The organism is Paenibacillus sp. sgz302115, from assembly GCF_056120445.1.
The window spans coordinates 1-57671 of the sequence record NZ_JBVYOK010000013.1; the positions used below are offsets into that span (position 1 = coordinate 1).

The following is a 57671-nucleotide window of genomic DNA, read 5'->3' on the forward strand; positions in this document are numbered from 1 at the left end:
TCCCAGAGAGTGCTTCTTTCACAATCTCGAGTCGGATTTCCTCATAGGCTTTTCTCTTCTTCATGAAACTCGCCTCCCTCTTCTTTCAGTGTAATAAATTGGGGGGCAACTCTCCAGTTTCATTAGGGGGCCTAGGAGGAATTGCCGTTGTTAGGACCGGGATGGCCAGGACTCGCTGAAACAACAGCAAATATGCCGTTGTTGGAGCCGGAGTCGCCAGGACTCGCTTTAATAACGGCAGAAATGCCGTTATTGAAGCCAGGGCGGATTATCAGCGGGAAATAGCCCACCCGTTCCTGTCCCTGCCACTCACCCCTAAATCCAGCCCTTCTCCTCCGCCAACCGCACGGCTTCGATGCGGCTCTTCACTTCCAGCTTGTTCAGAATTTCCGATATGTAATTGCGGACGGTACCATAGGAAAGGTGCAGAGTGCCGGCAATCTCCCCTGCACTCTGGCCTGCGCCGGCCAGCTTCAGGATCTCCTGCTCCCGGGCAGACAGCGGGTTCTCTTCCCGCAAGCTGCCAAAAACCAGCTCAGGCGACACCTCGCGGTGGCCGTCCATGACCCGGCGGATCGCATCCGCAAGCTTGTCTACCGGCTCGTCCTTTAGCAGATAACCCTGAATTCCCGCCTGGACCCCGCGCTCGAAATAACCCGGGCGGGCAAAGGTGGTCAGGATAATGATTTTGGTGGCGTAGCCTTTGGCCTTCAGAATCTCCGCCACCTCCAGCCCGCTTTTATACGGCATCTCTATGTCCATCAGGCATACATCCGGCTTCAGCCGTTCAATAACAGCAAGTGCCTCCGCGCCGTCTCCGGCTTCCCCGGCAACCTCTATATCATCCTCCAGATCCAGCAGCGAAGCCATAGCTCCGCGCAGCAGCCGCTGATCCTCGGCGATCACGATACGTATCATAGGGCCTCACCCTCCTTTCTTTCCTTTACTACCCGGGGAATCACTACGTTCAGAACCGTTCCCCGCTCTTCCCCTGAGTCCAGTGTTAGAGAACCGTCGATCAGGGACAGCCGCTCGGCCATGCCCTTCATCCCGTTGCCTTCACTTTGTCCGTGGCTTTCCTTATCCCTGCGATGCAGACCGACTCCGTTATCCCTGATGCACAGCCGCACCTCGCCCTCCGTCATGGCAATGGCAATGAAACATCTGTCAGCTTCGCTATGCTTCACGATATTCGTCACCGCCTCTTTGATACAGAGGCTCAGAATATTTTGCGTCAGGTCGGATACTCCCTCCAGCGCTGCATCGCCCTCGAACTCCAGCGTAATCTCCGCCGTGCGCAGCATCTCCCTGACCTCGGCCAGCTCCTCCGCTACGGTCACAGCACGCATTTCCGACACCAGCTCCCGCATCTGGCGCAGCGCAGCGCGCGATGTCCGCTGAATCTCCCTAGCTTCGGCCTGTGCGCGCCCGGCATCTTTGGCTGCAAGCCTTTCAACCAGCTGGCTCTTGAGGGTAATCAACGACAGCGTATGCCCCAGCGTATCGTGCAGGTCCCGGGCAATCCGCATCCGCTCATCGCGTTTGACCAGCTCCTTAATGACCTCATTGGCCTGATCCAGCTCCTTTTCCAGCATTTTATTGCGGTTCAAAGAGCGCATGCCAAACGGAAAGATCAGCATAAATAACAGGAAAGGGAGCAAGAACCCCAGATCAGTAAACCCCATACGATGAATCCCCGGGAGCAGCGGGATGAACACCATAAGTACAAAAGCGGCGTAGACCTTTCTGAAATGCTTCTTCTCGGTATAGCTGACAAAGTTGGAAGTGTAGAAGCCGAGATAGACATCAAAGGGAGTGTAAAATAAACTCAGAACAATAATAATCAGCATCTGCACAGCCAGCCACACAAAGAAAGCTTTCCCGCTTACCCAGTACAACTGGCGGTACGTCACGGCGAACAAGGCCAGCAGGGCTGCACCGAGCAGCAGCTTGATCCCTTTTTCCCCTTGCAGATTGATTATCGGCATCACTAAGTAGATTAGCCACACATAAGGAAAAAAGCCTAATCTTTGCGGAAACAACCGAAACTGCCTGCGCGCCATACTTTATTACACCGCTCTCTGTTTTTTTCGAATATAGACCGATAGTATCACAAACACCGCCAAATATCCGAGCAAAATCAAGACGCTGCTCCACTGCGGATGGCCCCCGCTCACAATCTCCCAGGCTCCGTCCCCATAGTTGTAGGAAGGCAGCCAGTGGCCAATCCGCTGCATCAATTTCGGCAGAATCTCAAGCGGCATCCACATGCCTCCGGCAACAGCCATCCCCATATAGAGTATATTGCTGACACCGCTCGCCGTATCGACCCGCTTCATGAACCCGATCAGTGTACCGAGGGCCAGAAAAGGCAGAGAACCCGCCAGAATCCACAGTCCGCTAAGCGTCCATTGTCCAAACGTCAGCGACACCCCGTTCATCAAGTAACCCGCAACAAAAATACAGATCACCGAAAAGAGATGCATGATGCTCTGGCCGAACATTTTACCCGCAAAATAGACAGACGAAGGCAGAGGAGTGATACGGATGAACGTGTTCCAGCCCTGGGTTCTCTCCTGAACCAGCCGGATGCCGAGGGTCATAATGGCGGAGCCCATCACGCTGAAGGTAGCCATAGACATGAGATAATGCGCCTGCCAATTTGAAGGGTTATCCGAACCCGTGTTCACTACTTTTGTGAAGATGAAATAGAACATGATCGGCATCATTAAAGACCATAATACATAATAGGGGTTGCGAATAACCCTCAGCATTTCCGCTTTGCACTGCATGGCAATAAGTTTCATCGGATCAGCGCCTCCTCTGGGTTCACGGTTAGCTGCTCGAAGGCCTCATCCAGGCTTCCGTGGTCAATACGGACATCCTTCACGGCAAATCCAAGATCACCTGTAAAAATAGCCCGAAGCGCCTCGTCCGTACTGTCTGTCGTCACATGAATGCGTCCGTCCCTGGCATAGCAGCTCTCGACAGGAGCCAGCTTCAGCAGCTTTCCGTGTAGCACCGCCGCATCTCCTACTGGCAAAAAGGACAACGACTGCTTAACCATCCTCGCCTTGATTTCACCCGGACTGCCATCCGCCACCAGCCTCCCTTGGCTGAACAGCAGAACCCGGTCGGCAATATCTTCAGCCTCCTGCAGGTAATGGGTTGTGAACAGGACGGTTTTGCCCTGTTGCGCCAGCCCGCGTACCGTATCCCAGAAGCGTCTCCGGGCAATCGTATCCAGACCCACCGTCGGCTCATCCAGGAATAACAGCTGCGGATTTCCCGCCAGCGCCAGTGCAAACGCAAGACTGCGCTTCTGGCCGCCGGAGAGCTTCTCCGCATACCGGTTCAGATCCGCCGGAGCAAGCCCCGTTATATTCAGCAGATCATCCATATGCATTTGCTGCGGATAATAGCTGCGGATCAGCGCGATGATCTCCCGGACCTTCAGCCGGTCCATTACGCTTACCTCCTGCAGCATGGCCCCGATGCGCTCCCGGACTTTACTGTCCTGAGGCGGAAGCCCAAATACCTTCACGGTTCCTTCAGAGGGTTCAAGCAGCCCCAGCAGCATTGACAGCATGGTTGTTTTGCCCGCCCCGTTCGGTCCCAGGATTGCTGTTATCGAACCTTCACCAAGAGTAAAGCTAATGCCGTTGACCGCCTTTTTATTATGAAAGCTCTTGCTGACCCCATTCATTTCTACCACATGGTTCATGTCTGATTCCCCCTAGCTTCGTGTGTCTTTGCTATACCTTTATGGTATAGGAGAAGAGGGAATGACATCAGTATGGACTGTCATTTTTTTCGGGTGACAACTGTCACCCGTTCATTTCATTTTTGCATGAACCCTTTTTGCAGCAAAAATTCCTTCATATGCAGCCGGTCCGGCTTGGCAAGGCGCCCCGCCATCATCTCCGACCAAGGCGTATCCTTCTGCCCGCCGGTCCGCTCGCGCATGTAGTCCCGCGTGACCTCATCATAGACTTTTACTTGTTCCACAGTAGTATCTGCCTGATAACTGTTATGATGCAGCACAGCCTCTAGCGGCAAGCGCGGACGCAAACCAGACGCCCCGGCGGGATAGCCAAGGCACATGCCAAATACCGGATAGACCAGCTCCGGCAATCCTAACAGTTCGGACACTTCGGCAATATGATTGCGGATGCCGCCGATATAGACGATGCCAAGACCGAGCGATTCCGCTGCAACCGCCGCATTCTGTGCGGCAAGCGCCACATCGACGGTAGCTACGATCAGGTTCTCGGTGGTGTCCTCGTAAGATTCCGCGCCTTGCAGGTGTGGAACGCTGATCTCGCGCAGACGGTACAGGTCGGCACACCAGACCAGGAATACCGGGCACTGTACAATATAGGCCTGATTGCCGGACAGTGCAGACAGCTGTGCCTTGAGCGCCGGATCAGTAACGGCAATAACTGTATAGGCCTGGACGCTGCTTGAGGTGGAGGCCATCTGTCCCGCTTCGATAATAGCAGCAAGCTGCCCGTCACTTACCGGCTTGTCCAGATACTGACGGACGGAGACATGCCGGTTCAATAGCTCCAGTGTTTCGTTGGTTGGTTTCATGATTCTTCGCCTCTCTTTTTTTAGTGTATGTTCGTTACTCTCTCCATTTTACCATCCGGAATACCAGCAGACATCAGAACTGACCTAGAGGTAGATGCGGACGATGCAGGCGGACGGATGGGCTTTTACAGCAGCTCATATGACTTTTAACGGTATGGTATTGTGAATGTAAGTTTAACTCCACCAAAGTCCCGATTTCAGGAGCTTAAGTGTTATATATCTGATGCACCGGCAAAAGGAGGGAATCCGTGAATTTCATGCAAGAAAGTATTGAAGCAAAAATCGCAAGGATACAAGCGGGTGAGATCTACATATTTGCAGATATTATTGATGCTTATCAGAATCAGATTTATAAATATTGCCTGCGGTTGTTAAGCAACCGGGAAGAAGCCGAGGATGCGGTGCAGGATATCATGCTTAAGGTGTACGAAAAAATCAGATATTACCAGCCCAAGGGGAGCTTCACCTCCTGGATGTACAAAATTGCCTATAACCACTGTCTGAATCTGCTGCGCAGGCGCAAGCTTCAGCAGCAGGTCAGCCGCTGGTTCGGCCGGGAGGCTATGGCGGAAAGCGCCGAACGGGCAGCAGAGAAAAAAATGTTCAGCGAGCCGCTCGCCTCAGCACTTGAAATGCTAACAGTGGAAGAGCGGAATTTGCTGATCCTGCGTATTTTTGAGGACAAATCCTTTGAGGAGATCGGTGAGATTCTGGGCAAGAACATGGAAGCGGCCAAGAAACGGTATGGGCGGGTCAGGCACAAGCTGAAGGCATTTATGGAATTAACCGTAAAGGAGGAAGGGGAATGCACAAAAACCAGCACACTGCAGAAGAGCAGAAACTGAGAAGCTATGATGCTTCCATGAATGCCGAGTCTATTGATGTCCGGCAACGGGTGATGAGAATCATCACAGAGAAATATGGAACCGGTACGGCTGATGCAGTTCTCCCCGGCACTCAGGAATCAGCCGAGGTGATGCAGCGTATAGAAGAATCCCCGGCCCGCGCCGCCCGCAAATGGCCGATATCCCGCAGAAGAATACTGGCTTCCGCCTCCCTGCTGGCCATACTCTTCTTGGGAGCCACCTACTACTGGTATGAGGATAATCACAATCAGTCGACCAATATTCCTTATATCATGAAGGACTATGAAGAGATTAAAGATCCGGTTACACAATTTCGAATTTATCTGGAAAAGGGGTTTCCGCAGCCCAGAGTGGTGCAACCGGAAACCCGGAAATATCAGGAGGCAAAAAAGTGGGTGGAACAGCAACTGTTACCGGGAGAAACGGGGATTTTTCTGGTAGGGAAGGATTTATCCAATAATCCGACAATGGGACGTACCGTGAATCCGCTGCATTATGACAGCTATTCTGATTTCAGAGCCATGCAGAGGAAGCTGGGGGCTCCGGCACTTCCAGAGCTAGAATATGTACCGGAAGGCTACACATTCAGTAGTGCGGAGGTTATTCCAGAGAGCAATATAGTATTCTTGCTGGCTAATCCGTCCGAGTCTACCCTTGGAGAGAAGCAGAAAAGCTGGGCTGAGGCGTACTCGCAGCTAATAGATGGATTGTCTGCAATGGAGACTAAGGACCTGGGCGAGGGCTACAAATTGGCATGGAGAAGATTCCGTACTGCACAGTCAAGCTCGGTTAAGATGTCTTACACCTCAGAGGATCAGAGCATCAATATTCAGGTCTCCTCCTTAAATCAACTGGGTATAGCTAGATTCTACAGCACATATGGCATGGAAAAATACGGGAATGTTATTGTGGCAGGGAAAGAAATGATCTATATGAAGCCGTCGGCGGACAGCAGCGAAGATTATACACAGCAATTGCTCTGGTTAGATCCGGCGCAAGGTATGGATTACCGCCTGTCCGACAGCAAGGGCAGCACCTTGTCCCAGCAGGAATTGATAAATGTGGCGGCCAGCATGCTGAAAAGCAAAGAATAAAGCCGCACGATGTCCCGACTGAAAGAGATGAATTGTTATATATGTGTAACGAGTACCAAATACTTATCTCTCGGCCGAGAAATAACTCGTTATCCTATTTTAGAACGGGCCTGACGCCCGGGAGGAGAGAAGAAACGATGAAATTTCATAAGCCAGCCATTGCCTTAGCCAGCCTTGGGCTGCTGCTCGGCTCCGCTTACGGTTCTGCCAGTGCGGCATCCACCAGCCAGTCCACAACGAAATCTGCGGCTGCCGCCTCTGCAGCAAGCACCGAGCAGAACCAAAAAAAGATCCGGGCCCAGATTGAGGCAATTCAGCTTCAGAAAATGAACCCCGGGGAAATAAATTATGTGTATGTGAATGACAATAAGTATAATCCTGGCGGATATTCTTATCAGGCATTTCCGTACGGCCTGTCTTTTAAAAATTACCAAGAATATGTACAGAAGGCTAAAGTCCTCAAGACCCCCTTCCTGCAGCTGGAGCAAGCGCCTGCAGACCTTCAATTCAAAATGGCATATCTGAGTGTTTATAATCCGCAGACCTGGTCTATTGAAGGGCAAGAACTGAGCAAGCAGATTAGAGCAGAAGCCAAAGCTTCCGGTAAAACGGTATTTGTCAAAAAAATGACGGACAAACGCTGGAAGGCCACCCTGACTTACCAGGGCAGTCCTGCCTCTCAGCAGGCTGGGGCATTTCTGTCCATTATTGCCGAGCCTGCCGGAACACCGGACCCCAGTATAGATTTCGTCCCGGCCCTGGCCGAACCTGAGAAGCTGTCCGTGGAGGGGCAGGAGCTAACTTACAAGGCCGGAGATGCGCTTAAGTATAAGACTAGCACCCCTTCGGTCGACAACAGCCAGGGCAAGCAGCGCCTGGAATGGATAGACTCGCGAACCAAGATAAGCTATACCATCTTTGCAACTGGAGAGAAGATTACAAAGGAAGCTCTGGTATCACTAGCGGAGCAGATTATCACCGGGCAACCATAACCCGCAATTTCAAAAGGAGTTGTTCCGCAGACGGGAAGTGTGCGGGATAACTCCTTCTTTTTTTGAATACATAGGGTGTTACCATCCGCTCCCGCGCTTCACTTCCTGGACAATAGCCTTAACGCCTTCGTCGATCTGATCCAGCCGGGCGCGTGAAATGCTGATCCGCATAAATTTCTCCCTGTTCAGGTAACCGGACATATAGAACCCCTTGCCTGATACGACGCTGATCTTTCTCTCCGCAAGCCGCTTGACCACACGCTCCAGATTCACGGTCTCCGGCAGCTTATACTGCATGTAGATACCGGAGCTGTCCTCAGACACTTCAATCAGGCCTTCCGTATTGTGCCGCCCGAGTGCTTCATACATGGCGCGGATTCTCTCGGCGTACAGCGCTTTTATCTTGTGCTTGTGGTGCTCATACATGCCATTCTTGATATACACCTCAAGGGCGGCTTGGGACAATAACGAATTGTCCGTGTATCCGTTATATGCGCGAAATGTCTCAAACAGATGCTCCGGCACCACAGCCGCACCCAGTCTGAGACCGGGAAAAATGATTTTGGAAAAGCTTTTCAAATAAATGACATGCGAAGTCTGGTCATACGCATAGATAGGATCGAAACGCCGCTCAGAGCCGAGGTCTGCCATATAATCATCTTCAACAACGTACACATCGTATTTCCCGGCCAGCCGGGCAATGGCTTTTCGCTCATCGGCACTCAAGGTGGTTCCGAGCGGATTATGATACCTGGGCATGGTATAAAAGAATTTGATCCCACCTTCCCTGAACCTCATCTCTAGCTCCCGCAGATCAATGCCGGCCGTGGAACGAACAATCCCGCTCACCGGCACTCCCTCCATCTCCAAGTACCGCAGATACAGATCATATCCGGGCTGTTCGACGAGAATCTCCGTCCCGCCATTCGGAAACGGCATTTTGGCCAGAACCTCCAGCGCCTTCGAGATGCCCGAAGTGATGATGATCTGCTCCACCTTGGCAAAAACCTGATATTCCGCCAGATGGGACACCAGCGCATGACGCAGCGACCCCAGTCCCAGCGCATCCCCATAGGTGAACAGGTGGTACTTGTGCCGATCAATTGCTTTGTTGAGGCAATGCTGGAAATCCAAATACGGGAACACGTTCAGATCGGGCGAGGCCGAGGCAAAATCAATCGTCTCACTTCCCCCGTCAGGACCGGCATCCCCTGATCTTTCGACCACGTAATACCCGCTCTGCGGAATGGAATAAATCACATGCTGACGCTCCAGCTCCCCGTATGCCCGTAAAATAGTGCTGACGCTGCACCCGTAGAATTCTGCGGCGCTGCGCACGGAAGGGAGCTTTTGCCCCGGGCTGTACTGCCCCTCCCTGATCTGGCTTTCCATGTTGGCCAAGACCGAATGATACTTTTTCATGACGCTCCTCCTGAATGGCCTTCATACACGAACTGTAAGCTTATGTTATCACTATTCTCCTTCATTCATTATATAGGAATGGGCCAACTGTATCGGTACAGTAGCAGAAAAACAGTATTGTTCATGTCCGTATTTCCCTTTAATTTTAAATAACAGGCAAGACGTTTACACGATCTGTCATGTTCACGAAAGGGAGATGCACTATGCAAAAAGGACTCAAGCTCGCTTATACATTTGCCGTGCTTAACGCGGTCATAATCGGATTCTCATTCTTATTCACCAAAGTAGCGCTCGGCCACGCCGGACCGCTCGATACATTAACCTACCGCTTCGCCGCCTCGTTTGTGGCAATGTCGGTCCCGGTCGCCTTCGGCTGGGTCAAAATATCCTACCGCGGCAAGCCGATTGGTAAAGCGCTGCTGCTGGCAACCATGTATCCGCTCGGATTCTTCACGCTCCAAGTCTTCGGACTCCAGCATGCCACCTCTGCCGAGGGAGGGATTCTTTATTCTTTTACCCCGGTAGTAACGATGATTATCGCCTCTATATTCTTGAAGGAGACTACGACTCTCCTGCAGAAGCTGTGTATCTTCCTGTCCGTATTCGGCGTTGTGTTCATCTTCATCATGAAAGGCAGCAGCATTAACCTGTCCAATATGACCGGGATCATCCTGTTGTTCCTGACCTGTGTGGCCTTTGCCGGATACAGTGTGCTGGCCCGTTCGCTCTCCAAGCATTTCAGCCCCGCTGAGCTCAGCTATTTGCTGATGGGGATTGGCTTAGTCACCTTCCTAATCATTTCGCTCACCGGACATGCTACTAGCGGAACACTCGGCGACTTCATCAAACCGCTCGGCAGCGGCACCTTTATTTTGTCTACCCTATACTTGGGTGTAGCCGCGTCGCTCATCACCACTTTAACGTCAACCTATATTTTGTCCAAAATAGAAGCTTCCCTCATGAGCGTGTTCTCCAATCTCTCGACCATCGTCTCCATTGCGGCGGGGGCAATCTTTCTCGGAGAAAAGATCACAGTGTACCACTGGATCGGGTCGGCTCTCATTATAGCAGGGGTTATTGGCACGAACCGTCTGGGCCGTAAGAAGTCCGCAGCCCTGCCCAATGCCAAGCTGCCGGTATCCGAGGCGGGTAACTCTTGATCCAGTGTTTCCAGGGAGCAGGACTCGGATGTACGAAGAGACCGGCGGCAGCGGCCTTCACACTGGAGGGGTAACCCTCTGCGCACTCTTCTGCTGCACATTCTGCAATAGAATTGCGTGCAACCACTGGGATTTTCAAATCTGTTGCACTTTATACACTCAAAAAGGACAAAATGACCTATTTGCTGCATCTCAACGAAAATCTATTGTACGCAATACAGCAGATTTGATTTTTGGGCAGAAATTGCTGCATTCTGCTGTACGAAGTGCAGTAGATTGCCTCGCTCGACAAAGTTACCTTAACAAAAAGAAGGCCGCCGATGCTTAACGCTCGGCGGCCTTCTTTGCAGCCACAGGCTGGGACGCTACTTCTGGAGCGCCCCAGCCTGTGGCTTAATCATATTTACAGCTTCACCCGCTGCAGACGCAGCGCGTTCAGGACAACCGACACGGAGCTGAACGCCATCGCTGCACCAGCAAGCCAAGGTGCCAGGAAGCCCAGTGCCGCAATCGGGATGCCGATGGTATTGTAAGCAAGCGCCCAGAACATGTTCTGCTTGATATTGACCATTGTTCTGCGGCTCATCATGATCGCATCCGGGATGCTCATCAAGTCGCCGCGCATGAGCGTAATATCCGCCGCTTCCATTGCCACATCGGTACCGGTGCCAATCGCCATGCCGGTATCAGCCGTTGCCAATGCGGGCGCGTCGTTGATGCCGTCACCGACCATTGCCACCTTGACTCCGCCGCTCTGCAGCCTGCGGATTTCGGCAGCCTTGCCTTCCGGCAGCACCTCAGCGAGCACCGTGCGGATGCCGGCCTGCTCTGCAATCGCCTGGGCTGTGATCTTGTTGTCACCGGTAATCATAACGACCTCAATGCCCATATTGTGCAGTCTTGCCACCGCTGCGCGCGAGGTTTCCTTAATCGTATCGGCCACTGCCACAATCCCGGCGATAACACCGTCTACGGACACCAGCATCGCAGTTTTCCCCTCTTGCTCCAGCTTCGTCATGAGCGGAGCCCACTGCCCCGGCTCCGCGCCGCTTTCTTCCATCATCCGCCGTGTGCCCACATTTACGGGCACGCCATCAACAACGGCGGAAATTCCGCGCCCCGGCACGGCCTGGAATTGCCCGGCAGCAGGCAGCATTATGCTTCTGGCCTCAGCACCGGCCACAATGGCATCTGCGAGCGGATGCTCCGAGAGCTTCTCCGCAGCCGCAGTAATCGCCAGCAGACGGTTCTCCGCGCTTTCATTGCCTTGCGCGGCAATTTCGGTGGTGGTGATAATATCCGTCAGCACCGGCTTGCCGCTTGTAACGGTACCGGTCTTATCCAGCACCACCACCTTGATTCCCTGAGCGGCTTCCAGATGCTCACCGCCCTTGAACAGAATGCCGAACTCGGCGGCACGGCCTGATCCGGCCATAATGGATGTCGGTGTAGCCAAGCCCAGCGCACAAGGGCAGGCAATGACCAGTACGGCAATGGCCTTCTCCAGCGCATCGGCGAACTGGCCGGGCGATACCCAGAAGTACCATATAACAAAGGTTAACACCGCAATCCCGACGACAATCGGCACAAAGATGCCGGAAATCACGTCAGCGATCCGTTGAATCGGCGCTTTCGAGCCCTGCGCTTCTTCAACGACTCTTATTATCTGGGCAAGCGCAGTATCGCGGCCTACCTTGCGGGCCTTGATCCGCAGCATGCCGTTCTTGTTCAGCGTCGCCCCGATAACGGAGTCTCCAGGCTTCTTCTCCACCGGAATGCTCTCGCCGGTCAGCATGGATTCATCCACCGAGGACAGTCCCTCAATAACCTCGCCGTCTACAGGCACTTTTGTTCCCGGCTTCACCAGCACGATATCTCCCGGAATCACTTCCTCAACCGGAATGGTGATCTCGGCACCGTCACGGACGATCAGCGCTGTCTTGGCCTGAAGGCCCATCAGGCTGCGGATGGCATCAGAGGAACGGCCCTTAGCCAGCGCCTCGAACCATTTGCCTACCAGAATCAAGGTAATCAGAATCGCACTGGTCTCATAATACATATCTACGGTATGGTTCATCCCCATCCGCAAGGAATCTATCGTCAGGTACAGACTGTAGAAATAAGCCGCTGAGGTGCCCAGCACCACCAGCACATCCATATTGGCGCTGCCGTTCTTCAGCGCTTTATAGGCGCTGACATAGAACTGCCAGCCGATAATGAACTGCACCGGGGTTGCCAGCACAAGCTGGAACCAGGGATTCATGAACAGCTCCGGCGTCCAGATCCAGTCAGTGAAGGAGAAATGGCCCGCCATTGCCCAGAGCAGGGGGAACGAGAGAATCGCGGACACGATCCATTTATTCCGCTTGCGCACAATCTCTTGCCCGCGCTGGTCCCCCTGTTCCTTGCGGTCCTGCTTCAATGTTGCCTTATATCCAATGCTGCTTACCTTATCCATGATCTCAGTTACGCTAACGTTGCCCGGGGCGTATTCCACATGCGCCGTCTCCAGCGCCAGGTTGACATTAACTGCCGCAATGCCCGGCATACGCCCCAGCGCCTTCTCGATCCGCGCCGAGCAGGCCGCACAGGTCATGCCGGAAATATCAAAATCAGCCGATTCCTTGAGCGTATCATAGCCAAGCGAGCGGATCTTCTCCTCGATTTGTGCTACTCCCGCCACTGCGGGATCAAAGCCGACCGTCGCCTGCTCCAGAGCCAGGTTAACGTTGGCCCGCGATACCCCATCCATCTTGGACAGCCCCTTCTCGATCCGCGACGCACATGCAGAGCAGGTCATGCCCGTAATCTGCAGCGTGGCCTGCTGTAAGGCCGGTTCTGCTGTCTTTTCCACGTTATTCGCACCTCCCATACCCCCAAGGGGTATAATCTTTTGTAAAAGAAAAGGCATTGGCGCCTCTGGAATCCACAGGATTCCCCGCTCCAAGCCTTAATATGCCGCAGTCTCAGCTTAGACTACGTCGTAGCCCTGATCCTCAATTGCTTCTTTAATCGCGCTCAAGCTTACTTTGTTCTCGTCATACTCAACCGCCACTGTCTTCGCCGACAGATCCACCTTCGCAGCAGCACCTACGCCGCTCACTGCTTTCTCTACAGCACTTACACAGTGACCGCAAGACATTCCTTCAACATTCAATGTTACGTTAGACATTCGAATAACCTCCTAAAGTTATGTTGATATAGATTTCCCAACCTTATTTCATCAGCTTGTTGACCGTGACCAGCAGCTCGTCGATAACCTCATGTTCTCCGGCTTCGATCCGCTCGATAATACAGCTCTTCATGTGTCCCTCAAGCAGCAGCTTGCCGACACCGTTCAGCGCCGCCTGGACCGCCGCGAGCTGGTTGAGCACATCATCGCAGTAGGTATCGCGTTCGATCATGCCTTTGATGCCGCGAATCTGCCCTTCGATCCGGTTGAGCCGGGTAGTCAGTCCGCCCTTGAATTCCGCTGAATGATGACTTTTGCGTACGCCGGGAGCGGAAGAATGACAATCTTCGCCGCAGGAATGCTCTGCATGCTCCTTCTCATTAATAGACACAGGAATCAGCCTCCTTGATCTCAATATAATATACCCCCCATGGGTATGTCAAGCCTTTTTCTAATTCAGCTCTCTCTGCTGAGAAAGCTCTTAATTCGTCATGAATTAGCAGGAATTCTCCTCCATAAAGCGAATTTATAGCCTTTAGTCCCCTTTTACATAATAACTTCCTGAAAGGAGGGGCAACGGTGCTCAATTGGATGGCCCGCAGCTTGCAACGAAACAGGAGCCATTTGTACTCCTTTATCATATGCCTGATTGGCCTGGGCTTGTTTGTTTTTTATGATGCAAAACCCCTGTTACACTTCCCATTCTCCGCTTGGGGCTGGATAACCGCTATGTCGGGAGCGGCAGTGATTCTGACGATCTTCACCTTCCAGCTTCCTCCGCAGGGCAACGGACTGTCACTGGACTCCGCTGTCTATTTGGCCTGTATTTTTATATTTGGCCTGCCGTTTACGCTTACAGTCCTGCTGCTGTGTTCCCTCATCCTTCTGTTTGTTGAATGGAGAGCGACAGCCTGGTGGAAGCAAGTCACTAACTTTTCCATGTATTGCATTATGATCATTTCCGCCTCGTATATCTTTACAGCGCTTGGTGGAGTGCAGGGACCGCTTCTAAGCAGCCATTTATCTTCTTATGTGGGCGCAATGGCGGTCTATTTTATCCTGAATACACTGCTCATTGGCTTCTACTATTACCTTGTTTACCATCAAAATCTGTACGACACGCTAAAGGGCATGCTGACCGACACCATTCTGGCCTACTTGTGCACCCTGGTGTTATCCCTGGTACTGACGATTCTGCTCTACCACAACCGGCTGCTCGGGCTCGGAATGTTTCTCTGCCTCAGCATTATGATCTCCTATTCCTTCAAAAGATTGTTCAGCATGTACCGCGATATCGAGGAACGGGCGAACCGGGACCAGCGTACGGGCTTGTTCAATCACAGCTATTTCGAGGCCAGGCTGGAGGAGGCGATGCGCAATTCAAGGGCCTGCGGTACCGCGCTCTCTCTGGCTATGATTGATATTGATGATTTCAAAAAATACAATGATCATTTCGGCCATCTCAAGGGGGACGGATTGATCGTTTTTTTGGCGGAGCTGCTGAAGAAGGCCACGGAAGGCACAGATATCATTGTTTCCCGTTATGGCGGGGAAGAATTCACGCTGCTGATGCCGGGCTATGACCCAACTGCATCCAAGCAATTTGTCGAGCGCCTGCGCAAAACGCTTAACAATTCCCCTTTTGAAGGCACGGAAATTTTCCCTCAGGGCTGTCTGGCGTTCTCTGCGGGCATAGCCGGGTATCAGCCGGATGTCCATTTCAAGTCAGAGCTTGTCGAGCATGCCGACCAGGCGCTGTACTATGCCAAAAAACAGGGCAAAAATCTGGTCCATATCTACGGCAACCAATCGCTTCTAGAGCAGGACATTGATTTCAGCCAGGATGTGCGCGATATTGAACAGCAGCTTAACCTGTTTATGTACAAGGATCTGGAGACCTTCAAGCATTCCAAACGCGTCTTCCGCTACGCCCTGGATATCAGCGAGCTGCTGAAGCTGGACACGCTCTCCAAACGGCAGTTCACACTGGGCGCGCTGATTCATGATATCGGCAAGCTGGAGATTCCCTGGGGTATTCTGAACAAAAAAGACAAGCTTGCCCCGGAGGAATGGGAAATGGTCAAATGGCATGTCACCTGGGGCAAGGAAATGGCGCTGACCAACGACAAGTTCAAGGATCTGGCCCCTTACATCGAGCTGCATCATGAGCGCTATGACGGCAAAGGATACCCCTACGGCTTCAAGGGAGAAGAGATTCCCAGGCTGTGCCGGATGCTGACCATTATCGACTCCTTCGACGCCATGACGACTGAGAGGCCGTACCAGCGCACCAAATCCTTCGAAGAGGCCATTATTGAGCTCCGCTCCTGCGCCGGAAGCCAGTTCGACCCCGGGCTGACTGAGCTGTTCATCCAGTATATTGAGGCCAGAGAGGTCTGCAAAAGTGAAGCCGCCGCAGAAACCAATGCATCGTCCTGAACATCTGCCGTTCTTGTTGCAAGAGCGGCAGATGTTTTTTTGTGTTCTTCCGGATTTTGGAGCACGGGAGGAGAAAATTTTTTCAGAAATTTTACAAAGATGATCTTGATCCCCTATTCAAATTTGAATATAATGAGGCTCACGAAACTTTTCACAGGAGGAGTCTGCGAAGCATGCATAGTAAAGAAAGCAATCTGAAGCTCGTAGTTGTCGGCCTGCTGCTTGGTATACTTATGTCCGCTATGGACAATACCATTGTAGCCGCGGCTATGGGTACCATCGTGTCCGACCTTGGCGGACTCGATAAAATCGTCTGGGTGACCTCGGCCTACATGGTCATGGTCATGGCGGGAACGCCAATCTTCGGCAAGCTGTCCGATATGTACGGACGGAAACGGTTTTTCATCTTTGGCCTGATCGTATTCTTAGCCGGCTCCGCCCTCTGCGGAACCTCGACCACCATTACCCAGCTCGCCATTTACCGGGCGATTCAAGGGATTGGCGGCGGCGCGCTTATGCCGATCGCCTTCACCATTGTGTTCGATATTTATCCGCCGGAAAAAAGAGGCAAGCTGACCGGACTGTTCGGCGCGGTCTTCGGTATTTCCAGCGTGCTGGGCCCTCTGCTCGGCGCTTATATTACGGATTATGCCGGCTGGCAATGGGTGTTCTATATCAACCTGCCGATTGGCGTGGTCGCTTTTATCCTCATCATGATGTTCTACAAGGAATCCGTTACCCATTCCAAGCAGCGTATTGACTGGGGCGGCGCTTTTACCCTCGTGGGAGCGATTATCTGCCTGATGTTCGCACTGGAGCTGGGCGGCAACCAATATGCCTGGGATTCGGCAACGATTCTCGGCTTGTTCGGCGGCTTTGCCGTATTGCTGGTGGCCTTTCTCTTGATTGAGCGGGTTGCGCCGGAGGCGGTCATCTCCTTCGATATGTTCCGCAAAAGACTGTTTGCCACAAGCAGTCTGCTCGCTTTCTTCTATGGCTCGGCCTTTATCGTAGCAACGGTGTACATCCCGATCTATGTACAGGGGGTATACGGCGGCTCGGCGACCAACTCGGGGCTGATCCTGATGCCGATGATGATCGGCTCGGTTATCGGCAGCCAGACCGGGGGACTGCTGACCACCAAAACCAGCTTCCGCAATATCATGCTTTTGTCCGCGGTCTTTTTTGCAGCAGGCGTGTTCGCATTAAGCACATTATCTCCAGATACCTCCCGGATGATGCTTAATGTCTATATGGCACTGACCGGGTTTGGCGTAGGCTTCTCTTTCTCGGTGCTTAGCATGTCTTCGATTCATAATTTCGAGATGCGCCAGCGCGGCTCGGCCACTTCGACCAGCACCTTCATGCGCTCTCTCGGAATGACGCTGGGCATTACCATCTTCGGGATTATTCAGCGCAACAGCTTCACGAATCAGCTCAGCGATGCCTTCGGAAGCAGTGCGGACACCTCGGCGTTCGGAAATCCGCGCGCAGCCCTGACCCCGGAAGCCAGAGCGCAGATTCCGGCTCCGGTGCTGGAAAAGATCACAAACGCCTTGTCCGGCTCTGTTGCCCATACCTTTTTGTGGGCGCTTGTTCCGGCCGTGCTGGCTTTTGTTTTTGTCCTGCTGATGCCGGGTGACCGCTTGACGGTTCATCGTAAAGCACCTCAGCAGGCCGGCAAGCAAGGGTAATCCGGCTATGTCGATGAAACTGTTAATTCTCGGCCTGCTGCTGGAACGGGACATGCATCCCTATGAGATCAACCTTGTCATGAAGGAACGAATGATGGACCAGATCATGAAGCTGCAGACAGGCTCGCTCTATTATGCAGTGGATAAGCTTGCTCTGGACGGCCACATTGAGGCTGTAGAGGTCATCCACAGCAGCGACCGCCCCGACAAAACCATCTACCGCATTACGGATAAAGGCAAGGCGCTGTTCGAGCAGCTAATCATGCAGCAGATCAAAAAAACCGAGCTTGTCTATCAGCCGCTCTACACAGCACTTTCGCTCTCCCGCCATATTGATCAGGGCAAGGTCGAGAGGCTGCTGGAGGAGCGGATTCGTGAGACTGAGCATCAGGTAAACTACGCTTATCAGGTGTACGAGGAGCATATTTCCATCGTCCCCCGCTCTGCGCTGCACCTGATGTACGGCAGATACGAGCATACCCTAACGGAGCTGAAGTGGCTGAAGCGCGTCTACGAGGATGTAGCCGCCCGGAAGCTGAACGATATCGGCACTCCGCTTGATTTGTAGCGGACACGTGGAAGTGGCTGCACTTGCTTGAATGGGGTTTCTGGGCGTTCGCTGACGACAGGATAAGTGGAAAAAGGCAACCTAATTTGCGAATTTCACTGATTTTTTGGTGATTAGGTGGAAAAAGTAGACTTGATTCTCTCCATTTTCCCCCATTCAGTGATTTTAGAAGGAAATAAGTGGAGTTTTTCCACTAGCGTTGCATTAACCCTTACATCGTTTTAAGAAATACGTTTTATTGTATCTGTAAGAATATTTTTACATCTTGTTTTTGCATTAGAAAGCATAAAAGAATGGGGTCTTAAGCGTAAAGCGTAGTTGTCAATTTAATCCATTTATTGTGCAATAATTACTTTTTACTCGCTCGGAGTTCACCAACCGTTGTTCGTAAAATCTTCGGTTTTGGCTGGACACCCGGTGGTCTTCCTTTGGATGTTCTTCGTGGCCTAAACAGCTCCTGTTCTAGAGATGACCACGGCAGATACAGATGAATGCGTATCAGTTTAAGCAAGTGCCAAGGTGTTATTTTGCATGGGAGCGTGGCCCTTATCTCCTGCACCAGAAGCGCCGTAATTAAAACCAGAAACAACTGATTCCATATCGCCTGCGGCTTGTAGCTGTGCACATGCACCACCCGCAAATGCTGCTTAATCCATTTGAAAAACAATTCGATCAGCCAGCGGCATTTGTAAATCAGTGCAATCTCTTCCGAAGGCAGCTCCCATATCGACGTGACCGGCCGGTAACGACGTCCCTGCTCATCTGTGAATTCAATGAGCCGTAAGGTGTGCTTGTCTGTACGTGGAGCACTGCCCATCTGTACTTTGGCATCACGGAGTATTCGACTGTTTGCTTCCACTGGAGCTTCCTCCAACACAGTAGTAAAGGCCCGATCCCGCAGACGCATGACGAACCGAATGTTCGCTTTGCTCCATTCTTCCATCTTTTTGTAGTCATCGTAGCCACGGTCCATGACATAAGTTGTGTCCGAAGGAATGACGAGCTCGACGGCACATGCCCGGTCGCCAACATTGGCTGTCGTGGGCACCATGGCATCTGCAAAAACGGTATCCGGTGAGGCGACGACGAGCCGCAGATGCATCTTGACGCTACTGGCTTTACGACTCACCTGTGCCCAATTCCCCAAACCCAGCGGCAACGAAATCGTGGAAGCATCTATGAGACTCAGTTTACCAATGGTTTTGGAAACTCCGCCTAGAGATGCTGTCCGCCGTTTGGCACGCAGGGCCAGTTGCTGAAAGAGCCACTCGAGCAGTTCGGTGGGTAGCCGATCCAAGGAACGGGATAACTGCGAGCCACTGATGTTATCCAGATGAAATAGACGCTGTAGTTCGGTTTGTGCACGGATCTGAGCTTCGATTTCGCTGTATGAAGACCAGCGATTCAACTGGGCGGCAACAAAAATGAAGATACTTTTCATCACGGTGAGCTTTTTAGTGTAGTAATCGAACACGGTCCGGTTCAGAACGTTGACCGGAAGTAAAGATACGAATTGACGTATGACTGAATTTGCATTAACGTTATCCATTAGGGGCTCCTTTGTAAGGGGGTATGGACAACGTGCCTTACCTTCTTACAATAGAGTTTTTTTCTGTTTACGGACAGTTAGTTTATACCATTCGATCAATGTTAGCTTTTATGCAACGCTAGTGGAGTTTTTCCCATTAACCATCCCGGGGGAGGTCACTCAGCGGGATGAAGTGGAGAAATTCCATCTCAGTCACACAAGTTCATGTGAGAGTAAGTCCATGTTCTTCCGGCGACAAAAAAACACCATACCGGATGCGAAAGTTGTACAATATTCTCTGAGCCGTAATTACTCTGTCATGGAGGGATATTAGTGCTGAAAACGCTGCCGCTGAACAAAAGAGGAATTCCCGCCAGCCGGATTGCCCTGGGATGCATGGGCCTTGGCGGAGGCTGGGACCACGAACCGATTACTGCCGAAAATGTGAAGCAGGGACACGAGGCGGTGGAAGCCGCGCTTGAGATCGGGATTAACTTTTTTGACCATGCCGATATTTATACCCGCGGGAAGGCGGAGAAGGTGTTCGGACAAATTTTCAAAGACCGTCCGGGCCTGCGCGAAGAAGTCATTCTTCAATCCAAATGCGGAATCCGGCTGATGGAGCCGGGCGACCTCTCCAATGTATTTGATTTCTCCAAGGAGCATATCCTGAGCAGCGTCGACGGAACCCTCTCGCGGCTCGGTACAGAGTACATTGATATTCTTCTGCTTCACCGTCCCGACCCGCTCATGGACCCTGAGGAAGTAGCCGAGGCGCTACACCAGCTCAAGTCCGCTGGCAAGGTGCGCCATTTCGGGGTCTCCAATATGAGTGCGGCCCAGATCAAGCTGCTGCAGGCTTACTGCGATGAACCGTTCATCGTCAATCAGCTGCACATGAGCCTGGCCAAGATCAGTTGGCTCGATGCTGTAATCAGCGTCAACCGCGAGCCTTGGAAGGACATCACCTTTCCGGAGGGTACCATTGAGCACTGCCGCACAGAGAATATCCAGCTTCAGGCCTGGGGCCCGCTGGCCCAGGGAATGTTCAGCGGTCGCTCCCTGGAAGGGCAGCCGGACAATATCGTGAACACAGCGGCCATGGTGAAGACGCTGGCCGAGGAGAAGAGCACCACACCTGAAGCGATTGTGCTCGCCTGGCTAATGACTCATCCGGCTGCAATCCAGCCGGTTATCGGTACGGTCAACCCGCAGCGGATCGCCGCCTGCCGGGATGCGGACAAGCTGGAGCTGTCCCGCAAGGAATGGTACGACCTGTACGTCAGCTCGCGCGGCGGGAAGCTGCCTTGAGCTAGCTTTTTGTGGAGGCCGCCCCATTTGCGTATGGGGCGGCCTCGTTTGTGTCGGCAACGGCATTTCTGCCGTTGCTGGTTGGCCTGTGGCCGCTTACGGCGGAAATAGCGGCATTTCTGCCGTTATTCCCACGCCCTCGGCCGCTCACGCCCCATTTAACGGCATTTCTGCCGTTATTTCCACGCCCTCAGCCGCTCACGCCCCATTTAACGGCATTTCTACCGTTGTTTCACCGCCCTCAGCCGCTCACGCCCGATTTAACGGCATTTCTGCCGTTATTTCCACGCCCTCGGCCGCCCGCAACCGATTTAACGGCATTTCTGCCGTTATTCACCGCCTCTCGGCCATTATCGCCCTATTTAACGGCATTTCTGCCGTTGTTCCACCGCCCTCAGCCGCTCACATCTAATTTAACGGCATTTCTGCCGTTATTCACCCGCCTTCGTTCGCCTTCTTTGCCGTTATACCATAAGCCTCATACACTTCACCTCCTCTCCCCCCACTGCTCCACGTTACAATACATCCACCTATATAGCGCCAACCACACCTAATGTTCTTTATAAAGAACATTTTGCGAAAATCAGCGATATCGCCAGATAATAGCCGCTAAATAGCCATTTTTGTGCTTTATTGCGAACATTCAGACGAAATCAACATTTTCTTTTTACCCGGCAGCCAGTGTATGATTTGCTTACGATATCGTTCTTAATTAAGAACGATAATAACGAACCACAAAAGAAAGTCATGAGAGGGGGGCCCGCCTCTGTACCCCAGATCCGCCAAACGGCGTAAAAGAAAACATAGTAAAATCGGTCTGCGCATGCTGCAATCCGGTATGGCTGCATCCGTTCTTCTGCTCTATACCTCCGGCCAGGTCGGCAGTACCTACGGAGAGTACACAACAACCCAGCAGCAGGATAGCACCATTGAGCTGTGCTCCGTATTCCCGGATCAGATCGAGCAGCTGCTGTCAGCATTCGCCGGGCATATCCAGAAAATCATCGAACTTAAAGCTTCTCTTCACAGCTACAGCACCGCCGGAGATTACAGTGCTCCATCAGGCACCAATGAGATGTCAGCGGATGAGCTTGATCAGGCTGCAGCCCGCATTAACGAACAGATTTCCGCCGCAAATTCCGAAATGACCCTATTAGACAATCAACTCAGCTTGAATAGCGGAGTCTGGCAGCAGATTCTGCAGGAAGTAAGCAGCGCAGCGGCAATCCTGAACCAGCTTGGCGGTTACATGGTTAATCTCGAACCGAACTGTCTGGAAATCCGTGACGCACAGGCTTTCGAGCAGCTTCAGCTAAGCGCCGGTCACAGCGGGATTTTGTCCGAATCACTGACCGGTGCTTTGAACGGAATCGTGAAATATCTCAGCTCCATTCGCCAAATCGGCAGTACACTGCCGGAGGGCAATCCCGACCGGATGCTGCTGCGCCAGGAAAGCTTCGGGTTTCCCGCTGAAGAGCCGATTATTTCCTTCATAGCCAAGGCATATGATGCGGACTCCGATGTATCTACCGTGCTGCAGGCCACTTATGAGCAGCTGAATACGGATCTGACCGCCACCAAAAGCAGCCTGTCCTCCGCAGTGGGCAGTTTGCAGAATCATCTGACACAAATCGCGGACGCAAAAGCTAAGCTGCAGGAAAAGGCCCTGGCCGAAGAAAAGAAACGTCTCGAACTGGAAAAGAAAAAGCAGGAAGAAGCCGCCGAAGCGCTCAAGCAGAAGGAAGAAGGCGCGAAGGATGGCGGAGACAAAGCTGTGGGAGCTCCTGAAGACAAGCAACCAGCGAAGGACGGAGACAAGGAGGAGCCGCTTCCTACAGAAAAGGCCGCTTCACCAGACCAGGGAGACGGCAAGCCTTCCGCTGAGACGCCGGGCCATGAACCGATCCCGACAGCAACTCCCGGGAATAGTGCTCCAGAAGCCTCACCGACACCGACAGCAACTTCCGATCAAGATCAAGCTGTTATTAAAGATGACCATACGGTACAGGATGCCCCTACAACTACTCCTACTCCTACTCCTACAGCTACTCCTGCGCCTACCCCAGATCCCGAATCCAGTAAAGGCGGCGAATAAAAATGTCTATCAAAAAAATACTCAGCACCACATTATCCACGCTGATGTTTCTGATCTTTCTGCTCCTGGTGGTTGCCGTCGTGATCTCCAAAGCCTCCGGCGGCGAGCCAGCCTTCTTCGGCTATCAGATCAAGACCGTCCTCTCCGGCTCCATGGAGCCAGGCATTCATACCGGTTCCATTGTAGCCATCAAGCCGGGCGGCGATACGGCCCGTTTCCAGAAGGGAGACGTCATTACGTTCATTAATCAGGAGAACCTCCTGATCACCCACCGCATTGTGGATGCCACTGTTAACAGCGCCACAGGCGAAGCTACTTATACTACCAAAGGCGATAATAACGACGCGGCGGATTCAGCAACCGTCAGCTCGACCAATGTCGTCGGGCAATACACCGGAGTAACCGTTCCTTACGTGGGATATGCAATTAACTTCGCGGTTTCCAAGGCAGGCAGCGTGATGCTGATGATCATACCGGGATTGCTGCTGCTCCTCTACGCGCTTTTCACCTCCTGGAAGGCTGTTGCCGCACTGGAAAAGAAAAACACCGGGTCCGCAGGTTCCGCAGGTTCAGAGACTTTGCCCAAAGCGCTGCAATGACAGGTTGTCCTCTCCCGTTTACGAAACGCGGAGCACAATAGATAACGATTTCTGCCTATTACAAAAAAGAACTTTGAGAGAGGGATGAACAAATGAACATCAAAAAAACACTGGGCCTCGGCGTTGTCTCGGCAGCGCTTGGCCTGACCCTGGTCGGCGGGGGAACCTTCGCTTACTTTAGCGACACTGCAACAAGTTCTGCTTCTTTTAACAACGGAACACTAAGTTTGACTTCTGATCCCGCTGTCATCGTCGATCTCAGCAATCTGAAGCCGGGAGATTTGATCACCAGAGATTTCAAGCTGAAAAATGACGGCTCGCTGGATATTCCCAAGGTATTGCTGAAGACCACCTCCGTAGTGACGGATACGAACAACAACAACGGAAACCACAATCTCAAGGATGATATTATCGTTACCTTCCTGAATAACAACGACAAAAGACAGCCGGAAATCCTGGTGATCTCACTCGCCGATCTGGAGAGCGAAACCCCCGATCTAGTCGCCAGAAAGATACTCGGCACTATCCTGGGCGGCGAGAAATCAGGAATTAAAGCAGGCACCGAGGATAAGCTGACTGTGCAATTCGCCTTCAAGGAAACCTTCCAGCCGCAGAACTACTACCAGGGCGACAAGCTGAAGCTCACCTGGAACTTCGAAGCCAGCCAAGGGGCCGGCGAGTTTAAATAAGCACACACAAATAAAATAATCGAGGAGGGTTTACATTATGGGTATTAAAAAAACATTGGGCTTCGGTATTGCGTCGGCAGCTTTGGGATTGTCTTTGATCGGGGGAGGCACCTTCGCTTACTTCAGCGACACTGCGCAGAGTACAGCAACCTTTGCTGCCGGCACGCTGGACCTGAATACCATTCCAACGGAGATCGTTAATCTCAGCAACCTCAAGCCAGGCGATATTGCGGTGCGCAACTTCACACTGCAGAACAGCGGAACACTGGATATCAAAGAGCTGAAGCTCGCCAGTGCATACACAGTAACCGATGCAGGAACGAATAACGGTGCGCAGGATCTCGGGGATCATTTTAAAGTGAAGCTCCTGAAAGACACCTATGTCAGCGGCGATATTACCAATTATGTTCTCGGAGAGATTTCGCTCAAGGATTTGAAAAATACGTCAAACTATGATTTGATCAGCACAGGCGCAATCCCTGGCGGCATCAGTGCCGGACAATCCAAGGTGTTCAAGGTAGCCTTCGTATTTGTCGACAACGGTCAGGATCAGAACGTGTTCCAGGGGGATAAATTGTCCCTCACCTGGACATTCAACGCCAAACAAGGCCCCGGTGAATTGAAATAAGCCTCATCCCGCGCAAAAACGGCGTATCCTCCCTCATCCGGGCGGGGTATGCCGTTTTTCTTCCTGCTCACCGCTTTGCTGAAGCATTGATTTTTGTCCGTTATGCGAAAATTTGTTATACTGTTAACAAAAAATGCGGAGGGGCGTTTAATCGTGCCGGATAATATGGGTAGCCGCATCCATCAACTCCGTCTGGAAAAAGGCTTGTCCTTATCCGAGCTGGCTGACAAGGCTGATGTGGCGAAATCATACTTAAGCAATGTTGAAAGAAATATTCAATCCAACCCCTCAATTCAATTCATTGAAAAAATCGCCGATGCGCTTCAGGTTTCCATCCATACTCTCCTCTATGGCGAGCCCGCAGATACGGAAGAGCCGCCCCTGGACGGCGAATGGTTCCGGCTCGTTCAGGAAGCTATGGCCTCAGGCATAAGCAAACGGGAATTCAAAGAGTTTCTGGATTATCAAAAATGGCGGCTGGAGCAGAAGGATCAATAGTTCGAGAAATATAAGGATACAGTATAGTGTGATACTTATACTTTCTCATATTTGCAGAAAAGGACACAGCGGATTCCGCTGTGCCCTTTTCCGTATATATCCCTGCATCGAAAACGCCCTACATGACCTGCAATGCCTTCTCGCCCAATGCTTTCTCACTGAAAAACCGGCGGATCTCCTCCGCCCCGATGCCCGCCTTCCTGGCCGACATCAGCAAATGCACCCATTCTAAATCCAGATCAACTGTCTGCAGTTCTCCGTTATTCCCCTGGTTGGACTTTTCCAAGATATCTCCTCCTAGAATATTTGCGTCCCCAGGCAGTCCGGCCGTCGTAGTATTTCTACATTAGACCCGAGACTTTGTGCCCCTGCCTTTCAGCAGGTTTACCCTTTACTGGACCCTTTACATGAAAGGATCTGGCTAGAAACTAATGTAACCGTTACCCGCAATAACATTATACAGAATCTCACAGAAGAAGTGTGTCGATTTTCGGATTTTTTTTTGCTAAGTCGTGCAAAAGATTAGCTTTTTTTGCAAGGCTTTGTCCGGGTAATAAAGCTTGTGAGACTGACCATGAATTGCATCATAGTAAACGATATCCGTTATTCATCATTCATGGGCTGAATCATGCCGTTTTGCGAACGGATTGCACGAAAGTATGAATTGATTACACGCCTCGAAAGTAGCACAATAAGATGAGAAATGAAACCGCAAACATTGCAGCTCCACCGGGCGCTGACGCCTAGTGCCGCACGTGGGGTTCATCCGTTGGGAGGATGCATTCATGGCAGTCAAAGAGCCCTATAACGAAACCATTTGGAGTAAATATCACGGACCCAATCTGGGCTACATTCAGGAAAAATATGAACAGTTTGTTAAGGACCCCGCTTCAGTAGAGCATCATTACCGCGAGCTTTTTACGGTGTACGGACCTCCTCCGCTCACCCCAGATGTTTTGCCGGCTCCGAAGCCTGCGCTTTCGGGAGATACGGAGTGGCTTAGAAAAGCCGTAAGAGCTTCCAAGCTGATTGCCAATATCCGTATATATGGCCATATGGCCGCTAATATTGACCCGCTTGTCCGGGGGAACAACCCCATGGCGAAATGGCTGGAATACGAAACCTATGACCTCACCCGCGAAGACCTGACCGCGCTGCCCGCATCACTGATCTGGGAGAACGCACCGGATGAAGTCAAGACCGCCTGGGATGCCGTTCACCGGATGCGCCAGGCCTATACCCGGACCATAGCCTACGAATTCGGGCATGTACACGAAGAGCAGGAGCTGCGCTGGCTGAACAGCCAGGCAGAGTCCACCAGCTCGCCCGCACCCTTGACGAGCGGTGAGCGCAAGGAGCTGCTGAACCGTCTGATTCAAGTGGAGCAGTTCGAAACCTTCCTGCACAAAACCTTTGTCGGCCAGAAGCGCTTCAGCCTGGAAGGCAATGACGCCCTGGTGCCGATGCTTGATGAGATTGTCCGCGCTGCCGCACATGATGGCGCAGAGCATATCCTGATGGGCATGGCCCACCGTGGACGGCTGAATGTGCTGGCGCATATTCTGGGCAAGCCTTATGAAATTATTTTCTCGGAATTCCACCATTCTCCGAACAAGGAGCTGTTCCCGTCCGAAGGCTCCATGGGGATCAACTATGGCTGGACCGGAGATGTCAAATACCATCTGGGCGCTGACCGGGCTGTCCGTGAAGGGGAGACGGTACGTACCCGGATCACGCTGGCTAACAACCCGAGCCACCTGGAATTCGTCAACCCTGTCGTTGAAGGCTTCACTCGCGCGGCCCAGGAGGACCGGAATACGGCGGGATTGCCAAAGCTTAATACTAACAAGGCTATTGCTGTGCTGATGCACGGCGATGCTGCTTTCCCGGGTGAAGGCATTGTTGCTGAGACGCTGAATATCGGCAAGCTGAGTGGATACACCAACGGCGGCACGGTGCATATTATCGTCAATAACCGGATTGGTTTTACGACCGAAAGCGAGGATTCCCGGTCCACCCATTATGCCAGCGACCTTGCCAAAGGCTACGAAATTCCGGTTGTCCATGTCAACGCGGATGATCCCGAGGCCTGCATTGCGGCTGTCCGGCTGGCCTGCGCTTACCGCAACCAGTTCAAGAAGGATTTCCTGATTGACTTGATCGGCTACCGCCGTCATGGCCATAATGAGATGGATGATCCGGAAACGACGCAGCCGCTTGTATACAGCAAAGTGCGCAACCATCCTACGGTCTATCGTATATATGCAGAGCGCCTGCAGCGGGAGAAGATCGTCACGGAAGACGAAGTGAAGCAAATGAACAGCGCGGCAGAGAACGTGCTGCAGCAAGCCTTTGACCAGATGAAGGAAGGCAAGCACAAGAGCGGAGAGGCTAAAACCTCTGTGCAACTGTTGACGGATACCCCGCAGCCGCAAACCACAGCGGTTGCGCTTAGCAGTCTGCAGCAGATAAACCGCGAGCTGCTGACAGTGCCGGACGGCTTCAAGGTCTATCCGAAGCTGGAACGGATTCTGCAGCGCCGCAAGGATGCGCTGAATGACGGGGAACGGGTAGACTGGGCGCTGGCGGAAGCCCTGGCCTTCGCCAGTATCCTGACAGACGGCACACCGATTCGTCTGAGCGGCCAGGATTCCCAGCGCGGCACCTTCGCCCATCGCCATCTGGTTCTGCATGACAGTGACACGGGCGCCCTGTTCTCTCCGCTGCATCAACTCAGCGACGCCAAGGCCTCCTTCGGCGTGTACAACAGCCCGCTGTCGGAAGCATCGGTGCTGGGGTACGAGTACGGCTACAACGTGTTCGCCCCGGAAACCTTCGTGCTCTGGGAAGCGCAGTACGGCGATTTCGCCAACGCCGCGCAAGTGATTATCGACCAGTTCATCTCTGCTGGACGTGCCAAATGGACACAGCGCAGCAATCTGACCATCCTGCTGCCGCACGGCTACGAAGGACAGGGACCGGAGCATTCCAGCGCTAGGCTGGAACGGTATTTGCAGCTCTCCGCAGAGGAGAACTGGACTGTGGCGAACCTGAGCTCTGCCGCACAGTATTTCCATCTGCTGCGCCGCCAAGCGGCCCTTTGCGGCAGCGTGGATGCCCGCCCGCTGGTGATCATGGCGCCCAAGAGTCTGATCCGCAACCCGCGCAGCACCTCCCCGGGCGCCGCGCTGGCCTCGGGCGACTTCCAGCCTGTACTGCCGGAGCCGCTGCTCGGAGCTAATCCCGGCGAGGTGAAACGGCTGGTTGTCTGCAGCGGCAAGGTGACGCTTGACCTGCAGACCGAGCTTGAGGCCGCCAAAGATCAGGATTGGTCCTGGCTGCATATCCTCCGCCTGGAGCAGCTCTACCCGTTCCCGGAACGCGAGCTGGCTGCTTACCTCAGCACCTTCCGGTCGCTTGAGGAAATCGTCTGGGTACAGGAGGAGCCGAAGAATATGGGCGGCTGGAGCTATGCGGAGCCCCGGCTGCGCGCCATCGCCCCGCAGAAGGCTGGCGTGCAATATATCGGCCGTCCGGAGCGTTCCAGCCCGGCCAGCGGATACGCTGACGTGCATGCTTTTGAGCAGCGGCGTATAGTTACAGAAGCCCTGAAATTAAATACGCAAGTACAAGCGGCTGTACCGTCCTCTTAAACAGAGGATGGTGTTACGATAACGTTAACTAATATGTTTGGGGAGGTAACGGCCTGTGTCCGAAATTAAAGTACCCGATTTGGGCGAATCCATTTCCGAAGGAACCATTTACAAATGGCTGGTGAAAGAGGGCGACACCGTCGGCCAGGGGGATGTGCTGGCAGAGCTGGAGACCGACAAGGTCAATCTGGAGATCAGCGCGGAGGAGGACGGCGTCATCTCCTCCATCCTGCGCCAGGCCGGCGAGAACGTAGCCGTCGGCGAAGCGATTGGCATCATCGGCAGCGGCGCCGGCACGGCAAGCGCTGCTGCGCCGCAGGCGGCTGACGGCGGCAAGCCGGAAGCCGCAGCGGTGGTAGCAGCGGTGCCAGCGCCCGCTGCCGAAGCTCCCGCCGCACCCGAAGGAGCGGCGGCGGGCACTGCGGCCCTGGCTTCGCCGGGGGCGCGCAAGCTTGCGCGGGAGCGGGGCATCGACCTCGGCGAGGTCAGTGCCCGCGACCCCATCGGCCGGATCGCCCAGGCCGATGTGCTGGGACACGGCGCAGCCGGGCCGGGGGCCGCTGCGCCAAGCGCTCCGGCGGCGGCCCGGCCGGAGCCGGTGAAGCCTCCTGCGGCGCTGGGCAAAGCGCCGCAGGAGGACGGCAAAGCCGTCGAGCGCAAGCGCATGTCGCGCAGACGGCTGACGATTGCCAGCCGCCTGGTCGAAGCGCAGCAGACGGCGGCCATGCTGACCACCTTCAACGAGGTGGATATGACCGCAATCCTCGACATCCGCAAGCGCCGCAAGGATGCCTTCAAAGAGAAGCATGATGTCGGACTCGGCTTCATGTCCTTCTTCACCAAGGCCGTGATCGGCGCGCTTAAGGCCTATCCGCTGCTGAACGCAGAGATTGACGGCGAGGATCTGCTGATCAAAAAATACTACGACATCGGCATTGCCGTTGCCGCCAAGGAAGGACTCGTGGTTCCGGTTGTCCGCGACGCCGACCGGCTAAGCTTCCCGGAAATTGAGCGGCAAATCGGCGAACTGGCCTCCAAGGCCCGCGCCAACACGCTCAGCCTGACAGAGCTGCAAGGCGGCACCTTCACCATCACTAACGGCGGGGTATTCGGATCGCTGTTGTCGACACCGATCCTCAACACGCCACAGGTCGGCATTCTCGGCATGCACAAGATCCAGCTTCGTCCAATCGCCCTGGATGAAGAAAGAAGCGTCAACCGCCCGATGATGTACATCGCCCTCTCCTACGATCACCGGATTGTAGACGGTTCAGAGGCAGTAAGCTTCCTGGTTAAAGTCAAGGAACTGCTCGAAGACCCTGAAGCGCTGCTGCTGGAAGGGTAATCTTATTACATTGCAAGAGGCCCACAAGGACAGTTACGGCGTCCTCGTGGGCCTCTATTTTCTATCCCTCCTACACAGGTTATTTGTCTGATCCCCTTTGCAGCGCCGCCTCTACCTCAAATCTTGCATCATGTGCAGCCTCGTGCATATCCAGACTTCATTCCTGTGCTTCATACAAACCGAGTTGGAATTACTCCACCTAAATCCACTGATTTTCGCCTTTTAGCAACGCTTAATGGATTTTCTCCACCTAATTCAAGCAAATCCGCCACATCCCAGCCTTTTTCTTCGATTTAGGTCTACTTTTTCCAACTAACTCTTTTGCAGGGCTTGCACAGCTCTGATTAGTGGGAGAATATCCAACTAACAGAGTTTATTAGACTAAACATGGTGTTTATGCGGCGCCATCAGAAGAATAAAACGTGTATTCGGGATAAGATTATCTACTCGATTATTGGAACTAGTACGAGAATATACAAACATTTTCCCGGAAAAGCCATCCCCGTCCCCCATAGCCTGCATGCATCACCCGCTTGCTATACGCAAGCTTCTACCCTTCTGGCCTACAGTCCGCCCTTGATCAACTCGCCAGCCAGCTTCAGCAGTTGCTCCTTGGTCAATTCTCGGTCCCCATAAGTGGTAAGCGTATAATACGCATCCTGATCTTCGTCGTACCAGTTCAAATAATGGTAGCTGAACCCCGGCTTGATATCCGGCCTGAGCACATGATTGTAGACTAGATCCCGGCCTTCTACCTTAAGCTTCTCTGGCGTGTTCCCCGGCTCCTGATATACCATTACCTCGCCACCATTCAGCAGGGCGGCCGATATGTCGACTCTGGCTCCTTGCTTCGTATAAGTAGCTTGCACAGATCCGGTTTCGGTCCAAGGCACCACCTTCATGAACAGATTCCGCTTCTTATCCTGTTTCGCCTCGCCAATCAGCTTACTTAGCGTCTGACGGTAAAACGGGCTGCTGTCCTGCCCTGCCTTTGTTGGATATTGGGGATACACTACACCACGATTAAACGTATAGCCTCCCGCTGTCTTGGGAAGCACCACTGGCGAGTTCTTTCGGTTCATTTCTTCGAGAAAAGCGGAGTAATCTGTCAGCCGGTTCTCCTTGTAGGCAAATTGCAGCATGCTCCCCGTTCCCTCAGAGACCGGCTCTCCTCTGACATAATAGGCGATTGCCTCACCCGGCTTGGCAAAATTCATCAGCTTCTGCTCATACTTGTAATATGAGGATATTCCCTGCGGCTTCAGTTCCGGCGCAAAATGCTGCACCTTGACCTCGCCCGCCTTATTGCGGATCTGGATATACTCCGAGGTCGCGTAAGCTGTGACTGCGATCAGCAGCAGCATAATTAACATCCCTGAAGCGGCCGCCGGTTTGCGTGCAGTCCTTATACCGCTCAAGCTCAAGCCCCGCCCGGTTCCCCTTATACGCACCATTACCCGCTCTGTCACCTCAATGCCCGGCAGCTGCTCATCGCGGACAGCGGCAGCCCTTATATCTTTGTACTCATAGCCGATTCCTTCTCGTTCCAATGGATCTCCTCCTCCGCTTTCATGGCTTCCCGTACTTTCTGCTTAATGCGCTCCATTCTTTTGTGCAGGCTATTGGCGCTGCTGTTCAGAATCTCGCTCATTTCCTGAAAGGTCAGCTCTTCGAATACCCGCAGCACCAGAATATTCCGTTCCTCCAGCGACAGCTGCATGAGCGCCGCCGATAATACCGGACTGTACAGCCGCTCCTCCACTAACTGCTCCGGGCCTGCAGCCACGGTCTCAGGACGAAAAATGCGCATTACCCGCGCCTGTAACTGCCGCCTGCGCAGCAGATTCAGACAATGATTCCAGGCGATACGATATAGCCAGGCCGAGAAGCTTACCGTTGGCTTGTACCTCCGCAAGGACTGGTAGGCTTTGACCAGGATGTCCTGAACGGCATCCTCAGCATCCTGCCTGTTCCCCAGAAGACGGCAGCAATATCGGTAAATGGGCTGCTGAAAAGCAGCAACAATCAAGCTGTACTGCTCGACCTCCCCCTTCTGAACACTGACGATTACAGCTTCGACTTGCTTCATATCCGGTAAATGCTCCTGTGACGTTGCCAGCACCTCCTTTGCTTGTATATTTCTATAACAAATGACCGCTGCAAAAAGTGCCTTCGCCGCCAAAATGATATGTACATATGAATCGTTCTCTTGTTCTACGTAACTCTAGGATATAGCATGATGCCCAGCTTGTGGCCTGTATCTGCACAAAAAAGAGATGCCCGCCATCCGTTTGCACGGGGCTGAACATCTCTTTTTCGGATCATATTCTCTTTGTCTACAATCTTTCAGCCGACATGAATCTATATTGAACTTTAGGTTTTCATATTAGGGTTTGGCCGTACTGCGGGGACTGTTTGGACTTTCAGCCGCTGTTATGTTTGGATTTCGCTTCGCTCCTACAGTTCCAAACGTACCATCCGTACTTTTACCCTTTTATGTTATTTTAAAGTTCAACTTATATCTTATATGGCTCAAGCCGTATGCCGTGAAGGCTTCAGGCTTATTCCCTTTTCTCTGGCCTGTTTCTGCACTGGTGGCTTCAGGGAAACCGCAACAATGCAGGCCAGGATGCACAGAAGTCCGATAACAACGAAGGTAGGCTTGAATCCGCCGAGGTAAGCGGCAATGAATGAGCCGGACAATGCGCCGATGCCGAAGCCCTGGTATACGATACCATAATTCTTGCTGTGATTCGCAAGGCCGAAGAAGTCGCTGACAATCGCCGGGAACACCGTAATGTTGCCTCCGAAGCAGAAGGCTATCGCAGCCACACAGGCAAAGAACAGGCCGTAGTTCAATTCTGCGAAGCTGAGGGTCAGCATAGCTGCAGCAGTAACCGCCAGCGTAACGCTGATCAGCTTGAGCCGGCTCATCCGGTCGGACAAGGCTCCAAGAATCAAACGTCCCGCCGTATTGAAGATCGCAATCATAGCCACGGCATTAGCCGCTGTCGCTACATCCAGTCCAGCCAGCTTCACGCCGATATCCTTAACGATGCCGATCAGGTACAGGCCGCTCATGCAGGCGGTGAAGAAAATAATGAACAGCAGATACGCTTCCTTCGTGCGAAGCATCTCTTTGACTGTGTAGTCTTTCGGCGCACTTTGTGTACTTTTTGCATTAGCAGCCCCTGTCTTAGTGGCCGCTGCCACAGGAGCTTCCCGAACCAGCAATGAGCCGGTCACGATCATAATCATGACGATAAGGCCCCAGTACAGAAAGGCATTCGACACACCTGCCGAGTCAATCAGACTGCCGTTGATATATTTGAAGATCAGGCTGCCTGTGCCGTAAGCGCCGACGGACACGCCGGAGATCAAGCCTTTGTTCTTGGGGAACCATTTAATCAGATTGGACAACGAAGTAATGTAAGCCGTTCCGTCCGCATACCCGACAACAACTCCGGCCAGCAGATAGAACATCGGAAGGGAGCTGATCTGCGAGCTTAGGATCAGACCCAGCCCCAGCATAATCCCTGCGGAAGCGGTCAGTCTGCGGAGTCCGAACCGCTCCTGCAGCTTCCCCGCGAACAGTGTCGCGAAGGCCAGGGCAAAGCTGGTGATGGAAAAAGTTATCGAAACAGAGCTAAGCTCCCACCCGAATTTATTGACAAGCTGTGCATTGAACAGGCTCCAGGTATAAATCGTACCCAGTCCCATCTGCATAATCACTGTACCGAGCACGATGAGCCACCGCTTGCTGCTGGCCGTAGTCGTTGTCATGGCATTTTCCTTCTTTCTCTCAATTGTCGCTCCAAGGCCTTCTTTGCCTCTTCATTGTAGCGAAAATGCGCTTTTTTGAGAGAAATCCGGAATGAGATGACGAATCCAGGGAATGAACTGCCGCTAAATGCGCATGATCTGCCTGAACTCCTTCACCTTGCTGCGGCTGACCGGCACTTCAAAGTCCAGATCACTCAGCCGGAGCAGGTAGGTATTGTTGAACCAAGGGATAATTTCCTTGATCTTGGACAGGTTCACGATATACGAACGGTGACAGCGGAAGAAGCGGTCCTGCGGAAGCCGGCTGTGGAATTCGCTGATGCTGAGGGCCATGCTGTATTCCTCGCCTTTGGTGATTACACTTGTCGTCTTCTCCTGCGCAGAAGCATAGTAGATTTCATCGGCATCGACGACGATGATTTTCTCATTTTTCCACAGATTGACCTTGTCGCTGACCTTCACATGCTCCTCTTCCCCCTGACGGCCGCGCGCCGCAAAAGCTCCTTCAAGCTTGCCCAGCATCGCCTTGATCCGCGTCTCACTGTAGGGCTTCAGAATATAGTCAAAAGCTTCGATCTCGAAGGCCTCGGCGGCATGCTCCTTGTAGGCAGTGATGAACACAATATAGGGCTTGACCGAGAATCGGCTAATATTCTGGGCCAGCAGCACACCGTCAATGGAAGGGATGTTGATATCCAGAAAAATAACATCGACCTCCTCGGTCTGGAGATACTTCAGCGCATCCAGCCCGTCCTCGAACTCGGCGGCAATCCTTATGGAGCTGTGCGCTCCGATCAGAAAGGCAAGCTCCTGCCTTGCCAGCACTTCATCCTCAACAATTATCGCTCTCATCGCGGCTCCTTTATAACGTCAAAATAGATTTCCGTCCCCTGCTCCAGCCGGTGGATCGTCAGGCCCGTGCCGTAAATCAGTTTTACCCGCTGATGCACGTTGTACAGCCCGATTTTGTTATCCGGCATATTGCCGCTATAGACCTTCTCAATCGTCTCCTCACTGATCCCGATACCGGTATCCGTAATGCCGATCCGCACGGCGCTTCCTAAATCTTTTACCGAAATGGTCACCGTGCCTTGGCCCTTCACCTTCAGGATACCATGCACAATCGCATTCTCCACCAGCGGCTGAATGATCAGGCTGGGAATGCGCACCTCCACCTCGTCGATATCATACTCCACGGCCAGGCGGCTGCCGAAGCGCGCTTTTTCAATCTCCACATACTGCTGCACCTGCTGAAGCTCGCGCCGGATATCAATGAATTCGTCGGTCAGCTCCAGATTGTACCTCATATAGCCCGAAAGGTTGACGATCAGCTCCCGCGCCTTGTCCGGGTCGATGCGGATGGAGGAAATAATCGCGTTCAGCGCATTGAACAGAAAATGGGGGTTGATGCTCGTCTGCAGCGCCTTCAGCTCCGCCTTATTCGCCATCTCCTTGATGCCCTCTACCCTGGATACCTCCATCAGCGTAGAGATGATCTGCGACAATCCGACCGCCATCGCCTGCAGCGAATAGGTGATTTTGTGGGCCTTGGTGTAATAAATCTTGAGCGCGCCCGTGACCTCGCCCTTCTCCTTGAGGGGGATAATAATCAGAGACCGGATGGCCCGGTTCATATACTCTGTATCATCATCGCGGATTGTAATCTCGCCGCTTCGGATCGTCTGCTTCGTTTCCTCGCTGATAATCTCATTCGTTTCGGTATAATACTCTTCCCCCACGCCAACATAGGCACGGATATAGCGGGTATCGGTAATCGCCACCGCATCAGCCCCGATGTCCTCCTTGATAATCCCGCAAATGATCCGCAGTGACTCGGGATTGATGTTGCGGAAATAAGGCAGCGTCTTGTTGGCAATATCCAGCGCCAGCTTGGACTGCTTCGCGGCAATCCGTTCCTTCTCTCCCTCCACGCTCTGAATGAGCATGACAATGAGCCCCACACTGATCTGGCCGACAATCATCGGAAAAGCAATCTTCGAAACGATGTCCGCACCAAGCGACGCCGGATTCGCCATCACCAGAATCAGCACCATCGTCAAGGCTTCGCAGGCCATCCCGGCCAGGATTCCCGCAATCCAGCGGCGTTCCGCCGAAGTACGGCGGTAAATGACACCCGAGACAATCCCCGCAGTTATGCTCGTAATCAGGCAGGGCACCGATGTAACACCGCCGATATCAATCAGAAACCGGTGAACCCCGGAGATCAGGCCGGTAATCAGCCCTACCCACGGACCGAACAGAATCCCCCCGGACATGATCGCGATGATCCGCACATTCATTAGGGAGCCCTCAACATTAATTCCTGTGTAAGTGCCCAAGATCGCGAACAGGCTGAACACAACCGTCACCATCGCCAGCTCCTGGGGAGCATAAGCCTCTTTCACAAAAATCTCCTTAAACCGCGGCACCCGGGTCAGCACGAACAGGCACATCAGCAGCAGCGCCGCTCTTTCGAACAATTGCAGCAATATCGTCAGATTATGTAGCACAGCCACGCCTCCATAGGTCAATCTACCGGTCCATTATAAGACTTGCCGCTCTGGATTAGCAATTCGACCACCCCTAGTCTTATATAGAAAAAAGCCGCCTCACCGCAGATAAATCCGCATTTGAGGCAGCTCATCTTAAAATAACTTCAAGCTCAGGCTTCCGCCCGCTCCAGCATGCTGCGCGCAATCCATACCCCGGCAGCTCCCGCTTGGGCCAGACCGCGGGTGATGCCCGCTCCGTCGCCGCCGCAGTAGAGGCCGGAGATTTCTGTCTCCAGGTTCTCCGTAAGCTTCGGCCGGGCGGAGTAGAACTTCGCTTCCACTCCATAGAACAGGGTATGCTCAGAGGCAATACCCGGGGTGACCTTTTCCAGCGCCTCCACCATTTCAATCAGGCTTTTCATGGTGATATAAGGCAGCACCAGCCCAAGATCGCCAGGTACGGCTTCCTTCAGGGTCGGCTCCAGGAAACCTTCCTTAATCCGCTTGTCCGTGGAACGCCGTCCGCGCAAAATATCGCCGTATTTCTGTACAATGACACCGCCGCTGGACAAATCATTGGCCCGCTTGCAGATTTCCCGGGCATATTCATTCGGCTTGTCAAAAGGCTCCGTAAAGGTATGCGAGACCAGCAGCGCAAAGTTGGTATTCATCGAGCCAAGCGCAGGGTCCTTGTAAGAATGCCCGTTGGCCGCCATCACTCCGCTGTGATTCTCCACGACCACATGCCCGGATGGATTGCTGCAAAAGGTGCGGACACGTGTGCCTACGGATGTGTTGAAGACGAACTTGCCCTCGTACAGATGCTCGTTAATCTCCCGCATAACCACATCCGAAGTTTCCACTCTGACGCCCACATCGACCTGATTGTTGTACATTTTGAGCCGGCGCTTCTTCAGCACCTCAGTCAGCCAGGCCGAGCCGTCACGTCCCGGAGCGATCATTACTTTATCCGCCTCATAGCTTTCGCCGTTCTTCAGCGTAATTCCCGTAATACGGTGTGCACCATTCTCCTTGACCGTAACGATATCCTGTACCTCAGTCTTGAACAGCATATCAATGCGTGTCCGCAAATATTCATATATGGATTTTAGAATTTCCAGATTTTGTTCGGTTCCCAAGTGGCGTACCTGCGCCCGCAGCAGCTTAAGTCCGGCAGCGTACCCCCGTTGCTCAATGCTACGGATGCTCTCGGTTGTCGGGTCGGTAATTACCGGCGTAGCTCCATGCTCCAGATTGATGGCATCCACGTACTGGATCAGCTCCAGCACCTTCGATGGCGCCAGATAATCGGTCATCCAGCCGCCGAACTCGGTGGTGATGTTGAACTTGCCGTCACTGTAAGCTCCCGCTCCCCCGAACCCGGCCGTAATGGAGCAGGCAGGCAGACAGCCGGCGAATTCCTTGCGGCCTGAGGCCGGCGGGCAGAGCTTGATTTTCTCCTCCAGAATCGGGCAATTCCGGCGGTAAATATCATGACCCTTGTCCACAAGCAGCACCTTCAGCTCAGGCGCTTTGAGCGTCAATTCATAGCAGGCGAATATTCCGGCCGGACCTGCACCCACGACAATCACATCATATTTACTCATCTGTTCTCTGTTCCTCCCAAGTGTAGAGCTTCTTAAACGCAGGCACAAAAAATCCCGGCTTCGTATAGGTATGCAAAATGCACCCTATTCGTAGCCAGGAATTTACGGTCCCCTGTAGAAACCCCCAAACCTTATCTTTGGGGATATACGAACAGCTTATCAATGGATTATGAGCCACTTGAAATTCTACAGAATATATGCGAATGTGTCAAGAAGGTTGAGTGTTAATAATTCGTGTTTTGTGTAAAATTTATAGATCAAATCTAGAATCATCACAAAATCACGCTCGAAACACGAACATTATTCCATGGGAGCATTGTGGGAGGAAAAACGTATTTTTTGTCGAATATATAGAGATATTGCCACTGGAAAAGAGGAACATCCTATGCACATCCCACCGCCAACTCCTCGACAAATGTATTGGAACCGTGTGATCCTCAATGCTTTCTGGATGGTACTGCTTGTGTATCTGGCCAGCCAGTTATTTGTTTCCTTATCCATGTGGGGGCATCGCCCTGAGCTGTCGAGCGGACAATACTATATTTTCAATGTGCTGATTCCAGACTTTATTATATTGGCCTTAATTCTTGTTCTGGAGGCTATTAGCAAGTGGCGGCCTCTGCTGTCCGAGTTCTCTATTATTGTCGTAAGCCATTTGTTCGCAATTGTAATCATCATGAATCTCAGCTCAGAATTCCATGTGAAACCGCTTATTATGCTTCTTCCTTTATTAGTATCCATACTGTATCTGAGAAAAGGCTACTTAAAAGCCTCATCCATCATCTGCCTGCTGTATATCATCCTGTTGTTTCTGAATACATCAGCCTATGATTATACCCTGCGCATTCAGAATATTATTATCGCACTTGTCTTTACGGGAACCTCGCTGGCCGGGTTTGGAATCATCGCCCGGGGCCGCGAGCTTGTAGAGTCGCTGGAGAATTCGCTGAAATCAGAGCAGGAGCTGCGCATCCAGAATATCATCATGGACCGCCTGTCCAAGATCGACCCTTTGACCGATTTATATAACCATAAGACCTTTCACGAATACCTGGGCTGGCTGATTGAGCAGCAGCAGAGCACGCCTTTTCCCATGCAGCTCGCGGTGCTGGACATCGACAATTTCAAAAAAGTAAATGATCAGTATGGACACTGGGTAGGCGATATTGTACTCAAGCAGGTCGCAGCAATGGTGCTGAAGCATATCGGCTCGGATGACTTCGCTGCCCGTTATGGGGGAGAAGAGTTCGTGGTTATTCTGACTGCCAAAAGGCTGGAGGATTCCCGCGAGATCATGACACGGATTCTGAACGGCATTGCCGCCATGCGAATCAGTGAAATGGAAGATCAATCGGTGACGGTAAGCATCGGCATGCATGTTTATAAGAACGAGGATACCAAAAGCTCCACCTTTCAGCAGGCGGATGATGCTTTGTACGAAGCGAAAAAAACCGGAAAGAACAAGATCATCATTGTGTGAATAAGCTTTATCAGAAAAAAGCGGGTCCAGAGCGCTGAAGCTCCGGAGCCGCTTTTTGATTAGATACTTTTACTGCAGGTAGTCGGGTCCATGTTGTCTCTGAGGCTCCAGCAGCCCTAACACTCCGTGCTGCGGCACCGGACGGCTGATCAGATAGCCCTGCACCTTATCACAGCCCGATTCCTTGAGGAAAGCCCACTGGCTGGCATCCTCCACCCCTTCAGCTACAACATCCAGCCCCATTTTTTGACCCAGAATAATGATGGTCTGGACGAAGGATTGGCTGTAGGCCTTATCCGCCAGGGAGTCGATGAAGATTTTATCCATTTTGATTGTGGAGATCGGCAACTGCTGTAAATAGCTCAAGGAGGAATAACCTGTCCCGAAATCATCCAGAGCCACGCCGATTCCGCGCGTCTTCAGAAATTCAAGCTTGCTGACCGTGCTTTCAAAAGACTCCATAAAGATCGACTCTGTGATTTCAAGCTCAAGGCAGTCCGCCGCAAGGCCGCTCTCCTTCAGACTATCCAGCACGATGTCCACAAAGTCGTCCTGCAGGAGCTGAATGATCGAAATATTGACCGAGATTTTGTACGGAATTCCGGTGCGGTCATTTATGCTTTTCATGAAGCTGCAGGCCTCTCTGAGCACCCATTCCCCAATGTAGATAATCAGCCTGGAATCTTCGGCAATCTTAATAAAGGAGAGTGGCGACACAAAGCCCAGCACCGGACTATTCCAGCGGATCAGCGCTTCAAAGCCGGAGATCAGCCCGGTCTGAATATCCACCTGAGGCTGGTAATGCAGCTCGAACTCGTTGTTATTCATCGCACTGCGCAGATGTTTCTCAATGTTCATCCGTTCATTAAACACGGTATGCATGGATTTGTCATAGACCACATAAGTGCTTTTGCCTTCCTCTTTGGCTCTGTACATTGCCACATCGGCATTCTTCAGAATCTCTTCCGTAGTTCCGCCGTCTTGCGGATAGAAGGAGATCCCGATACTTACAGAAACGTACAGATTGCTCTCTCCGATCAGGAAGGACTTGCGGAAGGCGCGCAGAATATCCTCCGCCAAACCGAGCACGGCAGCACGGTCCTCCGCGTCCTTGATAAACACTACAAATTCATCTCCGCCAAGCCGGGACAGCATGTCGCCCTCACGCACAACCGACTGCAGCCGCTCGCTGGCCTGACGGATCAGAATATCTCCCGATTTATGGCCTAACGTATCATTGATGTATTTAAAATTATCCGTATCCACGAACAGCAGTGCTGCCTTGCCTCCGGGCCGGCGGAAATAGCTCTCCATCGTCTCCAGCAGCCAGATGCGGTTAGGCAGATTGCTGAGCGAATCCATATAAGCCAGGCGGTGCATATTTTTCTGATTCTCCAGCAGCAGATCATATTGGCCTACAAGCTCCTCCTGGGTGGCTGTAAGCTGCTCATAGGTGGCTTCCAGCTCCTGATAGCTGTTGTTCAGCTTGAACTCTGTCTGCTTGCGTTTGCTGATATCAATCAGGGAGCCCAGGAACAGCACAATCTTGTCTTTGGGATCAACAATCGCCTTGCCGCGTGCTTCGAACCAGATATAGTTGTTGTCCTTGGTCCGCATACGGTACTCAATTTCATAAATAGAGGATAAGCCGCTTAGATGCTCTTGCCGGGCCTTGTACGCAGCCTCCTGATCATCCGGATGGATGATGCTCAGAGCGCCGCCCTCGAACGAGTTGATTTCCTCCTCCGTGTAGCCCATAACCTCATACCAGCGTTCCGACAGCTTGTAGACGCCGCTCTCCCAGTCCAGCTCCCACATATAAGCGCCGGAGCCTTCAGAGGCCAGGCGGAAGCGGCGTTCACTGACTCCAAGCTTGTCGAACTGATCCTGCAGCTCCACCTCTGTCGCCGCCAGCTCTTCATAAGCGGATTCCAGTTCCTCATAGCTGAGCTGCAGCTTAACTTCGTTCTGTTTGCATTCGTTGATATCAAGTCCCACCAGCACAAAAATATCCTCTGCCTGCTGATCCATTCCCCGAATAAGAGTGGTCCGGATCGAGAAATACCGCGCCTCGGGCGAATGGCCCGGGAGCTTCAATTCCACATTGCTGACGTAATCCTTGTAAACCGCTCTGATGAGAAGCTCTTTAAGCATTGAGGCATCGCCTTCAAGGTCCGGGATGTCATCCAGGCTCATCCCCAGCACCTGCTTCTCTGCGAGTCCGGTAATCGCTGCGGCATAACGGTTGAAGCGCACAACTCTTTTATCCGCCTGGACTGCCCAGACAATCATGCCGGTATGCTCAATGACGTCCTCAAAGAACTCCTGTTCAGAATGAATGGTCCGCCGGAGATGCCTGATATAGATCCTGACCACAACTAAGCCAAATACCAGCAGACATACACCGATAGCGATTCCCGAAATAATTCTGTTCTGGATCATGGATCTGTAAGAATCGGAATGAGCGAAAAAATATTGCTGATACAGCTCTTCAAAAGCTCCCGAGCGCTGCAGCTGCTCAATCCGGGCGTTAATATAGGAAACCAGCTCAGGCTTCGACTTGCTGATGCCATAAGCCACATCCTGGGGGTATAAATCACTCATTTTATGAATAATATTGCCTGTTAGGCCCTGCTCAACGATTAGATAGTCGACAACTCCCTGATTCTCAAACAACAGGTCAATTTCGCCTTTTTGCAGAGCCTCCAGCGCATCCGGTACTGTTGCATATTCTATGTATTGTGAGACTCCCGCTTCGCTGCGCAGCACAGCCTCAGAGTACTGCCCCTTGCCTACGCCGATTTTGTAATGTTTCAGGGTGCTTAGCTTTACTTCTTCCTGAAGCGCCTGCCGCGCATACACGGAGATATAGCTTTTGAGTACAGGGCGGGAGAACAAAGCCTCCTTTTTCCGTTCCTCGGTTACAGCCATAAGTCCCGTTGTATCAATCTCGCCCGCGGTCAGCCGCTTGTATGTATCTTCCCATTCTCCGGTGCTGTAATGAATCAGATAGTCCTGCTTCTCAAAAATCATACTCGTCAGGTCAATATCAAAACCGGTGAGATACCCGTTCTGAATATACTTATAAGGCGGATAATCCAGTTCTGCCTGGTACCTTATATCCTGTCTTTCGGCATGAGCGGCAGCAGGGGATGCAAGCATGAGCATAATGCTAATCAGAAGCAAGAATTTACACCGCTTCATCGCAATTCTCCTTTTTCCGAAAATCGGCTAACAGCTTTTATACCAAAATCTCTATTCGACAAAAAATGGTATGTTTCCTGCTAATCCCCCTGAAGCCGAGATAAAATGTGTGCAAATCCTCTAAATTTTTTTCTATTTTCATATTGCTTTTCAGATGCAAAATGTGGATAATAGCAATAACAGTTGATAATGATTATCATTATTGAGTAGCTTGATTTACTCATTTCACTATATTGTTAAAGGAGACTGAACACCTATGAGCGCAGCCACTACCCGGACAGCACTGACGGTTGACGATTACCTGGATCTGCTTAATCTTGCTGTTAAAGTTGGAGATCTGAAATGGCAAAAGGAGATCAAATCCAGATTGCAATATATACTCTGTCTGCAAGCGAGATAACAGTCCTGCAGCTGTGCCGCACTCCCGGATTACGGGAAGGCGGCTTTTTTTTGTTATTCAGATGTATTGCAAGCACCAAGGAGCCGTAAGATGCTCACGGATATAGTATAATGATTAGCATAATATGCCGAACCAAAGTTCACCTATAGATCGGAGCGTGCCAGCTTGAAAAAATGCTTTGTTTTGTTTCTGATGCTCAGCCTTCTATGGCTCCCGAATGTGTATGCTGCGGAAATTCCCGCACAGCAAGGGATAGTCACCGACGAAGCCGGACTGCTCTCGCAGCAGGAAGCGGCGGACATCACGCAGATCGCCGCAGGGGACCGTTATACAGTCCATGTGTTAACCGTGGATTCGCTGAACGGGGCCGAAGCCTCGGCTTATGCAACCAGCGTATACGATTCCTGGGGGCTGTCTATGCGGGATATTCTTCTGCTGATTTCTGCCGGGGATCAGCAGATTGAGCTGAATTTTAATAACCCGGGGCTGCAGGGATACATAAATTCCTGGTCGCAGAGCCAGGGCGGGGCCACAGGAAGCCCGGCAATCACGGGATTGCTGGATACTTATTTTATCCCCTATGCCAAGACCGGCGATTTCGCCGGGGGCATCACCTCCATGATTAAGGAGGTACACTCCCTTGGCAGCACCGGGAGCGGCGCTGGAAGCGGAACAGCTTCTGGCAGCGGTGGTGCCGGCAGCCAAGACGGTGGAGTCTCGGGCAGCGCAGGTAGATCAGGGGGCTCAGTCAGCGGCACCGCCGGCAGCCATGAAGTCTCCCGTTCAGGGCCGGCGCTGCTGACGATTGTTGCTATCGGGGCCGGAATCGTACTGCTCCTCCTCATCCTGTTCGTGCTGATCACCGGTCTGCGCCGCCGGGGGCAGCTAGGCAGACAGCAGGAGCAATTGGCTGAACTGCTGGTGCGGGCCAATCACGCCTTGGAAGCACTGCAGCCATTCCAGGGCATCGTTCAAGGCAAAACCGGAGAGATGGTCGAAGGCATCTCGGAACGGCTGTCGGCAATGCTTGTGGAAATCTCCGCATTGCAGAGCTCCGGCCAAGGCTCCCAGCCGCCATTCTACCGGCTGGCGGCACTTAAAGCGGCCCTCACACAGCTACAGCAGAGCGAAGCCGCCTTCCGCTCAGGCCTGGAGACAGAGGAACAGAGCATCGCCAGGATCAGCGATGCCGACCGCAACGTTAAGCAGCGGATTACAGAGCTCAAGAAGGATGCCCCTGAGCTGGATGTTCAGTTGCAAAGCGCAGTTAAGGAAACCGGGTACGAGCTAAAGGAAATTGCCGAGGATCTGAAGGAATTGGCTGAGGAAACAGCCAAAGCGGACGAATTGGAGCTATTTGACCCGATTGCCGCGCAGGAGATGATGGAAGAGGCGCAGGAACGGCAGGATCAGATTGAGCAGGATTTGCGCGATGTCGATGCCTACGACGACAAATTGAATGAATTTCCAGGGGTGCTGGCAGCGGCGCGCAGCAAAATCGCCGCACTGATTGAACAGAACTCCCTGCACAATATGAAAGTGAAGCCTTATGACAGTCTGGACCAGGCTTCCGCAGCCGCGCAGACACTTGAAGCCCCGCTGCGCAGCGGCGACATGGATGAGGTGCGCAAAATCGGCGCCCAGATGGACGCTCATCTGGACGAAGCTGTCGCCATGACTGAGCGCCAAGCGCTAATCCGCCAGAACAACCGCAGGGATCTGGAGACGGTCCGCAGCCGCTGGAGCGAGCTGACACAGCAGCGCAATGAGCTGCAGAGCCGGATCGCCGAAGCCCGCAGCCGGTTCTCGGAGTTTCATCTAAGCAGTCTTGAGGACGTGCTAGAGGAAGCGGGAACTGAGCTGCGGCAAGGTGCCGGTGAAGTGCCGCAGATTGAAACGTGGACCAGTGATGCGCGCGGAGAATACGACAACGCCCGCAACGGTCTCGACCGGCTGCTCAAGCTGCAGGACGAGAGCGTACAGAAATTCAGCAATGTCCGCGAGAGTCTTGGCACGCTGAACAAGCGTCTGTCGGACGTCACCCGGCTCCTGTCCGAAGGGCAGGAACGGGCGGACACGGCAGCGCGGCGGCTGCAGAGCAAGGGAATCGCCTCAAGGAGCCGCTTCCAGCTCTCATCGCTGCCCGAATATACTGAACTGGAGCAGCGGCTGTCTGACCGGCCTTACAACCTGGATGAGCTGGAGGCGGTTGGCCGCGCTTATGATGCAGGGATTTCTTCCTTCGTAGAGGAAGCGAACCGGCTTGTACGCCAGAAGGAGGAAGAGGAGCGCCAAGCGCAGCTCGCAATGCTGCAGGAACAGCAGCGCAGAGAGCAGGAGCGCAATCGCATGAACTCCTCGAACGCATTCGGCGGCGGCAACTCCTCCAGCGGATCCTCCTGGAGCGGCGGGGGACAATCGTCCGGCGGCTCTTCATGGGGCGGCGGAGGCAACTCAGGCGGAAATTCCTCCGGCGGCTCCAAATGGTAGATGCAAGGCGGACCAAAGCAAGACCGTTCGCGCCTCAACAACGGTATTTCTGCCGTTGTTGAGGCTAATTCCGGCCGCGACGCACCCAATAACGGCATTTCTGCCGTTGTTTCTGAACTTATCGGCCGTCTACTCCTTAACAACGGCATTTTTACCGTTGTTGAAGCCATTTCCGGCCGCGACGCACCTAACAACGGCATTTCTGCCGTTATTTCTGAACAGATCGGCCGTTCGCGCCTCAACAACGGCATTTCCTCCTGCCGTTGTTAAAGCCAATTCCGGCCTCGGCGCACCTAATAACGGCATTTCTGCCGTTGTTTTTTTGTACCTTAGACTCCCTGCGAAGGACTTGCATAGCCCTTCAACTAAGGGCTATGCAAGTCCTTCAACTAAGGGCTAACCAACATGCACCTCATTTCATTATTACTGCATCGCCTCAATAAAATGTTGAAATGCCGGGGATAGCCGTAGTCCCTTACGGTAGACCAGTTGTATATAGAATTTCTCCTGTTCCCCAGTTAGTGGGGCTGCGGTCAAAACACCTGTCCGCAGTTCTTCCTCAATCGCGTAACGCGGCAGAAAGGCTATTCCCCATTGATGCCGTACCGCCTGCTTGATACCCTCAAGATTTCCGAATTCCATGTCTATGCGCGGGGTAATTCCCGACTCTCTCAGCACATGCAGCAGTTGCTTCCGGTAGGTGCAGGACTCCTCCGTCAGCACAAGCGGCTCGCCCCCCAGTAGAGCAGGGGCTACCTCTTCTACTGCGGCCAAAGGATGTTGCGGATGAGTGACCACATACAATGGCTCCTGCCGCAGCGGCAGCGAGACCAGCTCCTCTGAGACATGCGGCACATCAAAGATCAGCCCGAAATCAGCCGACTTGTCTTTGACCGCCGCAATAATCCCTTCCTCTGAGCCGGGCTGGACCCGAAGCTGCACCTCGGGATATTGCGCTCTATACTGGTGCAGACGGTGAGGCAGGTAGTAGGCCGCAAGGGTCTCAATTGCGCTGATGTTCACTACGCCTCTGTCCCCTCCGGCGATGATCGCCTTCGCCTCTTCGCTGAGCGCCAGCATCTGCCGGGCGTACGGCAGCAGATTGTTCCCGGCAAAGGTCGGGATCATTCCTCTGCCGGAACGTTCCAGCAGAATAGCCCCATACATCTCCTCAAGCTTGGCAATCTGCGTGGTTACGCTAGACTGGGCATATCCCAGTTGCTCCGCTGCTCTCGTATAGCTCCCGCTGGACACCACTTCACAAAAGGTCCGCAAATAGGTTAATTCCATCTCAGCTTCTCCTGAATTATCGAAAATTTTGATATTTATCATTGATTACTATAGATAACTACAATTTTAAATTCATTATACAATATAGCCAGCCCAATATCCGAGAGGAGGAAGAGATATGAACTATAAGCCAAAATCACAGGTGCTTGCGGCCCCAGCGGCGTCTCCCGCAGCAGCCCTGACCTATTTCTCAGCCAAAGGAGCCTGCGAAACCGATGTTGCCGATGTGGCGTTTGATCAGCGTGAGGGAATAACCGGCTTTACGCTGGTTGATGTCCGCGATACCACCTCCTACGAGGAGGCGCATTTGCCGGGAGCCGTCTCCCTGCCTTCCGGACGGATAAGCAGCACCACCCCGCAGTTCCCCGCCGATGAGGTGCTGGTGCTCTACTGCTGGGGCCCTGCCTGCAATGGAGCAAGTAAAGCGGCAGCCCGCCTGGCAGCGCAGGGCTATCAGGTGAAGGAGATGCTGGGCGGCATCGAATACTGGCGCAAGGAAGGCGGTTCCCTGGAAGGCACGCTCCGCGAGAAAGCGCCGCTGTACTGGAAGATGCCGCCTATGTAAGCTCCCGCGTTAGCTGTCAGCCGCCACATCTCTGAGATGGCAGGACAACATGTCGTCCGCCCCAACAGGTTTTCACCGCCCTTAACAAAGGACGGCATCCGTCGCAGCGAAATCAGAACCACCCGTATAACGGGTGGTTCTATTTTTTTCTCTTTTCATTCATCTTTTCAGAAATATCCAGAAATGACCAGAAAATCAAAGAAAATGATAGAACGACTTCATTATGTTAGTGTAAAGGGCCATACACATATTAATATGTAAATTTATGTATTTATTTGAACATTGAGTAAAATATACATTAGACTTAGGATAAACATGTAAATTAATTCCAAATAAATAAAGGCGGAGGAAGGCGATCAAACTGTAAGGGCCACTCTCTTATACACCGAGATATATACCCGCATGTAAGTAAGGTTTCATAAACAAAGTGAAAGGAATGTGAGGTTTTGTGAAAAAAGTTGCATTAGTAAGCCCATTAAGAACAGCTGTGGGTTCATTTAACAACGGACTTTCATCATTAAGCGCTACTGAATTGGGAGCAAACGTGATGACAGCCTGCCTTCAGCAAAGTCAATTAGAGCCTGCATCGATTGATCAAATTTATTTGGGAAATGTCCTTCAGGCGGGTACTGGCCAAAATCCCGCCAGACAGGCGGCACTCAAAGCAGGCATCCCTATTGATGTACCCGCCTCAACAATTAACACGGTTTGCGGTTCAGGGCTTCATGCCGTCGCTTTAGCTTACAACTCTATCTTGGCAGAGCAAGGCAGCGTCCTCTTGGCTGGAGGTATGGAGAGCATGTCGAACGCCCCTTATGTGCTAAAGAATGCACGAAATGGCTACAAGCTTGGTAACAGTGAATTGATTGACACCGTGGTAGCCGATGGCCTTACATGTCCTATCAATAAATATCATATGGGAATTACCGCAGAAAACATTGCCAGAAAATATAACATTTCCAGACTTGAGCAGGATGAATTTGCCTATGGAAGCCAGATCAAGGCTATAGAGGCAAAAAACAAGCAGGTTTTTGCAGAGCAGATTGTTCCCGTTATGACCAAAACCAAAAAAGAAAATATTTGGTTCTCGGAGGACGAGCATATAAGAGGAGATGTAAGTAAAGAAAAACTTTCTAATCTAAAACCTGCATTTAAGGAAAACGGATCGGTTACTGCCGGAAATGCCTCGGGGATCAATGATGGAGCGGCGGCTGTACTGGTTATGTCGGAAGACAAATGCAAGGAACATGCGGTGCAGCCGTTGGCTTATATCAAGGGGTATTCACTTGTTGGCGTTGACCCTGCATATATGGGCATGGGTCCGGTGAGAGCCATTTCGTCACTTCTTAAGGACCAGGGAATCCCACTGGATGCCATTGATCTGTTTGAGATTAATGAAGCCTTCGCTGCACAAGCATTAGCGGTATTGAAAGAGCTCGGAATCAACTCGGAGAAGGTGAATGTCAATGGCGGCGCAATCGCGATTGGACATCCTGTCGGTGCAAGTGGAGCCAGGGTATTGGTTACGCTCGTGCATGAAATGGTACGAACCTCTTCGCGCTATGGCATAGCCTCGTTATGTATCGGAACAGGGATGGGAATCGCGATGCTGGTTGAGAATGCACTCATCTAACACTCATCAACAGAAAGGGAGATCAAGATTGATATGAATCCACAAGAGGTTCTTTCACTGCAATCCATGCCTGCGGCCAGCGCCAGTTACGGGCGTCCCCCCTACAGTTTCATCGACCGGGAATTTTTTATAGTTACTTATGAATCCGACCCCGCTGCGATCAGACAGGCGGTCCCGGAACCTCTTCAGCCGGATGGGAGCAATACCGTCTCATATGAATGGATCAAGATGCCTGATTCATCCGGTTTAGGAAGTTATGAGGAGAGCGGTATTGTTATCCCATGTACCTTTCAAGGAGAACCCTGCAATTTTGTTGCCCAAATGTATTTGGATAACGCGCCTGCAATTCTTGGAGGACGTGAAATTTGGGGGTTCCCCAAAAAATGGGCAAATCCCCGCCTGAGTGTTGAAGCCACAGAGACACTGACCGGTACATTGCATTATAACCATGTCCTGGTGGCCATGGGAACCATGCCTTTCAAACATAACATTCTCGATGAAGAGGATACGGCTAGAGCCATCGCAAAAACACAAGTGAATTTAAAATTAATTCCCGATGTTGACGGTACCCCTAAAATTGCACAGTTAGTTGCGTATACTCTCGAAAATATTAACGTAAAAGGCGCTTGGTCAGGACCAGCCCGGTTAAGCCTGATCCCCCATGTCAATGCTCCTGTGGCAGATTTGCCAGTTAAGGCGTATATCGGCGGCAAACATTTTATTGCCGATTTAACGCTGCCATATGCAAAAGTCATTCATGACTATCTCCAGTAAACTTTGCTTTCTCAAAAAAATGTATAAGGAGTCAGAAACCATGAATAGCAAATTAATCTCCGCAGAAGACGCCGTTAAGAAGGTCAAAGACGGAGACACGGTGATGGTCGGCGGTTTTCTGGCCGGAGGCCACCCGGAACAATTGGTGCGTGCGCTTGTCGAGACCCATTCCGCTGATAATCTCTCCATTATTTCCAATGATACTGGCACCACGGAATTATCTATATATAAGCTTGTAAAAAGTGGCAGAGTCAAGCGGATTTATGCATCCTATATCGGTTCCAATCCTGAAACAGGAAGACTCCTTATGGCCAAAGAAGCTGAGGTGAGCCTCTTCCCGCAAGGCACCTTAGCAGAAAAAATACGTGCAGGAGGAGCAGGCTTGGGCGGTGTTTTAACACCTGTAGGTGTAGGGACCATTGTAGAGGAAAGCAAAAGGAAAATAGATATTGACGGAAGGGAATATCTGCTCGAACTGCCTCTTAAAGCAGACGTGGCGCTAATCAGGGCACATAAGGCAGATGAAGCAGGGAATCTTGTGATCAACGGCTCCTCACGCAACTTCAATTTCGTTATGGCTATGGCGGCAGATTATGTAGTCGCCGAGACAGATGAATATGTAAAGCTCGGGGAGATTGATCCCAATCATGTCAACGTACCCGGAATATTTATTGATGCCATTGTAAAGGTAGGGGATACGCATGAATAACCGAGAATTCATTGTGAGAAGAATCGCTCAGGAATTCAAAGACGGGGATGTGGTCAACCTGGGTGTTGGCATGCCCACCATGGCGGTAGACTATATTCCTGATAATGTTCATATTATGCTGCAGGCTGAGAACGGAATCCTTGGTGTTGGCCCCAAAGCCACAAAGGAACAAGAAAATATAGATTGTATCGATTCTGGCGGAAGTTACGTTACAACCATGACAGGAGCTTGCTATTTTGACAGTGCCCTTTCATTCTCTATCATCCGTGGAGGGCATGTGGACATTACAGTTTTGGGTGCCCTGGAGGTTGATGAGCACGGCAACCTTGCAAGCTGGATGATTCCAGGAAAAAAAGTGCCGGGCATGGGGGGAGCTATGGATTTGGTGGTCGGGGCCAAGCGTGTCATTATAGCCATGGAACATGTGAATAAAGATGGGGAACCGAAAATATTAAAAAATTGCAAGCTGCCTCTGACTGCTGTAAATGTTGTGAAAACCATTGTAACCGAAATGGCTGTCATCAATGTGATTCCAGGCAGAGGGTTGATGCTGAATGAAATTGCGCCGGGTCTGTCGGTGGAAGACGTTCAAAAGGCAACCGGAGCCGAGCTACTGATCTCGCCTAACTTGAAGGCCATTGCCGTCTAAGCCAAACACAACAGTAGTATGGAACCTCCGCTGGTATCAGCAATTCTCATTGTGTAGCCTCTCCTGCCTATACTTTGGCGTAAGGAAGGCGGAGCGCTGGAAGGCACGCCTCGCGGGAAGCTCCGCTGTACTGGAAGATGCCGCAGGCCTAATACTTCGCAAGCTGGCGCCTCCGGCACGGCTGATTCCTCTCTCACAGCAAGCAAGCCCGTCTCCACGAGCAGTGGAGGCGGACTTGCTTGTTCTTTTAACCGGGGATGGACCAGAGCTGATCCCGCTCCCCTGGTACCTTGTTACTAACAGATCACAGCAGACGATACCGCAGCTGCACTGTCTTTTTAATGCTTAGGCTCGTCATGCTCTTCATCCAGAAACGGCTTATTCACATAATAATACATCACGCCCATCAGCACCCCGCCGCCGATCAGATTGCCGATGGTAACCGGTACCAGATTATGCAGGACGCCGCCCCAGGAGATCGTGCCGGGATGATCCAGCACAAGCGCAATCGCGAATGTACACATATTGGCGATGCTGTGCTCATAGCCGGAAATAAAGAAGCAGAAGACGAACAGCATCATGGCGAACATTTTGGCCCCGTCGCTTTTCATCGACATAGGAACAAAAAAGGCCAGACACACCAGCCAGTTACATAGAATCGCCCGGAAGAACAGTTGAAGTGTTGGCGCCTCCATCTTATGGGCGACCACACTCAGCAGAAACCCGTTCACGCTGGAGTCATAGAACAATCCCGTCAAAAAAATCAGCAGTGCAAATGCCGTAGCCCCGAGGATGTTGCCAATGTAGCTGACCACCCACATCCGCACAACCTCGGTCCATTGCAGCTTGCGTCTTAAGGCCGTATACGTGTAATAAAAGGTGTCCCCGGTGAACAAATCCCCTCCACCATAGGAGATCAGAATGATGGCTGCGCCGAACGTAACTGCAGCCATCGGATACGTCATCGGCGAGTGCTCCATGTAGAAGAAGTTGCCGGTCTTGAACGCTACGATTACGCCAAATCCGATGAACATACTGGCCAGCATGGCCCTGGCGATATAGCGGACAATACTTTGATGATAGATCTTCTGTTTCTTGAGTGCCAATTTCTCAACCTGCAGCAGTGCCTCGTTCTCCATATGACCTCCGCATTAGCTTCTTATTTTCAGCGATTGAGGCTGATGTACAGCCTATTATACCCAATAAACCGCTGGAAATTGCTTGAACCACGGATAGTTAAAATTTGTGGAGATTCATCCGGGAATCCTCCGCCGCTGCGCTAGCTGTCATTGCTCCGATCATTCAGCCTGGCAATTGACTCCGCCTTCTCACCGCTGGCTACGACGATAAGCACCAGTATTAAGCACCCCAGAATCATCCACTTATCCTCTCTTCCTCATATGTCGCCTCAGTGACAACTTATGTGGAGGAGCGGGGGATTATGAGTGCGGATTATGCCCCTTGCTTAATTGGTGAGCGGTCTGAGCCGGAATATCGTAATGGATTGCTTCGGAAACTCATAAGCGAAATTGCAGCTCCCTGCTTGGAAGAACTTCATCTTCGGCGAGACATGCTCCGGCGCTTCGAAGCTATTCTCATCAGCAGGCAAGTGCCCCGACATCTCAAATACTTCTCCCGTCACACCGCCCTTGCAGAAATCCTTCAGATCAACCTCAGCTGCTACACTTTCATCCTGAACATTCACGATTTTCAAAATAGTATCTCCGGTAGCATGCTCAACGGTAGATGAATAGTAGACCGGTTCGATCACCGGCAGCTTGTCTTCCGTATCGTTAAACAGCACACCGTCAATATAAGTGCGTACCTTTCTTCCGGATACCTGCAGCTCCAATTGATACTCTTTGTCCGTCTCCACCGAAAACATACTATGAGTCAGGCAGGAACCTCTGCCCGCCACTTTGGAACTGATAATGGAATCCTGATTTTGCCACCCGCTGATCTCCCAGAAAAGATGATTCGCATCATCCGTTTTGCCGAAATGAATCACAAAACCTTTGTCGCCCCTGGTACGGACCGCTTTACAGCTTAAGGTGTAGCTGCTCCAGGCCGTTTCGCCCAAATCCAAGGAGTCTGGCGCTTCCGGCTGTTCTTCCTTGAAACCAGGAGCCGCAACCTCTCCCGCCAGGCTTTCATACTCTCTAACTTCACCCGTCACATTGTTTACCAGCTTAATCTCCGAGAAACGGGCCGAGCAGCCGTCTGCATAAAGGACTATACCGCCTTCAATTGGCTTGTACGGTGAACTTTGCGGTTCTCCAAATCCGCTTGCCTCTACACGAAGCAACTGGTCCCCCTGATGATTCATAAACAGCTTCTGCACGTAGTAATTCGGCGTTCCGAACACCTTATGGTTATTGAACCAGATCATATCGGGCTTCCAGTTCACATAGTCCACATTGCACAGCATCGGGGCGTAACAGGCCAAGCCGACCGCATGGGCGTTCTTCTCCAGGCTAGTCATAAACGCCGCTTCAACCAGCGCATTATAGTAGGTGTTGCCCCAAGAAGCATATTCCCCCAGGAACACTTTAGGCTCGTCGGCTTTAAAATGATCATACCGGTGATAGTTGGCCAGAAACCATTCCGGCGACTGGTAATAATGCTCATCCACAAGATCGGACCCATGCTCTCTGGCCGATTCCCAGCCCCGGTCATACTCACCGCCTGCGGCAAACGGACCACTGGAGTTGATGACTTTGATATCCGGATACTTGGCCTTTATAGCGCGGTGGAAAAAAGGATACCGTTCAAAGAAGGGTTCCCCCACTTCCTCATTGCCGATGCCAATATACTCCAGCCCGAAGGGTTCTGGATGTCCAAGCTCCGCCCGGACTGCTCCCCATTCCGTAGAGATATCTCCATTCGCGAATTCTATCAAATCCAAGGCGTCATCAATCCATGGCCCCAATTCCTCCAAAGGAACGATCCGCTTATCATGAGGGTCATAGCCTCCCGGCAGAACCGGTATGGGCTTCGCTCCGATATCCTCGCAGAATTGAAAATATTCGTAATACCCTAATCCCAAGGTCTGGTGGTAGCTCCAATTGTTCCGTCTTGGAGGTCTCCCTGCGGGATCGCCAAGCGTATTCTTCCAACGGTACATGGAATTTCGGTCTTCGGGATTTAAGGAGCCACCGTGTACAAGACATCCTCCCGGAAAACGCATGAATTTCGGCTTCATATCTGCAAGCAGCTCGGCGATATCCGGGCGCAGCCCATTAGATCGGTTCAGGAAGGTCTTCTCCGGAAACAGGGACACCATATCCAGATAAAGCTTACCTTTGCCTTTCGTGAGAATGACCAGCCGGCTGCTGTGATCCGTTGCCCGCGCGGTAATCTTCGCTTCGTATTTCGTCCACTCCGAAGAGTTTACGGCAATGGACGTTTCCGCGTACACTACACCTTCCGTGTTTTCAATAGAAATAGCTACCTGCTCCTCATTTCCCTCATTCCGTCTTGCATACATGGAGAATAGATAGCTTTCGCCCTCCCGGACGGAAATGCCGCTGTTAAAGCCCAGGTTCATAATGCCCACGCCTGAGCCTTCCGTCAAGACATGAATAGCGGCGTAATGCTCGTTGCGGGGATTGATCGGCTCGCTGTCCTCCACCGTTATTTCGACTTGGCCGCCACCCCGCTCTACCTTCTCCCAGGCGGTCAGCGCATGGTAGTCCCGGTTATCAATTGGATCAAACTCGAAGGAGCGGTTGCGGACAAGCTCGGCATACAGCCCTCCGTCAGCGGCATGATTCAGATCCTCGAAGAAAATGCCGAACAGGTCTCCGGTAAGCGGGCCTCTCTTTTGAGTATGAACCCGTAGTGTTCCCTTTGCTTTTGACATGATTGCAGGTCACCTTTCAAATGGATATCTATTTATATGGTTAGAGTATAGATATCCCGGACTTGATCTTCAATGAGCTATCGAAGCGAAAAACTAACCTATTGTGCTTAATATCAATACCAGTATGCTAAAATTCACGTTTGTGATTGTCTATATTTCAGGATTGATTTACAATCAAGAAAAACTGACTTATTGTCTTCCGGAGAGAAAACATGATACGGCTAATTTCTTGCGGATATAACTATGTACATGAAGATGGAATTGTCATTAACCGGCCAACAGGAGCCGGGAATTACGCATTTGTTTTTTTCAAGAGCAAATCTGAGCTTGTGCTGGACGGCAACCCGTGCATCGTGGAGAAGAATTCCTATGTCCTGATGAGCCCTCATACCCCGCACGTGTACCGGCACCTGGACAAGCCCTTTATTAATGATTGGTTTCACTGCTCCGGCAGCGAAGTGGAGTCCTTCCTGACCGAGATCGGCTTTCCCTTGGACAGCCCGATGCATGCAGAGGACCCCTTCATGATCTCGAAATGTATAATGGACCTGAACAACCTCACCAGACAAAACAGCCCCTATAAGGACCGGATAGCGGACTGTGATCTGCAATCCCTTTTTATGAAAATGAGCGATTTGCGGAACCGGACGGCTGCCCTTGATAAGTCGAGCCGGTATTTGCTTCCTTTTTCCAAGCTGCGCAATGAGCTGTACAGCTCGCCTAACACAGCCTATACGGTAGAAATGCTTGCTTCAAGTGTGAACATGAGCAAATCCTATTTCCACCATATCTATAAGGAATTATTCGGATGCTCCGTCATTACTGATCTCATTAACGCAAGGCTGGATTACGCCAAATATCTTCTGAACAACAGCACCTTCTCCATAACGATGATCGCCAAAATGTGCGGGTATGAAAACAGCACCCACTTCATGAGACAGTTTAAGAAATTCGTCGGCGGTACGCCCAGCCAATATAAAGCAGGACTGCGGTCCGGCGCAAATAAAACATGATAGGTCAGTTTTCCGCTGCAATAATCTATTGATCGGCCCTGAACGGGCACCTATACTTTTTATTGAATAGCTGATTTAAGCTCCAGCCCTCTCGCTTCTTACAGGGAAGCCGAAGGGCATTATTTGTGAAGGAGGCCCTTATCTTGACACAACATGATACTCAAAGCTCAGGTTATCTTTTGGTGCATTTCATCGGGGAGCAGCCTGACGGCGAACAGGTCTATTTCTCTTATAGTGAAGACGGCCTGCATTGGAAAGATCTGAATGCGGGATTGCCGGTTCTGCGTTCGGAGCTCGGGGAAAAGGGAGTGCGAGACCCATTTCTCGTACGCTCGCCCAAGGACAATAAGTTCTATCTGATTGCCACGGATCTTCGCATTGCAAACGGAAAGGGCTGGGATGTCGCTGTGAACGCCGGCAGCCGTGACGTGATCATCTGGGAATCCGCCGACCTGGTGAATTGGTCTTCCCCTTGGTCCGTTACGCTTGGCATACCGGGTGCGGGCTGCGTCTGGGCTCCGGAAGCGATTTATGACGAAGCTGCAGATGAGTTTCTGGTGTTTTGGGCCTCTGCCACTCAGGAGCCGCAGGAGCAAGAGCGGAAACATAAGATTTATAGCGCGCGTACCAAGGATTTTCGCAATTTTACAACACCTGAGAAGTATATCGAACGGGAAAATCACATCATTGATACGACGATTATTGCCCAGGGCGGCGCTTACTACCGATTCTCCAAGGATGAAACGACCAAAAATATCCGGGTTGAACAGGGCTCCTCGCTGGATAAAGACGCCTTCACCCCTCTGAGCGCCCCGGTTCTGGAGGAATTGTCGGGTGTTGAAGGCCCGCAGATTTTCAAACTGGGCGACCGTGAGGAATGGTGCCTGATTGTGGACCGCTTTGCGGAAGGAAAGGGATATCTCCCGCTGCTGATCTCCGACCTTGAGAGTGGTGAATTCCGGATTCTGCCAGATGAATCGTTTGATTTGGGCAAAAACAAAAAACGCCACGGCGGAGTCCTCCCAATTACTGAAGCGGAATGCAGCCGCCTTCTGGCGGCATTTGGGGATGGACATCAAGTACTGCCCGGGCAATTTGCCGACCCTGATCTGGTGAAGTTCGGCGGCCGTTATTACCTGTATCCGACAACAGATGGCTTTACGGGCTGGTCGGGTACGCAGTTTCATGTGTTCTCATCGGCTGATTTGCGTATATGGCGAAACGAAGGCATGATTCTGGATCTTGCAAGTGATGATGTCCCTTGGGCTATCGGCAACGCCTGGGCTCCGGCCATCGCCTGTAAAGACGGTAAGTATTTCTATTATTTCTGCGGCAAAATGAAAAACGGTGAGAGCGCCATAGGCGTTGCTGTTG

At 52.1% G+C, this 57671-nt stretch carries 47 protein-coding genes and 2 riboswitches (1 of these 49 running past the window's edge); of the genes, 26 read left to right on the top strand and 21 right to left on the bottom strand.

All coding sequences use genetic code 11. From position 1 onward, the window contains the following. Positions 1-315: 315 nt before the first annotated feature. The 5 genes from AC0LWN_RS21535 to nfsA form a co-directional block, all read right to left on the bottom strand. Positions 316-918, bottom strand: coding sequence for a response regulator transcription factor (locus tag AC0LWN_RS21535; RefSeq protein ID WP_474668925.1), 603 nt, complete (start codon positions 916-918; stop codon positions 316-318). Next, a complete protein-coding gene (locus tag AC0LWN_RS21540; RefSeq protein ID WP_474668927.1) occupies positions 915-2063 on the bottom strand; it encodes a sensor histidine kinase in 1149 nt (382 codons plus the stop codon). The genes AC0LWN_RS21535 and AC0LWN_RS21540 overlap by 4 nt, the downstream gene beginning before the upstream one ends. Positions 2064-2069: 6 nt before the next feature. After that, positions 2070-2807, bottom strand: coding sequence for an ABC transporter permease (locus AC0LWN_RS21545; RefSeq protein WP_474668929.1), 738 nt, complete (start codon positions 2805-2807; stop codon positions 2070-2072). Beyond that, entirely contained in the window at positions 2804-3724 is a 921-nt protein-coding gene (locus AC0LWN_RS21550; RefSeq protein ID WP_474668931.1) for an ABC transporter ATP-binding protein, read from the bottom strand. Before AC0LWN_RS21550 ends, AC0LWN_RS21545 begins: the two co-directional genes overlap by 4 nt. A gap of 116 nt (positions 3725-3840) precedes the next feature. Further along, positions 3841-4593, bottom strand: coding sequence for an oxygen-insensitive NADPH nitroreductase (gene nfsA / locus AC0LWN_RS21555; RefSeq protein ID WP_474668933.1), 753 nt, complete (start codon positions 4591-4593; stop codon positions 3841-3843). Between the two features lie 257 nt (positions 4594-4850). Between nfsA and AC0LWN_RS21560 the strand changes: the two genes are divergently transcribed. The 3 genes from AC0LWN_RS21560 to AC0LWN_RS21570 all read left to right on the top strand — a co-directional run bounded on the left by AC0LWN_RS21560 (position 4851) and on the right by AC0LWN_RS21570 (position 7545). Continuing rightward, the gene (locus AC0LWN_RS21560; protein WP_474669230.1) at positions 4851-5438 is read left to right on the top strand and encodes an RNA polymerase sigma factor; all 588 of its coding nucleotides are present in this window, start codon (positions 4851-4853) and stop codon (positions 5436-5438) included. Then, the gene (locus tag AC0LWN_RS21565) at positions 5399-6553 is read left to right on the top strand and encodes a hypothetical protein (RefSeq protein WP_474668935.1); all 1155 of its coding nucleotides are present in this window, start codon (positions 5399-5401) and stop codon (positions 6551-6553) included. Before AC0LWN_RS21560 ends, AC0LWN_RS21565 begins: the two co-directional genes overlap by 40 nt. Before the next feature lie 137 nt (positions 6554-6690). Then, the gene (locus tag AC0LWN_RS21570; protein ID WP_474668937.1) at positions 6691-7545 is read left to right on the top strand and encodes a hypothetical protein; all 855 of its coding nucleotides are present in this window, start codon (positions 6691-6693) and stop codon (positions 7543-7545) included. A gap of 78 nt (positions 7546-7623) precedes the next feature. Here the strand turns inward: AC0LWN_RS21570 and AC0LWN_RS21575 are convergent, their stop codons facing one another. Continuing rightward, the gene (locus tag AC0LWN_RS21575; protein WP_474668939.1) at positions 7624-8967 is read right to left on the bottom strand and encodes an aminotransferase-like domain-containing protein; all 1344 of its coding nucleotides are present in this window, start codon (positions 8965-8967) and stop codon (positions 7624-7626) included. 203 nt (positions 8968-9170) lie between these two features. On the opposite strand from AC0LWN_RS21575, the gene AC0LWN_RS21580 reads away from it, so the two are divergent. Beyond that, positions 9171-10127: a DMT family transporter gene (locus AC0LWN_RS21580; protein WP_474668941.1), complete on the top strand. Its 957-nt coding sequence runs from the start codon at positions 9171-9173 to the stop codon at positions 10125-10127. Between the two features lie 403 nt (positions 10128-10530). On the opposite strand, the gene AC0LWN_RS21585 is transcribed toward AC0LWN_RS21580, so the two are convergent. The 3 genes from AC0LWN_RS21585 to AC0LWN_RS21595 all read right to left on the bottom strand — a co-directional run bounded on the left by AC0LWN_RS21585 (position 10531) and on the right by AC0LWN_RS21595 (position 13690). Beyond that, a complete protein-coding gene (locus AC0LWN_RS21585; RefSeq protein ID WP_474668943.1) occupies positions 10531-12999 on the bottom strand; it encodes a heavy metal translocating P-type ATPase in 2469 nt (822 codons plus the stop codon). Positions 13000-13098: 99 nt separating this feature from the next. Beyond that, complete coding sequence (gene copZ, locus AC0LWN_RS21590) at positions 13099-13299, bottom strand: copper chaperone CopZ (protein ID WP_474668945.1); 201 nt, start codon at positions 13297-13299, stop codon at positions 13099-13101. Positions 13300-13342: 43 nt separating this feature from the next. Beyond that, positions 13343-13690: a metal-sensitive transcriptional regulator gene (locus AC0LWN_RS21595; RefSeq protein ID WP_474668947.1), complete on the bottom strand. Its 348-nt coding sequence runs from the start codon at positions 13688-13690 to the stop codon at positions 13343-13345. A gap of 200 nt (positions 13691-13890) precedes the next feature. On the opposite strand from AC0LWN_RS21595, the gene AC0LWN_RS21600 reads away from it, so the two are divergent. The 3 genes from AC0LWN_RS21600 to AC0LWN_RS21610 all read left to right on the top strand — a co-directional run bounded on the left by AC0LWN_RS21600 (position 13891) and on the right by AC0LWN_RS21610 (position 18000). Further along, positions 13891-15738, top strand: a complete 1848-nt coding sequence (locus tag AC0LWN_RS21600; protein ID WP_474669232.1) for a bifunctional diguanylate cyclase/phosphohydrolase — start codon at positions 13891-13893, stop codon at positions 15736-15738. Positions 15739-15911: 173 nt separating this feature from the next. Continuing rightward, positions 15912-17432 (top strand): MDR family MFS transporter, encoded by a 1521-nt coding sequence (locus AC0LWN_RS21605; RefSeq protein WP_474668949.1) that lies wholly within the window; start codon positions 15912-15914, stop codon positions 17430-17432. A gap of 7 nt (positions 17433-17439) precedes the next feature. Continuing rightward, positions 17440-18000, top strand: coding sequence for a PadR family transcriptional regulator (locus AC0LWN_RS21610; RefSeq protein ID WP_474668951.1), 561 nt, complete (start codon positions 17440-17442; stop codon positions 17998-18000). 349 nt (positions 18001-18349) lie between these two features. On the opposite strand, the gene AC0LWN_RS21615 is transcribed toward AC0LWN_RS21610, so the two are convergent. After that, complete coding sequence (locus tag AC0LWN_RS21615; protein ID WP_474668953.1) at positions 18350-19549, bottom strand: IS4 family transposase; 1200 nt, start codon at positions 19547-19549, stop codon at positions 18350-18352. A 312-nt stretch (positions 19550-19861) separates the two neighbouring features. On the opposite strand from AC0LWN_RS21615, the gene AC0LWN_RS21620 reads away from it, so the two are divergent. The 6 genes from AC0LWN_RS21620 to AC0LWN_RS21645 all read left to right on the top strand — a co-directional run bounded on the left by AC0LWN_RS21620 (position 19862) and on the right by AC0LWN_RS21645 (position 25348). Beyond that, positions 19862-20839 (top strand): aldo/keto reductase, encoded by a 978-nt coding sequence (locus AC0LWN_RS21620; RefSeq protein ID WP_474668955.1) that lies wholly within the window; start codon positions 19862-19864, stop codon positions 20837-20839. 838 nt (positions 20840-21677) lie between these two features. Next, complete coding sequence (locus AC0LWN_RS21625) at positions 21678-22934, top strand: hypothetical protein (protein ID WP_474668957.1); 1257 nt, start codon at positions 21678-21680, stop codon at positions 22932-22934. Between the two features lie 2 nt (positions 22935-22936). After that, positions 22937-23533 (top strand): signal peptidase I SipW, encoded by a 597-nt coding sequence (gene sipW / locus AC0LWN_RS21630; RefSeq protein WP_474668959.1) that lies wholly within the window; start codon positions 22937-22939, stop codon positions 23531-23533. 92 nt (positions 23534-23625) lie between these two features. Then, positions 23626-24222, top strand: coding sequence for a TasA family protein (locus AC0LWN_RS21635; protein ID WP_458965577.1), 597 nt, complete (start codon positions 23626-23628; stop codon positions 24220-24222). A gap of 37 nt (positions 24223-24259) precedes the next feature. Continuing rightward, positions 24260-24850, top strand: coding sequence for a TasA family protein (locus AC0LWN_RS21640; protein WP_458965576.1), 591 nt, complete (start codon positions 24260-24262; stop codon positions 24848-24850). 165 nt (positions 24851-25015) lie between these two features. After that, positions 25016-25348 (top strand): helix-turn-helix domain-containing protein, encoded by a 333-nt coding sequence (locus AC0LWN_RS21645; protein ID WP_474669234.1) that lies wholly within the window; start codon positions 25016-25018, stop codon positions 25346-25348. Between the two features lie 118 nt (positions 25349-25466). Here the strand turns inward: AC0LWN_RS21645 and AC0LWN_RS21650 are convergent, their stop codons facing one another. Then, complete coding sequence (locus AC0LWN_RS21650) at positions 25467-25634, bottom strand: anti-repressor SinI family protein (RefSeq protein WP_474668962.1); 168 nt, start codon at positions 25632-25634, stop codon at positions 25467-25469. 28 nt (positions 25635-25662) lie between these two features. Further along, positions 25663-25747, bottom strand: a riboswitch (cyclic di-GMP riboswitch). A 386-nt stretch (positions 25748-26133) separates the two neighbouring features. On the opposite strand from AC0LWN_RS21650, the gene AC0LWN_RS21655 reads away from it, so the two are divergent. Next, positions 26134-29001, top strand: coding sequence for a 2-oxoglutarate dehydrogenase E1 component (locus AC0LWN_RS21655; protein WP_474668964.1), 2868 nt, complete (start codon positions 26134-26136; stop codon positions 28999-29001). A 55-nt stretch (positions 29002-29056) separates the two neighbouring features. Beyond that, positions 29057-30346, top strand: coding sequence for a 2-oxoglutarate dehydrogenase complex dihydrolipoyllysine-residue succinyltransferase (gene odhB / locus AC0LWN_RS21660; protein ID WP_474668966.1), 1290 nt, complete (start codon positions 29057-29059; stop codon positions 30344-30346). Between the two features lie 563 nt (positions 30347-30909). Here the strand turns inward: odhB and AC0LWN_RS21665 are convergent. The 6 genes from AC0LWN_RS21665 to AC0LWN_RS21690 form a co-directional block, all read right to left on the bottom strand. Beyond that, a complete protein-coding gene (locus AC0LWN_RS21665; protein WP_474668968.1) occupies positions 30910-31896 on the bottom strand; it encodes a hypothetical protein in 987 nt (328 codons plus the stop codon). Beyond that, positions 31857-32435 (bottom strand): RNA polymerase sigma factor, encoded by a 579-nt coding sequence (locus AC0LWN_RS21670; protein ID WP_474668970.1) that lies wholly within the window; start codon positions 32433-32435, stop codon positions 31857-31859. The genes AC0LWN_RS21665 and AC0LWN_RS21670 overlap by 40 nt, the downstream gene beginning before the upstream one ends. A 443-nt stretch (positions 32436-32878) precedes the next feature. After that, complete coding sequence (locus tag AC0LWN_RS21675; protein ID WP_474668972.1) at positions 32879-34129, bottom strand: L-lactate MFS transporter; 1251 nt, start codon at positions 34127-34129, stop codon at positions 32879-32881. A 123-nt stretch (positions 34130-34252) separates the two neighbouring features. Beyond that, entirely contained in the window at positions 34253-34981 is a 729-nt protein-coding gene (locus AC0LWN_RS21680; RefSeq protein ID WP_458965569.1) for a LytR/AlgR family response regulator transcription factor, read from the bottom strand. Then, positions 34978-36582, bottom strand: coding sequence for a LytS/YhcK type 5TM receptor domain-containing protein (locus AC0LWN_RS21685; RefSeq protein ID WP_474669236.1), 1605 nt, complete (start codon positions 36580-36582; stop codon positions 34978-34980). Before AC0LWN_RS21685 ends, AC0LWN_RS21680 begins: the two co-directional genes overlap by 4 nt. 209 nt (positions 36583-36791) lie before the next feature. After that, entirely contained in the window at positions 36792-38228 is a 1437-nt protein-coding gene (locus AC0LWN_RS21690) for an NAD(P)/FAD-dependent oxidoreductase (protein WP_474668975.1), read from the bottom strand. Between the two features lie 71 nt (positions 38229-38299). After that, a riboswitch (purine riboswitch) is annotated at positions 38300-38399 on the bottom strand. Positions 38400-38613: 214 nt separating this feature from the next. Here AC0LWN_RS21690 and AC0LWN_RS21695 point away from each other — a divergent pair. Then, the gene (locus AC0LWN_RS21695; protein WP_474668977.1) at positions 38614-39708 is read left to right on the top strand and encodes a GGDEF domain-containing protein; all 1095 of its coding nucleotides are present in this window, start codon (positions 38614-38616) and stop codon (positions 39706-39708) included. 69 nt (positions 39709-39777) lie between these two features. Here the strand turns inward: AC0LWN_RS21695 and AC0LWN_RS21700 are convergent, their stop codons facing one another. Next, positions 39778-42912, bottom strand: a complete 3135-nt coding sequence (locus AC0LWN_RS21700; RefSeq protein WP_474668979.1) for an EAL domain-containing protein — start codon at positions 42910-42912, stop codon at positions 39778-39780. Between the two features lie 256 nt (positions 42913-43168). Here AC0LWN_RS21700 and AC0LWN_RS21705 point away from each other — a divergent pair, with 256 nt between their 5' ends. The 3 genes from AC0LWN_RS21705 to AC0LWN_RS21715 all read left to right on the top strand — a co-directional run bounded on the left by AC0LWN_RS21705 (position 43169) and on the right by AC0LWN_RS21715 (position 46072). Further along, positions 43169-43312, top strand: coding sequence for a hypothetical protein (locus tag AC0LWN_RS21705; RefSeq protein WP_458965565.1), 144 nt, complete (start codon positions 43169-43171; stop codon positions 43310-43312). Between the two features lie 165 nt (positions 43313-43477). Beyond that, positions 43478-45802 carry a TPM domain-containing protein gene (locus tag AC0LWN_RS21710; RefSeq protein ID WP_474668981.1) on the top strand — a complete coding sequence of 775 codons (2325 nt, stop codon included), beginning with the start codon at positions 43478-43480 and terminating at the stop codon, positions 45800-45802. After that, positions 45803-46072, top strand: coding sequence for a hypothetical protein (locus AC0LWN_RS21715; RefSeq protein ID WP_474668983.1), 270 nt, complete (start codon positions 45803-45805; stop codon positions 46070-46072). Between the two features lie 153 nt (positions 46073-46225). On the opposite strand, the gene AC0LWN_RS21720 is transcribed toward AC0LWN_RS21715, so the two are convergent. Then, a complete protein-coding gene (locus AC0LWN_RS21720; protein ID WP_474668985.1) occupies positions 46226-47092 on the bottom strand; it encodes a LysR family transcriptional regulator in 867 nt (288 codons plus the stop codon). 118 nt (positions 47093-47210) lie between these two features. Between AC0LWN_RS21720 and AC0LWN_RS21725 the strand changes: the two genes are divergently transcribed. From AC0LWN_RS21725 to AC0LWN_RS21745, 5 genes are all read left to right on the top strand, one after another. Next, on the top strand, positions 47211-47657 hold the full coding sequence (locus tag AC0LWN_RS21725) for a rhodanese-like domain-containing protein (protein WP_474668987.1): 447 nt from the start codon (positions 47211-47213) through the stop codon (positions 47655-47657). A 448-nt stretch (positions 47658-48105) separates the two neighbouring features. Then, positions 48106-49290, top strand: coding sequence for an acetyl-CoA C-acetyltransferase (locus AC0LWN_RS21730; protein WP_474668989.1), 1185 nt, complete (start codon positions 48106-48108; stop codon positions 49288-49290). 33 nt (positions 49291-49323) lie between these two features. Next, positions 49324-50064, top strand: coding sequence for an acetoacetate decarboxylase (locus AC0LWN_RS21735; RefSeq protein ID WP_474668991.1), 741 nt, complete (start codon positions 49324-49326; stop codon positions 50062-50064). A gap of 40 nt (positions 50065-50104) precedes the next feature. Next, a complete protein-coding gene (locus AC0LWN_RS21740; RefSeq protein ID WP_474668993.1) occupies positions 50105-50773 on the top strand; it encodes a CoA transferase subunit A in 669 nt (222 codons plus the stop codon). After that, entirely contained in the window at positions 50766-51422 is a 657-nt protein-coding gene (locus tag AC0LWN_RS21745) for a 3-oxoacid CoA-transferase subunit B (protein WP_474668995.1), read from the top strand. The genes AC0LWN_RS21740 and AC0LWN_RS21745 overlap by 8 nt, the downstream gene beginning before the upstream one ends. A 338-nt stretch (positions 51423-51760) precedes the next feature. Here AC0LWN_RS21745 and AC0LWN_RS21750 read toward each other — a convergent pair whose 3' ends face one another. Both AC0LWN_RS21750 and AC0LWN_RS21755 read right to left on the bottom strand, forming a co-directional pair. Further along, positions 51761-52561 carry a formate/nitrite transporter family protein gene (locus AC0LWN_RS21750; RefSeq protein WP_474668997.1) on the bottom strand — a complete coding sequence of 267 codons (801 nt, stop codon included), beginning with the start codon at positions 52559-52561 and terminating at the stop codon, positions 51761-51763. A 326-nt stretch (positions 52562-52887) separates the two neighbouring features. Next, a complete protein-coding gene (locus AC0LWN_RS21755; RefSeq protein ID WP_474668999.1) occupies positions 52888-55284 on the bottom strand; it encodes an alpha-L-arabinofuranosidase C-terminal domain-containing protein in 2397 nt (798 codons plus the stop codon). A gap of 212 nt (positions 55285-55496) precedes the next feature. Here AC0LWN_RS21755 and AC0LWN_RS21760 point away from each other — a divergent pair, with 212 nt between their 5' ends. Next, positions 55497-56297, top strand: coding sequence for a helix-turn-helix domain-containing protein (locus AC0LWN_RS21760; protein WP_474669001.1), 801 nt, complete (start codon positions 55497-55499; stop codon positions 56295-56297). Between the two features lie 143 nt (positions 56298-56440). Beyond that, positions 56441-57671 carry the 5' portion of a glycoside hydrolase family 43 protein gene (locus AC0LWN_RS21765; RefSeq protein WP_474669003.1) on the top strand. 584 nt of this gene lie beyond the right edge of the window, so only the first 1231 of its 1815 coding nucleotides appear in the window; its start codon is at positions 56441-56443; the stop codon falls past the right edge of the window.

Coding starts and splice junctions, on each gene's coding strand:
- AC0LWN_RS21535 (WP_474668925.1), bottom strand. CDS start 918: ATGATACGTATCGTGATCGCCGAGGATCAGCGGCTGCTGCGCGGAGCT.
- AC0LWN_RS21540 (WP_474668927.1), bottom strand. CDS start 2,063: ATGGCGCGCAGGCAGTTTCGGTTGTTTCCGCAAAGATTAGGCTTTTTT.
- AC0LWN_RS21545 (WP_474668929.1), bottom strand. CDS start 2,807: ATGAAACTTATTGCCATGCAGTGCAAAGCGGAAATGCTGAGGGTTATT.
- AC0LWN_RS21550 (WP_474668931.1), bottom strand. CDS start 3,724: ATGAACCATGTGGTAGAAATGAATGGGGTCAGCAAGAGCTTTCATAAT.
- nfsA (WP_474668933.1), bottom strand. CDS start 4,593: ATGAAACCAACCAACGAAACACTGGAGCTATTGAACCGGCATGTCTCC.
- AC0LWN_RS21560 (WP_474669230.1), top strand. CDS start 4,851: ATGCAAGAAAGTATTGAAGCAAAAATCGCAAGGATACAAGCGGGTGAG.
- AC0LWN_RS21565 (WP_474668935.1), top strand. CDS start 5,399: ATGCACAAAAACCAGCACACTGCAGAAGAGCAGAAACTGAGAAGCTAT.
- AC0LWN_RS21570 (WP_474668937.1), top strand. CDS start 6,691: ATGAAATTTCATAAGCCAGCCATTGCCTTAGCCAGCCTTGGGCTGCTG.
- AC0LWN_RS21575 (WP_474668939.1), bottom strand. CDS start 8,967: ATGAAAAAGTATCATTCGGTCTTGGCCAACATGGAAAGCCAGATCAGG.
- AC0LWN_RS21580 (WP_474668941.1), top strand. CDS start 9,171: ATGCAAAAAGGACTCAAGCTCGCTTATACATTTGCCGTGCTTAACGCG.
- AC0LWN_RS21585 (WP_474668943.1), bottom strand. CDS start 12,999: ATGGGAGGTGCGAATAACGTGGAAAAGACAGCAGAACCGGCCTTACAG.
- copZ (WP_474668945.1), bottom strand. CDS start 13,299: ATGTCTAACGTAACATTGAATGTTGAAGGAATGTCTTGCGGTCACTGT.
- AC0LWN_RS21600 (WP_474669232.1), top strand. CDS start 13,891: ATGGCCCGCAGCTTGCAACGAAACAGGAGCCATTTGTACTCCTTTATC.
- AC0LWN_RS21605 (WP_474668949.1), top strand. CDS start 15,912: ATGCATAGTAAAGAAAGCAATCTGAAGCTCGTAGTTGTCGGCCTGCTG.
- AC0LWN_RS21610 (WP_474668951.1), top strand. CDS start 17,440: ATGTCGATGAAACTGTTAATTCTCGGCCTGCTGCTGGAACGGGACATG.
- AC0LWN_RS21615 (WP_474668953.1), bottom strand. CDS start 19,549: ATGGATAACGTTAATGCAAATTCAGTCATACGTCAATTCGTATCTTTA.
- AC0LWN_RS21625 (WP_474668957.1), top strand. CDS start 21,678: ATGGCTGCATCCGTTCTTCTGCTCTATACCTCCGGCCAGGTCGGCAGT.
- sipW (WP_474668959.1), top strand. CDS start 22,937: ATGTCTATCAAAAAAATACTCAGCACCACATTATCCACGCTGATGTTT.
- AC0LWN_RS21635 (WP_458965577.1), top strand. CDS start 23,626: ATGAACATCAAAAAAACACTGGGCCTCGGCGTTGTCTCGGCAGCGCTT.
- AC0LWN_RS21640 (WP_458965576.1), top strand. CDS start 24,260: ATGGGTATTAAAAAAACATTGGGCTTCGGTATTGCGTCGGCAGCTTTG.
- AC0LWN_RS21645 (WP_474669234.1), top strand. CDS start 25,016: ATGGGTAGCCGCATCCATCAACTCCGTCTGGAAAAAGGCTTGTCCTTA.
- AC0LWN_RS21655 (WP_474668964.1), top strand. CDS start 26,134: ATGGCAGTCAAAGAGCCCTATAACGAAACCATTTGGAGTAAATATCAC.
- AC0LWN_RS21670 (WP_474668970.1), bottom strand. CDS start 32,435: ATGAAGCAAGTCGAAGCTGTAATCGTCAGTGTTCAGAAGGGGGAGGTC.
- AC0LWN_RS21675 (WP_474668972.1), bottom strand. CDS start 34,129: ATGACAACGACTACGGCCAGCAGCAAGCGGTGGCTCATCGTGCTCGGT.
- AC0LWN_RS21680 (WP_458965569.1), bottom strand. CDS start 34,981: ATGAGAGCGATAATTGTTGAGGATGAAGTGCTGGCAAGGCAGGAGCTT.
- AC0LWN_RS21685 (WP_474669236.1), bottom strand. CDS start 36,582: ATGTGCCTGTTCGTGCTGACCCGGGTGCCGCGGTTTAAGGAGATTTTT.
- AC0LWN_RS21690 (WP_474668975.1), bottom strand. CDS start 38,228: ATGAGTAAATATGATGTGATTGTCGTGGGTGCAGGTCCGGCCGGAATA.
- AC0LWN_RS21695 (WP_474668977.1), top strand. CDS start 38,614: ATGCACATCCCACCGCCAACTCCTCGACAAATGTATTGGAACCGTGTG.
- AC0LWN_RS21700 (WP_474668979.1), bottom strand. CDS start 42,912: ATGAAGCGGTGTAAATTCTTGCTTCTGATTAGCATTATGCTCATGCTT.
- AC0LWN_RS21705 (WP_458965565.1), top strand. CDS start 43,169: ATGAGCGCAGCCACTACCCGGACAGCACTGACGGTTGACGATTACCTG.
- AC0LWN_RS21715 (WP_474668983.1), top strand. CDS start 45,803: ATGCAAGGCGGACCAAAGCAAGACCGTTCGCGCCTCAACAACGGTATT.
- AC0LWN_RS21720 (WP_474668985.1), bottom strand. CDS start 47,092: ATGGAATTAACCTATTTGCGGACCTTTTGTGAAGTGGTGTCCAGCGGG.
- AC0LWN_RS21725 (WP_474668987.1), top strand. CDS start 47,211: ATGAACTATAAGCCAAAATCACAGGTGCTTGCGGCCCCAGCGGCGTCT.
- AC0LWN_RS21735 (WP_474668991.1), top strand. CDS start 49,324: ATGAATCCACAAGAGGTTCTTTCACTGCAATCCATGCCTGCGGCCAGC.
- AC0LWN_RS21740 (WP_474668993.1), top strand. CDS start 50,105: ATGAATAGCAAATTAATCTCCGCAGAAGACGCCGTTAAGAAGGTCAAA.
- AC0LWN_RS21745 (WP_474668995.1), top strand. CDS start 50,766: ATGAATAACCGAGAATTCATTGTGAGAAGAATCGCTCAGGAATTCAAA.
- AC0LWN_RS21750 (WP_474668997.1), bottom strand. CDS start 52,561: ATGGAGAACGAGGCACTGCTGCAGGTTGAGAAATTGGCACTCAAGAAA.
- AC0LWN_RS21755 (WP_474668999.1), bottom strand. CDS start 55,284: ATGTCAAAAGCAAAGGGAACACTACGGGTTCATACTCAAAAGAGAGGC.
- AC0LWN_RS21760 (WP_474669001.1), top strand. CDS start 55,497: ATGATACGGCTAATTTCTTGCGGATATAACTATGTACATGAAGATGGA.